Genomic DNA, 56,471 nt, shown 5'->3' with positions numbered 1-56,471 from the left:
GTCGGTGGCGCGATGGTCGTCGCCGACCGTATCGACGAGGAAAGCGGCGCCGTCCGCATGCTCCGTGCGCAGCGGCAGGATGGCCTGGTAGGCTGGCGAGCGGTACCATGCCCGGGCGCTCTCCCGGTCGGGAAAGGCAATGATAACAAGGTCGCCCTCGAAGGCGCCTTCGAGCGGCTCCACAGGCTCGCCGTGCAGGACGAAGCGGCCGCCAAAGGGCGCGATCGTCGCATCGATCTTTTCGAGATACGCGATGATGGCGGGTCCCATGGTGACGGAGCGCAGATGGGCGATGGCAAAGGTTGTCATGTTTTTCTCCTCCGATGGGGCGTGATGTTCAGGCCGGCGACAGGCCGATGTCGCGGCGCAAGCCGAGCCATTGCGCCACCGCGAAGCCGCCGACGACCGCGGCCTGGAGGAGCACGAAGGCGGTGCCCAGCGCGGTTGGCGCCACCCAGCCGCTGATGAGGATGGCAAGGCTCTCGATGACCCACAGGACGTTGATGGCGACGATGGCGAGCACGGCGCCGCGAGCGATGCGCTCGCGCGTGCCGACGAAGGCGACGCAGAGCCCGTAGGGCACGAGGAACAGCCCGGCATAACGCAGCAGCGGCTCTGGCAGGCCGAGAAGCCCGTCGAGGAGTCCGGCTCCGGCGGCCATCGCAAGGCCGGTCGCGGCGCTCGCCGCCGCATCGCCGAGAAGCGCAAGGCGCAGGAAGAACAGGGGGCGCTTGGTGGTCATGGGGTTTCTCCGTGGCGTCGTGTTGTCGAACGCTGAGGAGGATTTCGCTTGCTCGGCGGCGTGCCAATTAAGCGGCAGGTAATTGGCAAGCAGCGCCGGGGCATTATCGTCGGGCCATGACCAGGCCCTTCATCACCACCGCCCGCACGGTCGGCGACCACATCCGCGAATGGCGGCAGCACCGCCGGCTCAGCCAGCTCGCCTTCGCTCTCGACGTCGAAATCTCCCAGAAGCACCTGAGCTTCATCGAGAGCGGCCGCTCGGTGCCGAGTCGGGCGATGATCCTGCGGCTTGCCGAGCGCCTTGACGTGCCCCTGCGCGCGCGGAACCTGATGCTCCTGGCCGCCGGCTACGCGCCCGTCTATCCCGAGCGGCGCCTCGACGATCCGGCGCTTGCGCCGGCCCGTCGGGCCATCGACCTCGTGCTCGAGGGCCATGCGCCCTTTCCTGCGCTGGCGCTCGACCGGCATTGGACCATGGTGGCCGCCAATGCGGCTGTGCCGCCGCTCATGGCCCTCGTCGCAGACGAGGCGTTGAAGCAGCCACCCGTCAACGTGCTGCGCCTCAGCCTGCATCCGGCGGGGCTCGCGCCACACATCCTCAACCTCGCCGAATGGCGGGCCCATCTCCTCGACCGGCTGCGTCATCAGATCGAGGTGACGGCCGATCCCGCCCTCATGGCGCTGATGGAAGAACTGAAGGCTTTTCCGGCGCCCGAGGAAGGCGAGGAGGTCAAGCACCTTGCGGGCATCGAGGATTTCGGCGGCGTCCTCGTGCCGCTGCGCCTGGCGATGCCGGGCGGCCCATTGTCCTTCTTCTCCACCACCACCGTGTTTGGCACGCCGGTCGACATTACCCTCGCGGAACTCGCGATCGAGGCCTTTTTCCCCGCCGACGAGGCGACCGCCGCCGCGCTCGGCGCAGCGATAGCACCGCGCTCTTGATCTGCACATGCACGGCCGCTCGAAGGCGTCGTTCGAGACGCGGGGGATGCGCGCGGCTGCAGGGAAGTGCCGGCGGTGCTATCGTCGCGCGCAAAACGGGTGGCCGAGGGACTGCGGCCGTGGCAGGAGCCGCCCCGTCTGCAACGAGCAGGGAGATGAAACGTGCCGCAAGACGCAGCGCCCGGCATCCGCATCGGCATCGGCGGCTGGACCTACGAGCCCTGGCGGGGAACCTTCTATCCCGAAGGCCTCGCCCAGAAGCGCGAGCTCGAATATGCGAGCCGCAAACTCACCTCCATCGAGATCAATGGCACGTTCTACGGCTCGCAGAAGCCCGAGAGCTTCGCCAAATGGCGCGAGGAGACGCCGGAGGGCTTCGTCTTCGCCCTCAAGGGGCCGCGCTTCGCCACCAACCGGCGCGTGCTGGCCGAGGCTGGCGAATCGATCGAGCGCTTCGTCACGGGTGGCCTTATCGAGCTCAGGGAGAAGCTCGGCCCCATCAACTGGCAGTTCGCCCCGACGAAGAAATTTGACCCGGACGACTTCGCCGCCTTTCTGGCGCTGTTGCCCAAATCCGTCGACGGGCGCGCCCTGCGCCATGGGGTGGAAGTGCGCCATGACAGCTTCCGCTCGCCGGATTTCATCGCCCTCCTGCGCGAGCACGAGGTGGCGCTCGTCGTTGCCGGAGATAGCAAATATCCGCAGATCGCCGACGTGACGGCGCCCTTTGTCTACGCCCGCATCATGGGCACCAGTGAGGGGGAGAACCTCGGCTACGCGCCCGCCGCGCTCGACGCCTGGGCAGAGCGCGCCCGCGCCTGGGCGGCGGGCGGGGCGCCGGACGACCTCGAGACTGTCACCCGCCATGTCGCGGCGCCGCAGGGGCGGGACGTCTTCCTCTATGTCATCAGCGGCCACAAGGTGGCCAATCCGGCGGCCGCGATGGCGCTCATCGAGCGTCTGGCGTAGCGGGCTCCGCCTTCTTGTCTTTGTTGCAGTCGTCGCTCACCACCTTGCCGTCGACGAGGTGGATGCGTCGGTCGACGCGACTGGCAATGTCGAGGTCGTGGGTGACGGCGACGACGGTCTTGCCGCGCTGGCGCACGAGGTCGGCGAGGATGAGGAAGACCTGCTCGGAACTCGTCGAATCGAGGCTGCCCGTCGGCTCGTCGGCAAGCACGAGTGGCGGGTCGTTGGCGAGCGCCCGCGCCACCGCGACGCGCTGGCGCTGCCCGCCGGAGAGCTGGTCCGGCCGCTTGTCGAGATGGTCCGCGAGGCCGATGGCCGCGAGGAGCTCGGTTGCGCGCCGACTCATCTCGCCGGGCGAGAGCCGGCCGAGCTTGCGCATGGGGATCTCGACATTCTCGCGCGCCGTGAATTCCGGCAGCAGGAAATGGAACTGGAAGACGAAGCCGATGGTGGCGAGCCGCAGCTTCGCCCGTGCTTCGTCGTGGATGCCCAACGTGGCGTGCCCGGCGAGGCTGAGCGTGCCCTTCGTCGGCTCGTCGAGCAGTCCGAGCAGGTAGAGCAGCGAGGACTTGCCGGAGCCCGAGGGGCCGGTGATGGCGATGAACTCGCGCTCGCCGATGGTCAGCGACACGTCGCGCACGAGGGTGACCGGCACGGTGGCGGGCAGGATGCGGGTCAGCCCGCGGGCTTCGATGAGCGGGCTCATGACGCCCCCCGGATGATGTCGACCGGGTTGAGCCGCGCCGCCTGGCGCGCCGGCAGGTAGCCTGCGACGGCCGCCGAGGCGAGGGCGAAGCCCGCGGCGATGACATAGTGCCAGATGCTCCAGGCGAGCGGCAGGCGCGTCATCTCGCGCCCCACCGCCGCGCCCGACAATTCGAAGTGGACGAGCGACATGGCATAGCACAGGGAAAAGCCCATGACCCAGCCGAGGGCGGAGCCGCCGAGCCCGAGCGCGAGACCCTCGACGAGGAACAGGCGGCGCATGTCCCCTTGCGTGAAGCCGAGCGACTTCAGGATGGCGATGTCGCGCGCCTTCTCGTGGGTGATGGTCGAGATGATGTTGAAGATGCCGAAGCCGGCGACGAGCATGATGGCGCCGACCACCGTGTACATGATGACGTTGCGGATCACGAGCGCCTCGAGCAGGGATTCGTTCGCCTCCTGCCAGGGCACGGTCTTGTAGCCGGTCTGCGCCTCCGCGCGCCGGGCGACCGCCGGTGCGGCGGACGGGTCATCCAGCTTGATGCGGATGTCGTTGATGGCGTTGGGCCGCTCGCTCAGGATCTGTGCATTCTTGAGCAGCACGTAGCCCTCGCCCTCGTCGCGGGCGGTAGTGCCGGTGTGGAACAGGCCGACGATCTTGAAGCCCCGCGACTGGCCCGTCGACGAGACGACCGTGACGGTGGTGCCGAGCCGGGCGCCGAGCCGCTCTGCCAGCCGGTCGCCGACGATGATGTTGTTGCCGCCGCCGGCGAGCGAGGCGAAGCTGCCTTCGAGGAAGTCACCCGCGACGGAGGAGACGGCCGCCTCCTCCTCGGGGTCGATGCCGATGATGCTGATGCCGACATCGCGCCCGGCATAGCGCACGACGCCCTGCGTCCTGAGGCTCATCGAGATGCGGCCGGGCACGAAGGCGCGCAGCATGGCGCCGACCTCGGCCGGGTTGAGGATGCCGCGCCGGTCTTCCTTCGGCCTCAGGCCGGCGATGGCGGCGAGCGCGAAGACGTCCTCGGCCGGCTGGCGGCGCGCGGTGCGGCGCTCGTCGGTGATCTGCACGTGCGGCATGGTGTCGACCAGCTGCGCCATGAAGTCGTCCTCGCCGCCCTGCATCAGCGAGGCCATGGCGATGGAGAAACCGACGCCGAGCGCGACGCCGGCGATGGCGACGACCGTCTGCCGTCCCCGCCCGAGGATGTGCGTGACGGCCAATTCGAGGAGGAGGCGCATGGTTCACTTCCTCACTGCTCCGCGGGCCTGACCTTCGCGCCGTCGACGAGCGTCTCAGGCACCGGCGAGATGATGCGCTGATCGTCGTCGAGGCCGGAGAGGACCTCCACCTCGCGCGGGCCGCGAATGCCGATCGTGACCGGGTGGCGGCGCGCCACACCGTCCGCGACGGTGAAGACCGCATTCTCGCGGATCGCCTCGGCCGGCACCAGCAGGGCGTTGTCCGCCACCCGAATGACGATGTTGATTTCGACTGTCATGCCGATCATCAGCGGCGTATCGTCCGGCAGGGTGAGGTAGACCCGATAGGTCTTGGCGACCGGGTCGCCCTTGGGCGTGATCCGATCGACGCTCGCCTCGAGCTGCCGGCCGGAGAAGGCGTCGGCCTGGAGAAGGACGTGCTGGCCCGCCGCGATGCGCGGGATATCCTCTTCGTTCACGTCCGCGACGACCTGCAGGGGCTTGGGCTTGCCCACCCAGAACAGCACGGTGCCGGGCTCGGCGATCTCCCCCACCTCGCCGTCCTGCCGCAACACCACCCCGGACATCGGTGCGCGCAGCACGTAGTTCTCGAGCCGCGCCTTGTGACCGGAAATGAGCGCTTCCGCCTGGTTGATCTCGCTGCGTGCCCGATCGAGCGCCTGCTGGCTGGCCGCATTGCGCTCGATGAGCACCGACAGGCGTTCGTACTCTGTTGCAGCCAAGCGCTCGCGGGCCCGCAATTCGGCCAGGGTCGCATCGGCCTGGCGACTGTCGAGGCGGGCGAGCACGGCGCCTTCCTCGACATCCTGACCCTCGCAGTTGCACAGCTCCACGATGTGCTCGCGGATGAGCGGTGTGACCTTGGCCCAGGTGCGCGGCTCGACGACGCCAGTCGCATAGACGATCTCGGCGGCGTCCCCGCGCCGCGGGGCGACGAGTTCGACGCTCGTCGGGCGCATGAAGGACCAGACGCCAGCTGCGCCGGCGGCGACGAGCCCCATGACGACGAGGATGCGCGAAGTCTTCACGACGTTTCTCCGAACGCCTCCGGTGCGGGAGGCCTTTGCCCGCGCGGTGCTTCATCATGACCTGCGCGGGGCGCGTTCCGCCTTGCGCTGCGTCAGCCGGCGGAAAATGCAGGTTGCGGCCGAGGCGGTGCCGGCGCTATGTTTCAGACCGACGGTCGGTCATATTACAGACCGTCGGTCGGTCGTCAAGAAGCAGTGCGCTAAGGCAAGAGGCATGCCCCGCATCGTCAAGCATCCGCAGGAGCGCCGCAAGGAGCTCCTCGACGCCGCCCGGGACCTGTTCTTCGAGCGCGGCTACGAAGCGACCACGGTCAATGACATCATCGCCCGGGCCGGCATGTCCAAGGGTGGCTTCTATCATCACTTCGCATCGAAGGAGGATGTGCTGGAGGCGCTCGCCGAGGCGATGGCGCGTGAAAGCCTCGCCCAGCTGCAGGCGATTCTCGACGAGCCGGGGCTCGATGCGCTCACGCGGCTCAACGCCTTCCTCAGTCGAGCCCGCCGTCTCAAGGTGGAGCAGGCGCCGGCCATCCGGGCCATGTTCTACGTCATCTTCCGGCCCGGCAACCTGGTGCTCTACCACCGGCTGAACGCCGCCGTCGGCGCCGTGACGCTGCCGGCGCTCGCCCGCATCATCGCGCAGGGACAGGAGGAGGGCATCTTCGACGTGCCGGATGTACAGGCTGTCGCCGAGATCATCCTCACCCTGGGTGCAAGCACGCACGATGCCGTCGCCCGCGCCGTCAATGCGGCCGACACGCTGGAGGGGGAGGCGGCGGCCGCGGCGCTCGATGAGCGGCTGCGCATGCACGGCATCGCCCTCGACCGCATCCTCGGCCTGCCTGACGGGAGCATCCGCTTCGTGGAGAACGGCTTCGCAAAGGCGCTGATGATGCCTGCGCAGGCGCCGTGATCGCCACTCGATCGGCCCGCCGCTCAGGTCCTGCTCAGCGCCTGACCGATGCGGCACGTCGCCTTCTCCCTGCGCCGTTTGCAATCGTTTTGCGTGACGGATGAGTTTTGCCACCGTTAATCGGCGCTACACTGCTCGACGGCGCCGGCCATGGGAGCGGCTGGCGCTACGGCTCGCTGCGGCGGCATGGAAATATAAAATCTTATCAATGCTGCCGATCGCAATTATTGTTGATGCTTAGGCCAAGTGCGATCGTTCCCAGTGCAGGAATGTTTTTCGGATAATGATGTATACAGTTGAAGTATTTGTAATTCTGTGAATTTGCACAGATTGCGTTTCGTAAGCCGTAAGGCGCCATGGCGCCGAGCGTCACGGCGGCTTTTGTAGAGCGGGCGCTTTTCGGGGGCGCTTTCCCGGTGCCGGAATTTGACGGCCGGCCTCATCGGCATCGCGTCCGACCCAGATCCGCCGCATCGCGCCGAGACGATCCGGCAGCCCAAAAAACGCGTCCTGCCCTCGATCAATCCGCGCTCAGAACCGAGTAGAGGATATTATGAAGCCGGCTACATACTTAGAGCTGACCAGTTCCTTGGCAGCGCTCATGGTAACCGCGTCGTCGGCCATGGCGCAGACCAATTCCTGGACAGGGGGGAGCTCATTCTACTACACGTGCGGGATCACGACTTGTGCGACGGCCGGCGACAATCAGTGGGGCACGCCCGGCAACTGGACGGCAGGCCTGCCAACGGCGACGCAGGACGTGAACATCGGCTTGTCGACCTATCAGAGCGGCGCCAGCCCGCGCCCGGTTCAGCACGACACGGTTCAGAATTCGGGTGCGGCGGCGGCCGGCAACCTCTTCATCGGCTTTTCTGGCGGCAGAGCGAACAGCGGCAGCTTCGGCGCGGGCAATCTCGCCAATCTGGGCACGCTCTCGGTCACCAGTTCGATGGTCGTCGGCTCGACAGGCGTCGGGCATTTCAACAATTCCGGCACCGCCACGGTGGGCGGCAGCCTGATCGTCGGCAGTGCGGGCCAGGGCTCCGTCAGCAACAGCGGCATGATCGCCGTCGGCGGCAGCACGGTCATCGGCCAACTCGGCGGGGTCGCGGGGGCGATCACCCTGATCGGTGGCGGCAGCCTCGTCACTGGCGGCAACCTCACCGTCGGCGAAGCTGGCTCCGGCTCGCTTTTCATCGCATCCGGCAGCTCTGCCGTCACCAACGGCCGGGTGACGCTCGGCACGAATTCGTCGGGCGCGGGCCTGATCGTCAATGAGGGCCAGATGACGACCGGCGACCGGCTCATCGTCGGCGAGGCGGGGTACGGCCAAATCCGAACCATCGGGGCGACAGCGACGACGGCCGCGGCGGGCGACGTCGCACTCGGAGCCACAGCGACCGGCGCCGGCATCGCGATCACGAGCCAGGGCACCATGAGCGGCGGCGGCCGCCTTGACGTCGGCGTGCGCGGCGAGGGGTACCTGATCGTCGACCAGGGCGGCGAGGTCAACAACGGGGTCGGCGTCATCGCCAAGGAGCCGGGGGCGCGCGGCTATGCGCTCGTGACCGGCACCGACAGCCTGTGGGACAATCGCCAGTCCCTCACCCTCGCCTCGGAGAGCAACACCGCCGGTGTCCTCGTCATCAACGATGGCGGCACGGTGCGCATCGCCGACGGCGAGGGCACGCTGGTCATCGGCGAGAAAGCCGGCTCCACCGGAATCCTCAACATCGGTGCCATGTCGCCGCAGGGCGTCGACTACGGCTTGCACACGGATGTGAAGACCTATCTCGGCGGCACCGACACGGATGCGAATGCGCGTGCGCCGGGCACGCTCGACGCCGCCTTCGTCCGCTTCGGAGAGGGCGCCGGCACGGTCAATTTCAAGCATACGGGCGACGAGGCCCTCGACTACCGCTTCAAGGCCGGCTTCGTCGGCCTCGGCACCGTCAACCATTTCGAGGGCTTTACGGTGCTGGACGGGGATTCGTCCGGCTTCACCGGCCCGGCCCACGTCCACGGCGGCACCATGGTCGTCAACAACGTGCTCGCCGGCAACGTCACGGTGCATTCGGGCGGCACGCTGCGCATCGGCCACGAGGGGCCGAACGACACCGGCGAGACCGGCCACGTCGTCAACGACATCGTCAATGACGGCGTCGTGCAGTTCAACCGGTCCAACGCCTATACCTACGGCCAGGTCATCAGCAGGACGGGCGCCGTCGAGCAGATCGGCACCGGGACGACGATCCTGACCGGCGCCAATACCTATACCGGCCCCACCACCATCTTCCGCGGCACGCTGCAGCTGGGCGACGGCGGCACCACCGGCTCCATCGACGCCACCTCCGGTGTCGACATCCGCGCCGACGGCACCCTCGCCTTCAACCGCTCCGACGTGAAGGTCTTCGACCGTCAGATCACCGGTACCGGCACGATCAGGCAGATCGGCTCCGGCGTGACGCGCCTCACCGCCGGCAGCTCGGGCTTCACGGGCAGTACTTTCATCGATGCCGGCACGCTCTCCGTCAACGGCATCCTCGGCGGCACGGTCGACGTCAACACCGGCGGCACGCTCGAAGGCCTCGGGCAGGTAGGTACCACCGTCGTGCATGCCGGCGGCACCATCGCCCCGGGCAACGCGACCGATCCGGGCAGGACACCCATCGGCACGCTCACGATCGCCGGCAACGTCACGCAGGAGGCCGGCTCCTTCTACCAGACCGAGGTGCGCTCGACCGGCGAGAGCGACCTGATCCACGTCACCGGCACGGCGACGATCGATCCGGGCGCCGTCCTCAACGTGACCAAGATCGATCCGGCCCGCTACGAGCTCGAGCACCGCTACACGGTGCTGACGGCGGACGGAGGCCGCACCGGCACCTACACGCTGACCGGCGATACGTGGGTGTCGACCTTCTACCGGGTGGAGGACCATTACGACGCCAACAACGTCTATCTCGACGTGGCGCAATATCGTCTGTTCCAGGAGGCGGGGCGCACGGTCAACCAGATCAACGCGGCGACGGCTGTGCAGGAGCTCAAGTGGCAGCGCGATCCGGCTACCAACTACCCGACCAACGCGCTCTTTCGCGCCATCGCCTATCTGCAGACCGATGAGGAGGCGCGCTACGCCTTCGACCAGATCTCGGGCGAGATCTACGCCTCGACCAAGGCCGCGCTGCTGGGGGAGAGCCGCTTCATCCGCGAGGCGACGGGCAACCGCCTGCGCAGTGCCCTGGGCGGTCTCGGCCGCGAGGTGCCCACGCACGAGCCGAGCCGCAACATCAAGGACCCGATGCCGCGGCAGGTCTCGCCCAGGATCGGGGACGGTCTCGTCCTGTGGGGGCAGGGCTTCGGCACATGGAGCAGCACCAACGGCGATGGCAATGCCGCCTCGCTCGATCACAGCACGGGCGGCTTCCTCATCGGCGCGGATGTGCCGGTCGTGGAGAGGTTCCGCGTCGGCCTCGTCGGCGGCTACAGCAAGTCTCGGTTCAGTGTCGACGAGCGCCATTCGCAGGCATCGAGCGACAACTACCACATCGGCCTCTATGGGGGGGCGCAATGGAACCGGCTCGGCCTGCAGCTCGGCGCCAGCTACACCTGGCACGACATCTCGACCACGCGCGACGTGCGCTTCCCCGGCTTCTCGGAGAGCCTGGCCTCGAGCTATGACGCCAGCACGCTGCAGGCCTACGGCGATCTCGGCTACGCGATTCACTGGAACGCGCTCAAGCTGGAGCCTTTCGGCGGCCTCGCCTATGTCAGGCTCGAGGAGGACGGCTATCGCGAAAAGGTTGGTGTCGCCGCCCTGACCGGCACCGGCCATTCCTCGGACAAGCTCTATGGCACCCTGGGCCTGCGCCTCGAGCGCCAGTTCGACCTCGGCGACATGGCGCTGACCGCCCGCGGCATGCTCGGCTGGCGCCATGCCTTCGGCAAGTCGACGCTCAGCGCCGTCCATGCCTTTGCCGGCAGCAGCCCCTTCACGGTCTATGGCGTGCCGGTGGCGAAGAACGTGGGCGTTGTGGAGACGGGCCTCGACGCCGCCTTTACGAAGGACCTGACCGTCGGCGTCGCCTATTCGGGCCAGTTCGGCAAGTCGACCGAGACGCATGGCGTTCATGGCAACGTGAGCTGGAAATTCTGAAGCTCACCTGCCGCGTGCCGGCTCCGGTTCGTGCCGGGGTCGGCCGATTGCCGCCCGGATGGAGGCTCACGACGCTTGTACGCACCCATCCGATCGTCCGACGATCAAGGGATGCGCCTCGCGCTGGCGCCGGGCGCGTCCTGCAATGCTGCCGGCTAGCCATGCGTTGGGTGCGCTTGCCTTTCCCGCTGTGCCGGGCGATGCACAGACGTTGAGCAGGTCGGCATTTATCCGGCCGGGGGAGGTGCAGCATGTCGGCAACACCGGCGCGCGAGGATGACGCGGCCGCCGCCAAGGCGTCGCCGCCGGGCAATGCTCTCCTGGGCATCAGCCTGATGATGCTCGGCATCTTCATGTTTTCCGTCAACGACGTGCTCGGCAAGTGGCTGGTCGCCACCTTCACGGTGGCGCAGGTGCTTCTGATCCGCAGCTTCGCAGCGCTCCTCGTCCTTGCGCCATTCGTGTGGCGCGAAGGTCTCGGCAACATCCTCACGCTGCCGAAGCCCGGGCTGCAGCTCGCCCGCGTCGTCTTCGCCACCTTCGAGGTCGTGTTCTTCTACTGGGCCGTCATCGGCCTGCCGCTCGCCGATGTGGTCACCTATTATCTGGCCGGCCCCATCTATGTGACAGCGCTGTCGGCGCTTTTCCTGCGCGAGAAGGTCGGCTGGCGGCGCTGGACGGCTGTGCTCGTCGGCTTCGTCGGCGTTCTCATCGCGCTGCGCCCCTCGGCAGCGACGCTGGACGTCTATGCGCTCGTGGCGCTGCTCGGCAGCATCTTCTTCGCCCTCCTGATGATCACGACTCGTCACCTGCGCGGCACGAGCGACACGTCCCTCGTCTTCTGGCAGACACTGGGCGCCCTTGTCTTCGGCATCGCGCTTGCGCCGTTCGGCTGGGTGCCGCCGGCGACGGGCGATTTCGCGCTGCTGTCGCTCCTCGGCGTCGTGGCGCTCGCGGCGCACATCTGCGTGACGCGCGCGCTCAAGCACGCGAGCGCCTCGGTGCTCGCTCCCTACCAGTACATGCTGATCGTCTGGGCAGTCATCCTCGGCTATCTCGTCTTCGGCGACATCCCGGACGCAGCCATGCTCGCCGGCGCGGCCATCATCATCGCGGCGGGCCTCTTCATCTTCCTGCGCGAGCAGGCGCTGCTGCGTCAGCGCTGACCTCGCAGGCTCGACAAAGCCACCGGGCCTGCTAATCGGGAAGGGTTTGAAATAACTCTGAACAAACGAGGCAGGCGGTGGCGACCCAAGACAACCGACAGCAGATGCAATCCCCCTCCTACCGCCTGCCGGCGCTGGACCAGGACTTCCTGCTCGGGGATTCGATGCGCGGCGTGCGCTTCCTGCTCGAATATGCCAAGGCCGAGGAAGCGTTGCGAAACTGGGGCGTGCGCTCGACAATCGTTGTCTTCGGTACCGCGCGGGCCCGGCCTCTCGACGATATGACCGCGGACGAGACGGTTGGCGACCGCGAGCGCAAGCAACTCGCCCGCCGGGCCCGCTGGTATGAGGAGGCGCGCCGTTTCGGCCGCATCGCCTCCGAGCGCGGCGGGGCCATGGAGCACGACCATGGCCAGCGTGACAATGTCATCGCCACCGGCGGTGGGCCTGGCATCATGGAGGCGGCAAACCGTGGCGCCTTCGAGGCCGGCGCGCCCTCCATCGGCTTCAACATCACCTTGCAGCACGAGCAGGAGCCGAACGCCTATTCGACGCCCGAGCTCACTTTCCGCTTCCATTATTTCGCGATGCGCAAGATGCATCTTGCCATGCGCGCCAATGCCCTCGTTGTCTTCCCCGGCGGTTTCGGCACACTCGACGAGCTGTTCGAGCTCCTCACCCTGCAGCAGACGCAGAAGGCGCCGCGCCTGCCGGTGGTGCTCTATGACGAGAGCTACTGGCGCTCGATCATCAATTTCCATGCGCTGGTGGAGGAGGGCACCATTTCCCCGCACGACCTCGACCTGTTCGAGTTCGCCGAGAGCGCCGAGGAAATCTGGGACAAGCTCGTTGCCTCCGGCCTCAGGCTGCCCCCACAATCGCGCTGATCCGAATCGGCCCGAGCGGCAGGGGCGGCCCCATGAGCGACAGTATCACACCGCGCCAGCAGGAGATCCTGGCCATCGCGCGCGTCCAGGGCCGGGTCAATGTCGAGGACCTCGCCGGGCGCTTCGAGGTGACGCCGCAGACCATCCGCAAGGATCTCAACGAGCTCTGCGACCGGCGGCTGATGACACGGGTGCACGGCGGCGCCATCGTCGTCTCGGGCGTCGAGAACCTGTCCTACGAGGCCCGCCGCCTCATCGCTCATACCAGCAAGCGGGCCATCGGCGAGGCGGCGGCGCGGCTGGTTCCGAACAATGCCTCGCTCTTCATCAACATTGGCACGACGACGGAGGAGGTGGCGCGCGCGCTCGTCGACCACGAGGGTCTGCTCGTCATCACGAACAATCTCAACGTGGCGACGCTGCTCTATCGCCATCCGGCCATCGACGTCATCCTTGCGGGCGGGCCGGTGCGCCGGGCCGACGGGGCCATCATCGGCTCGGCGGCGGTCGAGTTCGTGCGCCAGTTCAAGGTGGATTATGCCGTCATCGGCGCATCGGCCATCGACGAGGACGGGGCGCTGCTCGATTTCGACTACCGGGAAGTGCGGGTCGCGCGCGCCATCATCGAGAATGCGCGCCGCGTTGTCCTCGTCGCCGATGCGCACAAGCTCGACCGCACGGCACCGGTGCGCATTGCCGATCTGCGCGAGGTCGATGTCTTCGTGACCGACCGGCTGACCTCCGCCCCATTGCGCGAATTGTGCGCCGACCACGGCGTGGAGATCGTCGAGGTGGGCGAGACGCCTATCGAGGAAGCGTAGCGACCTGCGCTCCGGTAGAAAGCCGCTCCCTGCGGGGCGCCGTGTGCGCCGCGGCACAGACGGCGCGCGCCGCGAGCGCGCCTCATGGGTCGTTCCACGCCGAAAGGAGCGGACGATGGCACTCTACCGACAGCGACTGCCGCAGCTCGACGGTCAGCCCTTCCTGGCGGATGGCGGGCTGGAGACCACCCTCGTCTTTCACGACAATCTCGACCTGCCCTGTTTTGCCGCCTTTCCTCTCGTGCTCGACGAGGAGGGCCGCGAGCGCCTGAGCCGTTATTTCGTGCCCTATCTCGAGCTCGCCCGCGCCCGCGGCGTCGGCTTCGTGCTCGACACGGCGACGTGGCGGGCCAGCCCTGACTGGGGTGCGCGCCTCGGCTATACCATGGCCGACCTCGCCCGGGTGCAGCGGGCCTCCGTCACGCTTGCGGAGGAGCTGCGCCGGCGTTTCGAGGCCGCCGGCACCCCCATCGTCATCAACGGGGCCATCGGCCCGCGCGGCGACGGCTATATCGCCGATACCAGCATGTCGCCGGCGGAGGCGGAGAGCTACCACGGCCATCAGGTCGACGCGCTAGCGGCGACGGAGACCGACATGGTGAGCGCGATCACCATGACCTATGCGCGCGAGGCCGCCGGCATCGCCCGCGCCGCGCGGGCGAGCGCCATGCCGGTCGCCATTTCCTTCACGCTGGAGACAGACGGGCGGCTGCCGTCCGGCGAGAGCCTTGCCGAAGCCATCGCGATGGTGGATGACGAGACCGGCGGCTATCCCGCCTATTACATGATCAACTGCGCGCACCCGACGCATTTCGCCGGGGTGCTCGACGACGACGGCGCCCCTTGGCGCCGCCGCATCGGCGGCATTCGTGCCAATGCCTCGAGGACGAGCCATGCCGAGCTCGACGCGGCGACCGAGCTCGATCCCGGCGATCCGATCGATCTTGGCCGGCGCTACAGGGCGCTGCGCGAGGGGCTGATGCGCCATGTATGCGTGCTCGGCGGCTGTTGTGGCACCGACATCCGCCACCTGCGCGCGATCTGCGAGGAGTGCCTCGACTGACGCCGCTCAGGCGGCGATCCGTTCCGCCGGATAGCCGGCCGCGTCGATGGCGCGGCGGATCGCGGCCTCGTCGCGCGTCGTCTTGACCGTCACCTTGCGGGCGGAAAGGTCGACGGCAACCTCCGCGTGGGCATCGAGCGCCTTGACGGCGCGCTCGATGGCCGCGACGCAATGGCCGCAGCTCATCTCGGGAACCTGGAACGTGAGCATGGATGATCTCCGGAACGATTGATCCCGGCCCTGTCTAATCCTTCCCATCATAGTAAGGTCAAGCGGCTTCAGCCGATGGAGGGCCCTTGCAACGGCTCTTGCAACGGCCCTTGACCTTCCCATCATGGGAAGCCTCATGTGAGGGGCAACTTCGAGACATGTGGGAGTTGCCGATGAAGAGATCACCCGACGAGGCCGGCTCGGCCGGCGCCGTCGCCGCGCAGGGCCCGACGGTTTTCCTGCCCATCGAGGGCATGACCTGCGCCTCCTGCGTGCGGCGCGTCGAGAGGGCCATCGCCGGCGCCTCCGGTGTCGCGGCGGCCGACGTCAATCTCGCGACCGAGCGGGCGCGGATCGCCTTCGCCGGCCGCGACGCCGACATCGCGCCCGTCGTCGCCGCCGTCGCCGAGGCCGGCTATTCGGTCGCCGTCGAGACCAGCCGCTTCGCCGTCGACGGCATGACCTGCGCCTCCTGCGTCGCGCGCATCGAGAAGGCGCTCCGCGCGGTGCCCGGCGTCATCGCGGCGAGCGTCAACCTCGCCACCGGCGAGGCCCTCGTGCAGCACGCCGCAGGTACGGTCGACGCGGCTGCGCTTGTCGCGGCGGTGGAGCGGGCCGGCTACGGCATGCGCCCGCTCGACGGGGTCGCGGCCGGCGGGGCCGAGGCGACAGACCGGCGTGACGAGGAGGCGCGCCTTCTGCGTCGCGACGTCGCCCTGGCCGCCGTCATGACGCTGCCGATCGTCATCGTGGAGATGGGGGCTCACCTCTTCTCCGATTTCCACCACTGGGTGATGGCGACGCTCGGCGATCTCAACTGGCCGCTGCAGTTCGCGCTGACGGCCGCCGTGCTCGCCCTGCCCGGCCGCCGCTTCTTCGCGAAGGGCGTGCCCGCCCTTGTGCGCGGCGCGCCGGACATGAACGCCCTCGTCGTGCTCGGCGCGGGCGCGGCCTTCCTCTACTCGAGCGTGGCGACCTTTGCTCCCGCCCTGCTGCCGGCCGAGACGACCCACGTCTATTTCGAGGCGGCGGCGGTCATCGTCACCCTCATCCTCGTCGGCCGCTATCTGGAGGCGCGGGCGAAGGGCCGCACCGGCGAGGCCGTGCGCCGCCTCGTCGGCCTGCAGCCGCGCACGGCGCGCGTCCTGCGCGACGGCACCGAGCAGGAGATTGCCATCGGCGCCGTCGCGGCGGGTGATACCGTCGTGGTGCGCCCCGGCGAGCGCATCGCCGTCGATGGCGAAGTTCTCGACGGCCGTTCCTTTGTCGACGAGTCCATGATCACGGGCGAGCCGGTCCCTGTCGCCAAGGAAGCGGGGGCGGAGGTGGTGGCGGGCACGGTCAACGGCACCGGCTCCTTCACCTTCCGCGCCACCAAGGTGGGCGCCGAGACGCTGCTCGCCCAGATCATCCGCATGGTCGAGGCAGCCCAGGGCGCGAAGCTGCCCATCCAGGGCCTCGTCGACAAGGTCACGGCCTGGTTCGTGCCGGCGGTCGTCGCCGTCGCGAGTGCGACCTTCCTCACCTGGTTGGCCCTCGGCCCCGATCCGGCGCTATCCTTTGCGCTCGTCAATGCGGTGGCGGTGCTCATCATCGCCTGCCCCTGCGCCATGGGGCTCGCGACACCCACCTCGATCATGGTCGCCACGGGCCGGGCGGCGGAGCTCGGCGTCCTCTTCCGCAAGGGGGACGCGCTGCAGAGCCTGCGCGGCGTGCGCACCGTCGCCCTCGACAAGACGGGCACCCTGACCGAGGGCCGGCCGTCGCTGACCGACCTCGTCACCGCGGAGGGCTTCGACGAGGCCGAGGTGCTCGGCCTCCTCGCCTCGGCCGAGGCGCGCTCCGAGCACCCGATCGCCTAGGCGGTGGTGCGCGCCGCCGAGGAGCGGGGCCTTGGCCTGGCCCCCGCCGATGCCTTCTCGGCGGATCCCGGCTTCGGCGTCAGCGCCGTCATCGCGGGCCGCCGGGTCGAGGTCGGCGCGGACCGCCTGATGCAACGGCTCGGCGTGGCCGTCGCGCCCTTCGCCGAAGAGGCGGCGCGGCTCGCGGACGAGGGGCGCACGCCGCTCTACGTCGCCGTCGACGGGCGTCTCGCCGCCATCGTCGCCGTCGCGGACACGGTCAAGCCCTCGACGCCGGCCGCTCTGGCGGCTCTGCATGCGCTCGGCCTCTCCGTCGTGATGATCACGGGCGACAACCGGCGCACGGCCGAGGCCGTCGCCCGGCGCCTCGGCATCGATGCCGTGGAAGCAGAGGTGCTGCCCGGCGGCAAGGTCGAGGTCGTCGAGCGGCTGAAGCGCGCCGGCCCCGTCGCCTTCGTCGGCGACGGCATCAACGATGCGCCGGCGCTCGCCGCCGCCGATGTCGGCATCGCCATCGGCACCGGGACGGATGTCGCCATCGAGAGCGCCGACGTGGTGCTGATGTCGGGCGCCCTCACCGGGGTCGCGACGGCGCTCGCCCTGTCGCGGGCGACGATGCGCAACATCACCGAAAACCTCTTCTGGGCCTTCGCCTACAACGTCGCGCTCATCCCCGTGGCGGCGGGCGTGCTCTATCCGGCTGCCGGCATCCTGCTGTCGCCGATGCTGGCCGCCGGTGCCATGGCCCTGTCGAGTGTCTTCGTCGTCACCAACGCCCTGCGGCTGCGGCGGTTTTCGCCACCGCAGCCGGCAGGTGCCGGAAGCTGAGGAGCAAACCCATGAACATCGGCGAAGCCGCGGCCGCCTCCGGCGTCTCGGCCAAGATGATCCGCTATTATGAACAGATTGGCCTCGTCGCCGGCGTCGCGCGCACCGAGGCGGGCTACCGCGTCTATTCGACGAGCGACGTCCATCGGCTGCGCTTCATCCGTCGCGCGCGCGACCTCGGCTTCTCCGTCAAGGAGATCAGCGAGCTGCTCGCCCTGTGGGCCGACCGCGATCGCGCCAGCGCCGACGTGAAGCGTATCGCCACCACCCATATCGCCGATCTCGAGGAGAAGATGCGGCAGATCCGCGAGATGGTGAACACGCTCAGGCATCTCGCCGACCACTGCCATGGCGACGACCGGCCCCACTGCCCCATTCTCGACAACCTCGCCCAGGGCGACCTCGATGAGGCGCAACGGAACAGGGCAGCGCGACGCCCCGCTCGGGTGTGACGGTGCCGCGCTCAGCCCGGGTTGAAGGTCGTGGCGCCGAGACGGTGGCGCAGTTCGATGCAGTGGAACTGCGCGAAGATCTGCGTCAGCCAGTCCCGCAGGCAACTGCGGGCCACCATGGAGGGCAGGCCGCGTTCGGCGTCGATCCCCTCGACGAGCCCGAGCCGCATGCGCGCCAGCTGTTGCAGAATGGAGGGCGCGAGCACGGGGATCGAGAGGGAATGTTCGAAGCGCGCGAATGACGGCCCTGCCGATTCGCAGATGTGTTCGTTGAGCACGACGATGGTTTCGGCCGGATTGATGCGGGCGCGCAGTTGCTCGGCCTGGATGTCGAGGTCTTCGAGCGAACGTCCGTGCAGCAGCAGCACCAGTCTGAAATCGCGCAGGGCGGCTTCCGAGGCAAACTCCATCTGCTCCATGAGGTCGAGGAAGGGCTCGTAGGAGCCGTGCCAAAGGTCGACCACCCGCGCTTCCGGTCCCGCCTGCAGCATGCCCTCGAACAGCCGCATCTGTCCGGCCGTGGTGGAGAGATTGACGATGTGCGCGGCGCCACTCGTTGCCGCTGCCAGTTCCGCATCGTGTGGATTGACGTCGAAGGCGAGGGGCGAGCGCCCGCTCGCCCGGCAGAACTCCAGGAAGAGTCGCGCTGAAAGGGTCTTGCCGGCGTTCGCCAGTGGCCCGCAGGCGATGAATATGGGCGTCCAGCCACTCATGACGACGTGCCGCATCGGGGCTTCCAGCTCGTTGCCTCGGCTTCGCTCAGGCTCTCTTCGCCGGGCGGGCCGTCATGATGTCGGCGAAGTGCACTCGATCGAATTCCGCGCAGACGGAGCGCAGCCAGGAGCGGACATAGCCACGCAGCACGAAGGAGTGGCCGGCTTCCTCGCCGTCGCGCGACTTGTCGGCAATGAAGGTGGAGAAGCTCGTTCCCGCGAGTTCCACCTGCTCGTAGGCCATCTCGTTGAGCTTCGGGATGGTGATTTCACCCGCGCATTTGACCTTGCCGAAATAGGCCTTGGACGTGGAGGGGCTCCAATCAAAGAAGGTGGTGTCGTTCACCTTGTTCTTCACCAGGAAATACTGGGCATCGCTCGTGAAGGGCGCCGTCTCCGCAATCTCGTCCAGCGATGCGATGGACGGCCCGAGGACATGCAGGACGATGAAGTTGAAGCGTTTTTCGGCCACCGCCTCTAGAAAGCCCATGTCACGCAGCGCGGCCAGGGTTCGTCCCATCTGGCCGGCGCGCACGTCGACGACGCTCGCCTTCACGTCTGTGCGCGACAGTGTGTCGATGATGCGCATCTGGCCGGCCGTCAGCGACAGGTCGACGATCTCGGTGATATCGGGGTGGAAGCGCTGCAGCGTGCCACGAGGTGTTTCGGTGTCGAAGGCACGAGGCAGGATGTTGCGGTCGATGAGATAGTCGAGAAGGCCGCGGCACGTCGTGGTCTTGCCGACACCGCCCTTGTCGGCGCCGACCAGGATAACCGTATGTTTCATGAAATGACCCCGGTGAAAGAAAGGCTTGTGAAAACGGAACAAGTGTAAGCAAAATCATTATTCGCGCAATGGTTGTAACACGTCAAGAATGCAATTTTAGTGGCGCGGTGCTGCTGCGGCACAGGTTCATCATATCCAGGTAATCTACCCGCTTTAGCAGGGCCTGCAGCGCCGAGGCGCAACCATCGCGGAACAGGCTCGTCATGCAACCGTCCCCCCACCGTCGGCTCGTCCTGGTGTTGTCGATTCTGGGAGTCGTGGCCTCATTCGCCACCCTGCCCGTGGCTTTCGCCCTGCACGGAGGGATGGCCGGCCTGCCCCCCTGGCCGGTCCTGATCGCCGGGATGGCGCTGCAGGCGCTGGTCGTCTTCGCGCTTGCCGCCCATCTCGGCCTGAGGTCCGCCGAGCACGTCGGGCTTCCCGGCGCACCGCTGCTGGCGGCGCTGGCCAGCGGGCGGCCCGCGCCCCTGGCGGACGCGCGCCTTGACCGGGCGGTGATGGTCGGGCTCGGCGTCGGCCTTCTGGTGGTCGCCGTGGACGGGGTTCTCTTTCGCGGCGTGCTGCCGCCTTCTGCCGCCATCTTCGGCGAGGTCGCCCTGTGGAAGCGTCTGCTCGCCGGCCTTCTGTATGGTGGCCTCGCCGAGGAGATCCTCCTGCGCCTCTTTCTTGTGTCCGCGCTCGTCTATCTCCTTGCATGCGGCTGGCGTGAGGGCGCGCGGGCCGGCACCGTGCCCGTCGTCATCGCCATCGCCGTCGCTGCGATCGTCTTCGGGCTTGGCCATCTTCCGGCCACGGCGGCACTCGCCCCGCTGACCCCTGCGATCGTCCTGCGTGCCCTGCTGCTCAACGGCCTCGTGGGTGTGGTGTGCGGGTTCATCTATGTCCGACGGGGACTGGAGGCCGCCATGATCGCTCATGCGGCCGCACATCTTCCCCTGCAGATCGCTCCGATGCTGTTCCTGCCCTGAGGTTAAGGCGCCGCATCGTGCAGGAAATGTCCGGCCCTTCAGACCTGTTTCACACCGCGCCTCTGCGGGCGGGCGGTGATGCGATAGACTGCCGCCGGCGGCACATTGCGAACGGTACGCCCGAGGTGCGTCGCCCTGAGGCCGAGCCGGTCGAGGATGGTCCGCGGCACCGGGCAGCGCATGCCGTAGGTGAACTGGTAGAAGGCACCTTGGGGCCTGAGGTGGCGAAAGGCGCCATCGAGAATGGCCATGACCTTGCGCGGCGACAGGTTGAGCAGTGGCAGGCCGCTGACGACGGCCCCGGCCGGACGTCCGTCGAACAGCTCGACCTGGGCAAGTCGGGCCGCGTCCATCCACAGCACCCGGGCCCGGTCGAAGCGCGCCTGCAGGAGGCGGGCGAAGTCGGAGCCGTATTCGACGAGCACGAGGTCGCGGGCGTCAACGCCGCGGGCGAGGATCGCCTCTGTGAAGGCGCCGGTACCGGGGCCGAGTTCGATGACGGGCGCCGAGGCCGGCCCGATCTCGCGCGTGATGAGCTCGGCGAGAGCAGCGCCGGATGGCGCAACGGCGCCGACTCGGGCCGGATCGGCGCACCAGGCGCGGAGGAACTGGACGAGATCGGATGGACGGGCGACGGACATGGCTTGCGACGATCCTTCCTATGGCGGGCCCCATTCGCTTGTCGCCGACCCGGATTGTGGAAGCATGACGCCCGCCCGGATCAGTCCTCCGGCTGCGGCAGGGCGATGCGGAAGCAGGCGCCGCCGCCGGGCGCATCGACGACGGCGATGGTGCCGCCGTGCAGACGCACGATCTCGACGACGAGATGCAGCCCGAGGCCGGTGCCGTGCGAGCGCGTGTCGAGGCGCTGGAAAGGCTCGAAGATCTGCTCGCGCTGGGCCGCAGGGATGCCGTTGCCGTCGTCCGCGATCTCGACGATGCCGCCTTCGGCAACTGTGATGGTGATGAGGCCGGGCCGGCCGGCATGGTCGATGGCGTTCTGTACGAGATTGGTTAGCGCCCGCCCCAGCCCGAGCGGGTCGCCACGCACCTTCATCGTCTTCACACACGCCTCGAACGACAGTTCGAAGCCCGCGGCGATGGCGAGCGGGGCAAGGTCGGCGGCGACCTCGCGCGCCAGGGCGACGAGGTCGAGGCTTGTCATGGCACAGGGCGCCGCATCGATGCGCTGCAGGTCCAACAGCTGGCCCGCGAGGTTGGAGAGGCGCGCGGCATCGGCGAGCAGGCGCTGCCGCTGCGGGCTGTCGTCGAGTGCCTCGAGCCGCGTCGTCAAGATGGCGATGGGCGTGCGCAGCTCGTGCGCGGCATCGACGAGGAACCGCTGGCGACGCTCGTAGCCGTCATCGAGACGGGCGAGGGCGTCGTTGACGGCCGTGACGAGCGGCACGACCTCGGCCGGCACGCCGTCGAGCGGCAGGCGCCCGCCGCGCCGGCCGGCGTCGATCTGGCGTGCCTTTTCGGCGACCGTCGTCAGGCCGGCCAGCGCCCGGCCGACGACGAGCGGCGTGGCGGTCAGCGTCGCCAGCGCCATGACGAGGACGATGGGCAGGACGATGCCGGCGAAGCTGATCGTGACGGCCCAGACGATACGCCGCAGCGGTATGTCGCTACCGGGGCCGGTCAGCACCTGCACGCGCCCGGCAGCGGTATCCATCTGCTTCAGGCGGGCGATCTGCCCTGGCGGATCGCCGAGATTCCAGCCGAAGCGCGCCTGGCCGATTCGCATTGCGAATGCGCCGATGCGCGCATAGTCATCGGGCACCCGCCCCTCGGAGAGTATGGCGCCATCCTTGTCGCGCACGACGAACCACAGGTCGGGCGAGCGCTGTCGCAATTCGGCGAGCTGCCGCGTCGGACGAAGGATGAGGCCGCCGCCGCTATCGCGCCCGAGGGCATGGGCCACGGCCTCGAGGATCGCGTCCTCGGGCTCGAGCTTGCTGGCGAAGTGGCCGCCCAGCCAGAGGGTGAGGAAGACCGCGAGGACGACGAGCGCGACGACGGCCGCCTGCACCGCGATGAGCCGCGTTACCAGGCGCCGCTTGAGCGAATGGCGCGTGCCGCCTCTCATGAGGCCGGCCGCAGCAGGTAGCCGACCCCGCGGACGTTGTGGATCTCGAGGCCTGCCCCGGCTTCGGTCAGCTTGCGGCGCAGGCGTGAGACGTGGGCGTCGAGAGCGTTCGACTGGATCTCGTCGCTGTAGCCGTAGACCGCTTCCTCCAGCATGGTGCGCATTACCGTACGGCCGGCGCGGCGCAGCAGCGTCTCGAGCACCAGGAGCTCACGGCGCGGCAGGTCGAGGCGCGCGCCCCCGACGTTCGCCTCGCGATGCTCGGTGTCGAAGGTCAGATGGCCGATGCGCAGCGAGCGCTGCGAGACGGCGCCCGGCCGGCGCAGGATGGCACGCAGGCGCGCCAGCAATTCCTCGACGGCGAAGGGCTTGGGCACATAATCGTCGGCGCCGGCGTCGAGGCCGGCAACGCGGTCCTCGATGTCGCCGCGGGCCGTGAGCACGATCACCGGCAGATGGCGCAGCGCCGCGCGCTCGCCGCCCCTGAGCCCGCGGACGAGATCGAGCCCCTCGCCATCCGGCAGGCGGCGGTCGACGAGGACGGCATGGTGTACCTCGCCCGCCAGCGCCTCGCGCGCCTCGGCGAGGCTCGTCACGTGATCGAGCACGATGTCGTGGCGCTGCAGGGCCGACGCCAGGGCGCCGGCCATCTCGACCTCATCTTCGACGAGCAGGATCCGCAATGGTCGCTCCGCTGTGCCGGATCATCATCTGTGAGCGGCGATCATTGCGGAAGCGTTGCGCCGCGCGGGTCCTGCCGTGCCCGGAATGAAAAAGGGCCGCGCGTGGCGGCCCTTCGCTCGTCCCGGCCGGCAGGCGCGGCTCACGCGGCCGTCGCGAGCGCGGCGGCCTCCAGCGCCACGGCGGCGGACTGGATGATGGCGGCGAAGCGCACCGCCGTCTGCACGGTGGCCGTCGGCAGGCCGGCATCCTTGAGCACCTTCTCGTGCGCGTCGATGCACATGCCGCAGCCGTTGATGGCCGAGACGGCCAGGGACCACAGCTCGAAATCGACCTTGTCGACGCCGGGGTTGCCGATGACGTTCATGCGCAGCTTCGCCGGCAGGGTGCCGTATTCCTTGTTCGAGGCAAGGTGGACGAAGCGGTAGTAGACGTTGTTCATCGCCATGATCGAGGCGGCGGCGCGGGCGGCGTCGAGCGCCACCGGCGACAGCTTGGCCTTGGCCTCGGCCTCGCAGGCGGCGGCCACCTCGGCGTTGCGGGTGGCGATGCCGCAGGCGAGGATGAGACCGTACTTCTGCTGCTCGCTCAGGGTTTCGTCCTGGGCCAGCGACGAAAGATTGAGCCGCACGTCCTTGGCGAAGTCGGGGATCTTGCTCTTCAGCGTGTCGAACGACATCGATTGCGTCCTTGGCTTCAGGGGCGGGTGAGGGCCGGGCATGCCCGCCCGGCCCCGCGGCTCACGCGGCCTTCAGCGTGGCGCCGCCGACCTCGCGGTTGCAGGGGCAGAGCTCGTCCGTCTGCAGGGCGTCGAGAACGCGCAGCGTGTCCTTGGGGTTGCGGCCGACGTTGAGGTTGGTCGCATAGACGTGCTGGATGGTGTTCTCGTTGTCGACGATGAAGGTGTAGCGGTAGGCGACACCGTCCGGCGAGCGCACGCCGAGCCCGTCGACCAGGGAGCCGTTGGTATCGGCGAAGGACCAGATCGGCAGCTTGTCGAGGTCGGGATGGGCGCGGCGCCAGGCGAGCTTCACGAACTCGTTGTCCGTCGAGCCGCCGAGGACGACGCAGTCACGGTCCGCGAACTCGCCGGCGAGGCGGGCGAACTCCGCGATCTCGGTCGGGCACACGAAGGTGAAGTCCTTCGGATAGAAGAAGATCACCTTCCACTTGCCGGCAAAGCTCTCGTCCGTGATCGTCTCGAAGGCGCTCTGGCCGTTCTCTTCGTGGTTGTTGAAGCCGGGCTTGACGCCGGTGACGCTGAACGAGGGGAGCTTGTCGCCGATTCCGAGCATGTCGCTTCTCCGCAAAGCAGTGGCCGCGCCGCGCCTGCCGCGCCCGCGCCGCCGAGGGGAAATTGGCTGGAAGGAGCCACGGACGCAGCTCCTGTGCAGCGCACAAATCATGCGCTGCGCCGCGACAATAGCCGCGCCGCGGCGAAAGTAAATTGCGCAGGCCGCATGGCGGGCCCGGTGCGACGAATGGCTCGCGGCTACCTGCTTTCCCTCGCCCGTGCGGGGGCGGGGAGAGCGGCGCCGTCCCTTCTATTCGCCCATCGCGATCAGGCTGGCATTGCCGCCGGCGGCAGCGGTGTTGATCGTCACCGTCTGCTCGGTGGCGAAGCGCAGGAGGTAGTGTGGTCCGCCTGCCTTCGGCCCGGTACCGGAGAGACCGTGGCCGCCGAAGGGCTGGGTCCCGACCACCGCGCCGATGATGTTGCGGTTGACGTAGACATTGCCCGTCTCGAGTCGTGCGACGATCCGCGCGACCGTGTCCTCGATGCGCGAGTGGATGCCGAGCGTCAGGCCATAGCCCGTGGCATCGATGGCGGCGATCACGTCGTCGAGCCTGTTCGCCTTGTAGCGCACGACATGCAGGATGGGGCCGAAGATCTCTTCCTTGAGGTCGCTCGGGCCGGCGAGCTCGAACACGTGGGGGCCGACATAGGTGCCCGGCGTCGGGCCGGGTGTGGCAAGATGCGTGCGGGCGCTCTCCTTCATCGCCTTGATATGGGCCTCGAGCTTCTCCTTGGCCTCGGCATCGATCACGGGCCCCACATGGACGGACGGATCGCGCGGATCGCCCACCTTGAGCTCGCGTGCGGCGCCTACCACCATCTCGATCATCCGGTCCGCGACATCCTCCTGCACGCACATGAGGCGCAGCGCCGAGCAGCGCTGACCAGCGGAGCGGAAGGCGGACGTGACGACGTCGTCGGCCACCTGCTCGGGCAGAGCGGTCGCGTCGACGATCATGGCATTGATGCCGCCCGTTTCGGCGATGAGTGGCACGATCGGCCCTTCCTTGGCGGCAAGCGTGCGGTTGATGATGCGCGCGACCTCCGTCGAGCCGGTGAAGACGACGCCGGCGACGGCCGGGTGGGCGACGAGCCGGGCGCCGATGCGCCCGTCGCCGGGCACGTAGTGGAGGGCGCTTCTCGGCACACCGGCCTCGTGCAGCAGCTTCACCGCCTCGAAGGCGATCACGGGCGTTTGCTCGGCCGGCTTGGCGACGACTGAATTGCCGGCGACGAGCGCCGCCGTCACCTGCCCGAGGAAGATGGCGAGCGGGAAATTCCACGGCGAGATGGCGACGAAGGGGCCGCGCCCGCGCAGCACGAGGCGGTTCTCTTCGCCCGTCGGGCCGGGCATCACCGTACCCTCGCCGAAGAGCCGCTCGGCCTGCCGCGCATAATAGCGGCAGAAGTCCACTGCTTCGCGTAGGTCCGCCACCGCGTCGTCGAGCGTCTTGCCGGCTTCGACCTGCAGTAGGTTGAGGAACAGCCCGCGCCGCGCCTCCAGAAGGTCGGAAGCCTTGCGGATGGCTTCGGCACGCGTCGCGGCGGGCGTTGCCGCCCAGGCACTAAAACCGGCCTTCGCCGCCGCCATCGCCACATCGGCGGTAGCCTCGTCCGCATCCTCGACGACGCCGGCGACGGTCCTGCCGTCGATGGGGCTGACGATCTCGCGGCGCGTGCCGGGCCGGGCTTCGCCGCCGACGATGGCCCGTGCCGGTGCCGTCGGCAGGCCCGCCTTCTTCAGGTCGTCCATGAGACGGGACAACTCCTCCGCGTGGCCGAATTCGACGCCGGCGGAATTGACGCGCGAGCCATAGAGCGCCGCTGGCAAAGGCAGGCGCGGGTGGGTAGCCGCCTCGGGCGTGCCGATGATCGCCGCCGGCCGCTTGAGGATCTCGGCGATCGGCACGTTCGGGTCGGCGGCCACAGAGACGAAGGAGGAATTGGCGCCGTTTTCGAGCAGGCGGCGCACCAGATAGGCGAGGAGGTCGCGGTGCCCCCCGACCGGCGCATAGGTACGGCAGGCGGTGCCCGGCATGGCCTCGAACAGCTTGCCGTAGAGCGCCTCGCCCATGCCGTGCAGGCGCTGGAACTCGAATCCGTCCGTATTGCCGGCCCGTTCGACGATGCTGGCGACGGTGAGCGCATTGTGGGTGGCGAACTGCGGAAAGATGCGCGGCCGCAAGGCAAGCAGCTTCTCGGCACAGGCCATGTAGTTCAGATCCGTCATCGCCTTGCGGGTGAAGACGGGGTAGCCGGCAAGGCCGCGCTCCTGGGCGCGCTTGATCTCCGTGTCCCAGTAGGCGCCTTTGACGAGGCGCACCATGAAGCGGCGGTTATGGTGTTCGGCGAGAGCGGCGATCCAGTCGATCACGGCCGCGGCGCGCTTCTGGTAGGCCTGGATGGCGAGGCCGAAGCCGTCCCAGCCGGCGAGCGAGGGAGCGGCGACGACGGCGGCGATGACGTCGAGCGACAGCTCCAGCCGGTCCGCCTCCTCGGCGTCGATCGTGAAGTTGAGGTCGTAGCCCTTGGCCTTTTCGGCGAGCGCGATCACCTGCGGCACGAGCTCCGCCATCACCCGCGCGTGGCTCACCGCCTCGTAGCGGGGGTGAAGCGCCGAGAGCTTCACGGAGATGCCCGGGCGGTTGGGCAGCGGCTCGTTGCCGGCGGCCCGGCCGATGGCATCGATAGCTTGCGCATAGGAGCGCCAGTAGCGGTCAGCGTCGTCCTGCGTGCGCGCCCCCTCGCCCAGCATGTCGAAGGAATAGCGGTAGATGCGGCCCGCGCCGGACTGGGCACGCTTCAGCGCCTCCTCGATGGTCTGGCCGAGCACGAAATGGTTGCCGAGCACCCGCATGGCCTGGCGCGTCGCCGTGCGCACCGCCGGCAGGCCGATGCGCTTGGCAAGCTGGCCGAGGATGCCCTCGGGCGTCTCGCCGGGCTGGATGATGCGTGCCGTCACGCCGAGCGCCCAGGCCGAGGCTGAGACGAGGAAGGCATCGGACTTCGACTCGTGGCGGGCGAAGTCGCCCTGGCCGAGCTTGTCCTCGATCAGTCGGTCGGCGGTGACGCTGTCGGGCACGCGCAGCAGCGCTTCCGCCAGCACCATCAGCGCGAGCCCCTCGCGCGTCGACAACGAATACTCGCGCAGCAGTTCCTCGACGCCGCCGAGGCCGCCACTCCTGGAGCGGATCGCCTCGATGAGGCTTCCCGCCAGCCTATCGATGCCACGCTCGCGCTCCGGCACCAGCGCGGCCCTGGCCATGAGCTCACGGGCGATCGCCGCATCGTCGGGCGCGAAGGGGGCCCGGAAGGGCGGCAGGGGGGCGTCAGGCGGGTTGCTGGCGGAAGAGGCGGAATGCATTGACGATCAACTCCTTGAGAGATCGTCAGGATACCGCGGATATCGCCGTGGTTCGATTTGACGAAAGCGGGAATTGTCAGCAGAAATCGCTATAAAAAGAAATCATGATAGTGAGAATGATAAGTGATCGACCGCACTGACAAGCGCATCCTCGCCGTCCTGCAGGCGGACGGGCGCATCACCACCGTGGAACTCGCCGAGCGAATCGGCCTGTCGCCGACCGCGACGAGCGAGCGGCTGAAGCGCCTGACGCGCGAGGGCTACATCACCGGCTATGGCGCACGGCTCGACCCGCGCAAGCTTGGCCTCGAACTGATGGTCTTCGTCGAGGTGTCCCTCGACAAGACGACACCCGACATCTTCGAGCGTTTCGCCGAAGCCGTGCGCCGCGCGCCGGAGGTGCTGGAGTGCCACATGGTGGCCGGCGGCTTCGACTATCTCGTCAAGACGCGCGTCGCCGACATGGCCGCCTACCGCCGCTTCCTCGGCGACGTGCTGCTGTCGCTGCCCGGCGTCACCGAGACGCGCACCTATGCCGTGATGGAGGAGGTGAAGAGCGACGGCGCGTTGCCGGTGGCATAGGCGGCCGGGCGGAGGACTGAAACGTTAGGAAAAGATACGCTTTGTGACCGGCTGGCCAGCCATCGTCCTTGACAGGCGCGGCAGTGCCGTCACGATCAGCAAGAAGGAGCTCTTTCGCCGGTTTCGGCCCGGTACGAATATTGCTTCGACAACGATGACGCGCCTTACGCGTCCGCACGCTTCCAGTCTGGAGTCCGTCCGATGTCCCTTCCGTCCGTATTGAGCCCCTTCGGTCAGTGCCGGCGTACCGCCTTGAGGACCTTCGCCGGTGTCGTGGCCGGTGCCGCTGTGTTCTGGACGGGCGCCGCGGCGGCGCAAACGCCCCTGCGTTTCACGCTCGACTGGCGGTTCGAGGGGCCGGCGGCGCCGTTCCTGGTCGCCATCGACAAGGGCTATTTCAAGGACGAGGGGCTGGACGTCACCATCGACACCGGCAACGGCTCGCGCGAGGCCATCCCGCGTGTCGCCTCGGGCACCTATGACATGGGCTTCGGCGATATCAACTCGCTGGTGCGCTTCCGCGACGAGAACCCCAATGTCGATGTGAAGGCGGTGATGATGGTCTACGACCGGCCGCCCTTCTCCATCATCGGCCGCAAGAGCCGCGGCATCTCCTCCGATCCCAAGAGCCTCGAGGGCAAGACCTTCGGCGCTCCGGTCGCCGACGGAGCCTTCGCCCAGTGGCCGATCTTCAAGCAGGTCAACGGGCTCGACGATTCCAAGATGAAGTTCGAGAACGTCGGCTTCCCGGTGCGCGAGCCCATGCTCGCCTCCGGCGAGGTCGACGCCATCTTCGGCTTTGCCATGTCGTCGCTCATCAACCTGAAGTCGCGCGGCGTCGCCGTGGACGACATCGTCGTCATGCTGATGGGCGACTATGGCGTCGAGCTCTACGGCAATGCCATCATGGTCTCGGCCAAGTTTGCGGAGGAGAAGCCGGAGGCGGTGAAGGGCTTCCTGCGCGCCTTCGTGCGCGGCCTGAAAGACACCGTCGCCAATCCCTCCGCCGCGGTCGACAGCGTCATCAAGCGCAACGACGTCGCCAAGAAGGAGGTGGAGCTCGAGCGCCTGCAGATGAACCTGGCCCAGAACGTCATCACGCCCTGGGTCAAGGAGAACGGCTTCGGCGGCATCGACGCGACGCGGTTCGAGAAGGCGCTGGAGCAGATCGGCCTCACCTTCACCTTCAAGAACAAGCCGGTCGCCGGCGACATCTTCGTCGACACCTACCTGCCCCCGCACGCCGAGCGGATGATCGACTGACCGTTCCGTCGCGTCGTCCGCCTCGCCCGGCCGCCGTCTCCCGGCGGCCGGCTCCGTGGCCAAGGGAAAGGTGAGCCGCTTGAATGCTTTCGTCGCCCTGAAGGACGTCACCCACGCCTATGGCAGCGGTGACGGCTTTCCCGCCGTCGAGCACCTGTCGCTCTCCATCGCCGAGGGCGAGTTCGCCGCGGTTGTCGGCCCCTCCGGTTGCGGCAAGTCCACGCTGATGAAGCTCGCCACGGGCCTGCAGTTCCCGCGCGCCGGCACCATCCTCGTCGGCGGTGCGCCGGTGACACAGCCGGTGAGAATCGCCGGCATGGCCTTCCAGAACCCGACGCTGCTGCCGTGGCGCACCACGCTCGAGAACCTGCTCCTGCCGCTCGAGATCGTCGAGCCGCACCGCAGCCGGCTAAAGCGCGAGCGCGGCAGCTACGTCGCCAAGGCCGAGCGCCTGCTCGCCCAGGTGGGGCTCAAGGGCCAGGGCGGGAAATATCCGTGGGAGCTCTCGGGCGGCATGCAGCAGCGTGCCTCCCTGTGCCGAGCGCTCATCCATGAGCCGCAGCTCCTTCTCCTCGACGAACCCTTCGGCGCGCTCGACGCCTTCACGCGCGAGGAGCTGTGGTGCGTGATCCGCGATCTGCACGCCGAACGCCGGATGACGGTGGTGCTCGTCACCCACGATCTGCGCGAGGCCACCTTCCTCGCCGACCGCATCTTCTGCATGAGCGCTCGCCCCGGCCGCATCGTCGCCGAGCGCGTGGTCGACTTTCCCCGTCCGCGCGACCTCGAGGTCACCTACACCAAGGCGTTCATCGACATCGTGCACGAGCTGCGCGGTCACATCGCCGATGCGAGGAAGACAGCATGAGCGCCGAGGCCGACACCGTCTCCGCTACAGCTGAAGCCGAGGCGCGCGCCGTGCGTGACGCCGCTGCGCGCGCCCGGGCATCGCAGGCGCGCCGGCTCATGCTGGCGCCCTGGCTCTGCACAATCGGCTTCTTCCTGCTATGGGAGGTGTTCTGCCGCGTCTTCGGCGTCTCCTCCTATGTGCTGCCGGCGCCGAGCGACATCCTCGACGCGACCATCGCCTATTGGTGGCCGCTCCTGTTCCACTCCTTCCACACGCTGTGGATGACCACGGCCGGATTCATCCTCGCCATCGTCTTCGGCCTCGTGCTCGGGCTGGCGCTCGGCGCCTCGCGCTTCGTCCATGCCGGGCTCTATCCGCTCCTCGTCGGCTTCAACGCCATTCCCAAGGTGGCGGTGGTGCCGATCCTCGTCATCTGGTTCGGCGTCGGCTGGCTGCCGGCGGTGCTCACCGCCTTCATGATCTCCTTCTTCCCCATCGTCGTGAATGTCGCCACCGGCCTCGCCACCATCGAGCCGGAGGTGGAGGACGTGCTCAGGGCGCTCGGCGCGAGGAAGCTCGACATCATGCTGAAGGTGGGCGTGCCGCGCTCGCTGCCCTACTTCTTCGGCTCGCTTAAGGTGGCGATCACGCTCGCCTATGTCGGCTCGGTGATCGCGGAGTACAACGCCTCGCGCAACGGCATCGGCAACCTGATGGCGCGCGCCAGCGCGGACTTCAACGTACCGCTGCTCTTCGCCGCCCTCATCGCGCTCGCCGTCCTCGGCATCATGATCTACGCCGTGATGGCCTGGCTGGAGCGGCGCATGACCGCCTGGGCCCAGCGCTCGCAGTTCGCCGCCTGATCGTCCGGCGCCCCCGGCCGGCATGGTGATTTTGCGGCGTTTTGCCTATAAACACGGCACGTCCCACATGAGGGTGCCGATGCTGCCCGATATTCGCGACTATGATGCGCTCGTTGCCGGCTTCCGCTGGCGTATTCCCGAGCGCTACAACATCGGCGTCGATTGCTGTGACCGCTGGGCGGCGGCGGATCCCGAGCGGCCGGCCATCCTCGATGTCGCTCGCGACGGCACGGTCGAGGCCCTGACCTATGGCACCCTGCGCCGCCGCTCGAACCGTCTTGCCAACGCGCTCGGCCGCCGCGGCATCGCGGCCGGTGACCGGGTGGCGATCCTCCTGCCGCAGTCGCAGCAGGTGGCGATCGCCCACATCGCTATCTACAAGCTCGGCGCCATTGCCCTGCCGCTCGCCATGCTCTTCGGCGTCGACGCGCTGAGCTATCGCCTCGCGGATGCGGGCGCCCGCGCCGTCATCACCAATGCCGCCGGCCTTGCGACGCTCGAGGCCATCGACGTGCCGCTGCCCGACCTCGCCGTGATCGTCAGCACCGACGGACCGGACGGCGCGGCGATCGGCTTCGACGAGATGCTCGCGGAGGAAGGCGAGGATTTCGTGCCGCGCGACACGGGGCCGGACGATCCGGCCATGATGATCTATACCTCGGGCACCACCGGCAATCCCAAGGGCGCCCTGCACGGCCATCGCGTGCTGCTCGGCCATCTGCCGGGCGTGGAGATGCCGCACGAGTTCCTGCCCCGGCCGGGCGACAGGCTGTGGACGCCGGCCGACTGGGCCTGGGCGGGCGGCCTGCTCAATGTGCTGCTGCCCGGCCTGCATCACGGCGTGCCGGTGGTGGCTCGCAAGTTCGAGAAGTTCGACCCGGAAGAAGCCTTCGACCTCATGGCGCGCCTTGAGGTGCGCAACACCTTCATTCCGCCGACGGCGCTCCGGATGCTGCGCAGCGTGCCGCGGCCCCGGGCGCGCTTTAACCTCCGCCTGCGGACCCTCGCCTCGGGCGGAGAGGCGCTGGGCGAGGCGACCTTCGCCTGGGGCCGGGAGGAGCTCGGGCTCACCATCAACGAGTTCTACGGCCAGACCGAGTGCAACCTCGTGCTCGCCTCCTGCGCCGCGATCGGCGTCTCGCGTGCCGGGGCGATCGGCAAACCGGTGCCGGGCCACACCGTGGCGGTCATCCGGCGGGACGGCACGCGCTGCGAGGCGGGGGAACTCGGGCAGATCGCGGTGCTGCGGCCCGATCCCGTGATGTTCCTCGAATACTGGCGCCGGCCCGAGGCGACGCGCGACAAGTTCGTCGGCGACTGGATGACGACGGGCGATCAGGGCAGCCTGGACGCCGACGGCTACATCCACTTCGTCGGCCGCGACGACGACGTCATCACCTCGGCCGGCTACCGCATCGGTCCAGGAGAGATCGAGGATTGCCTCATCAAGCACGAGGCCGTCTCGCTCGCGGCCGTGGTCGGCAAGCCGGATCCGGTGCGCACGGAGATCGTCAAGGCCTTCATCGTGCTGCGCGACGGCTATGTGCCATCCGAGGCCCTCGCCGCCGACATCAAGGCCTTCGTGCGCGAGCGTCTGTCAGCCCACGAATACCCGCGCGAGATCGCCTTTCGCGACGAACTGCCGCTGACGACCACGGGCAAGGTGATCCGCCGGCTGCTGCGGTCCGAGGCCTGACGGCAAGCCGCCTCGACGCAAAAGGCCGCCCTGCAGGGCGGCCTTTCAAAAGGCTGTGGCGAGAATGCTCAGTGCACCAGCGCGTCGCGCAGCTCGGTGAGCTGGGAGAGGCGCTCGGCCGCCGCCTGGCGAGCTTCGTCGGTCTTGGCGTCGGCCACGTCTTCCTCGGCATCGCGGACGTGCTGGGCGAGTGTCGCGACGTCAAGCTCTTCCATCGGCAGCGCCACTTCGGCGAGGATGGTGAGGCCATCCGGGCCGACATCGGCGAATCCGCCGCGCACGAAGAGGCGGCGCACGGCGCCCTTGCCCTCGCTGACGGCGACGACGCCGGGCTTGAGCACGGCCATCACCGGCGCGTGGCCGGCCATCACCGTCATCTCGCCCTCGCTCGAGGGCACGACGACGCTCTCGACCTCGCCGGAGAAGAGAAGCCGCTCGGGTGAGACGAGCTCGAACGTAAAAGTCGCCATGTCGATCTGTCTCCGAAACAGGAATCGGGCCTTTGCGCCGTCAGGCCCGGCCAAGGCGGGGGCCGCGGCCGGACGCTTGAAGCTTACGCGGCTTCGGCGGCGAGGCGCTTGGCCTTCTCGACCGCCTGCTCGATCGTGCCGACCATGTAGAAGGCGGCCTCCGGCAGGTGGTCATAGGCGCCTTCGCACAGGCCCTTGAATCCCTTGATGGTGTCCTCGATGGCGACGAGCTGGCCCGGCGCACCGGTGAACACCTCGGCGACGAAGAACGGCTGCGACAGGAAGCGCTCGATCTTGCGGGCGCGCGCTACCGTGAGCTTGTCCTCTTCCGAGAGTTCGTCCATGCCGAGAATGGCGATGATGTCCTGCAGCGACTTGTAGCGCTGCAGGATCTGCTGCACCTGGCGGGCCACCTGGTAGTGCTCCTCGCCGACGATGCGCGGGTCGAGCATGCGCGAGGTGGAGTCGAGCGGGTCGACGGCCGGGTAGATGCCCTTCTCGGAGATGGCGCGCGACAGCACGGTCGTGGCGTCGAGGTGGGCGAAGGACGTGGCCGGCGCCGGGTCGGTCAGGTCGTCGGCCGGCACGTAGATCGCCTGCACCGAGGTGATCGAGCCCTTCGTCGTGGTGGTGATGCGCTCCTGCAGTGCGCCCATGTCTGTGGCGAGCGTCGGCTGATAGCCCACTGCCGAGGGAATGCGGCCGAGAAGCGCCGACACCTCGGAGCCCGCCTGCGTGAAGCGGAAGATGTTGTCGACGAAGAACAGCACGTCCTGGCCCTTGTCGCGGAAATGCTCAGCGACGGTGAGGCCGGTGAGCGCAACGCGGGCGCGGGCGCCGGGCGGCTCGTTCATCTGGCCGTAGACGAGGGCGCACTTGGAGCCGGCTGTCGAGCCGCCGTGCTCCTTCGGGTCCTTGTTCACGCCCGATTCGATCATCTCGTGGTAGAGGTCGTTGCCCTCGCGCGTACGCTCTCCGACGCCGGCGAACACCGAGTAGCCGCCGTGGGCCTTGGCGACGTTGTTGATGAGCTCCTGGATGAGCACGGTCTTGCCGACGCCGGCGCCGCCGAAGAGGCCGATCTTGCCGCCACGGGCGTAAGGGGCGAGGAGGTCGATGACCTTGATGCCGGTGACGAGGATCTGCGCTTCGGTGGACTGCTCGGCATAGCTCGGGGCCGGCTGGTGGATGGCGCGCGTGTCCTCGGCCGGGACAGGGCCGGCCTCGTCCACCGGCTCGCCGATGACGTTCATGATGCGGCCGAGTGTGCCGTCGCCGACCGGCACCTTGATCGGGGCGCCCGTGTCCGTCACCGCCTGGCCGCGCACGAGACCCTCGGAGGTGTCCATCGCGATGCAGCGCACGGTGTTCTCGCCGAGCTGCTGGGCCACCTCGAGCACGAGCCGGTTGCCCTGGTTCGTCGTCTCGAGCGCGTTCAGGATCTCCGGCAGGTGCCCGTCGAACTGCACGTCGACGACCGCGCCGATGACCTGGGTGATGCGTCCGACCGCCTTGTCGCTCGCCTTGTTCGCCATTTTCTAAACCCTCACGGTCCAATCAGAGCGGGGCCTCAAAGAGCCTCGGCGCCCGAGATGATTTCGATGAGTTCCTTGGTGATCATCGCCTGACGCGTCCGGTTGTAGGTCAGCGTCTGCTTCTTGATCATTTCGCCGGCATTGCGCGTCGCGTTGTCCATGGCGGACATGCGCGCGCCCTGCTCGGAGGCACCGTTCTCGAGCAGCGCCCGGAAGATCTGCACCGAGACGTTGCGCGGCAGGAGTGCTGCGAGGATCTCCTCCTCGCCCGGCTCGTAGTCGTAGACGGCATCGAGGCCGGTCGCCGCCTTCGTCTCGCCGTCGAACTCGGCCGGAATGATCTGCTGCGCCGTCGGCACCTGCGAGATCACCGACTTGAACTTGCTGTAGAACAGCGTCGCCACGTCGAACGCACCGGCGTCGAACATCTGCAGCACCTTGCGGCCCACGGCGTCGGCGTTCTCGAAGCCGATCTGGCGCACCGAGCGCAGTTCGATGAGCTCGATGATCTGATCCTTGAACTGCCGGCGCAGGATGTCGTAGCCCTTCTTGCCGACGCACAGGATCTTCACCGTCTTGCCCTGCGCCATCAGCGCATTGGCCTTGTCGCGGGCAAGACGCGCGATGGAGCTGTTGAAGGCGCCGCACAGGCCGCGCTCGGCCGTGCAGACGATCAAGAGGTGCGTCTCGTCACGGCCCGTGCCGGCGAGAAGGCGCGGCGCGCCTTCCGTCACCGTCATGCGCGAGGCGAGGTTGGCGAGGACCGTCTCCATGCGTTCGGCATAGGGACGGGCCGCCTCGGCCGCCGTCTGGGCACGGCGCAGCTTGGCTGCCGCCACCATCTGCATGGCCTTGGTGATCTTCTGCGTCGCCTTCACCGAGGCGATGCGGTTGCGCAGATCCTTCAAGCTCGGCATGACGAGCGCCTATTCCCCGTTGCTGCGATGGCAGGTGCGGCTCACGCGGACGCCCCTCAGGCGAACGTCTTGGCGAAGGCCTCGACGACGTCCTTGAGCTTGGCGGCCGTCTCGTCGGACAGGTCCTTCGAGGAGCGGATCGCATCGAGGATGTCGGTGTGCTTGGCGCGCAGGACGCCGAGCAGCCCCTCCTCGAAATCGCGCACCCTGTTGACCGGCAGCGGATCGAGGTAGCCGTTGACGCCGGCGTAGATCACGCAGACCTGCTCTTCCATCTTCAGCGGCGAGAACTGCGGCTGCTTCAGGAGCTCGGTGAGGCGCGCGCCGCGGTTGAGCAGGCGCTGCGTCGTGGCGTCGAGGTCGGAGCCGAACTGCGCGAAGGCTGCCATCTCGCGGTACTGCGCAAGCTCGCCCTTGATCTTGCCGGCGACCTTCTTCATCGCCTTGGTCTGGGCGGAGGAGCCGACGCGCGACACCGAGAGGCCGACGTTCACGGCCGGGCGGATGCCCTGGTAGAACAGGTCGGTCTCAAGGAAGATCTGGCCGTCGGTGATCGAGATGACGTTGGTCGGGATGTAGGCCGACACGTCGTTCGCCTGCGTCTCGATGACCGGCAGGGCGGTGAGCGAACCGTTGCCGTTGTCGTCGTTCATCTTCGCTGCCCGCTCGAGCAGGCGCGAGTGCAGGTAGAACACGTCACCCGGATAGGCCTCGCGGCCCGGCGGGCGGCGCAGAAGCAGGGACATCTGGCGGTAGGCGACGGCCTGCTTGGACAGGTCGTCGTAGACGATCACGGCATGCATGCCGTTGTCGCGGAAGAACTCGCCCATGGCGCAGCCCGAGAACGGCGCCAGGAACTGCATCGGCGCCGGGTCGGAGGCGGTTGCGGCGATGATGATCGAGTATTCGAGCGCGCCGTTCTCTTGCAGCACCTTCACGAACTGGGCGACTGTGGAGCGCTTCTGGCCGACGGCGACATAGACGCAGTAGAGCTTCTGGCTCTCGTCGCCGGTCGCGTGCAGCGGCTTCTGGTTGAGGATGGTGTCAAGGGCGATCGCCGTCTTGCCGGTCTGGCGATCGCCGATGATCAGCTCGCGCTGGCCGCGGCCGATCGGGATGAGCGCATCGATCGACTTGAGGCCGGTGGCCATAGGCTCGTGAACGGACTTGCGTGGGATGATGCCCGGCGCCTTGACGTCCACGCGGCGACGCTCGTCGGCCTGGATCGGGCCCTTGCCGTCGATCGGGTTACCGAGCGCGTCGACGACGCGGCCGAGCAGGCCCTTGCCCACCGGCACGTCCACGATGGCGCCCGTGCGCTTCACCGTCTGGCCTTCGGCGATCTCGCGGTCGGAGCCGAAGACGACGACGCCGACATTGTCGGCCTCGAGGTTCAGGGCCATGCCGCGCACGCCCGACTCGAACTCGACCATCTCGCCGGCCTGCACATTGTCGAGACCGTAGCAACGGGCGATACCGTCACCGACCGACAGAACCTGGCCGACCTCGGTGACCTCGGCCTCGGAGCCGAAGTTCTTGATCTGCTCCTTGAGGATTGCGGAAATTTCCGCGGCGCGGATGTCCATCAGCCGACCTCTTTCATGGCGAAACGGATCGAATTCAGTTTGTAGCGAAGGCTCGCATCGACCATGCGGCTGCCCAGCTTGACGATGAGACCGCCGAGGATGGCGGGATCAATCTTGACGTCGAGGGCGATCTCGCCCCCGGCAACGGCCTTGACCGCCGCCTTGATCTCGTCGAGCGCCTTCTGCGAGGGCTCCTCGGCGAGGGTGACCTCGGCGTGCACGATGCCCTTCTCGCGGGCGACGAGCGCGCTGTAGGCACGCACCATGTCACGCACCGCGAAGAGGCGACGTTTCGACGCAACGAGGCGGATGAAGTTGGCGGCGAGCCCGCCGATGCCGGCCTTGGCGAGAACGGCGGCGACGCCCCGTTCCTGCTCCTCCGCGCTGAACGCGGGGCTCGTCACGAGGCGGGCAAGGTCGGGGCTTCCGGCCACGAGCGCATCGAAGCGCTTGAGGTCGCCCTCGACCGCTTCGAGGCTGCCGGCTTCCTTGGCCAGGTCGAACAGCGCCGAGGCGTAGCGCCCGGCAACTCCTGCTATGATAGTTCCGCCTTGAGCCACAGGGCTTCTCTCTTGCTCTCAAGAACCAACGGTCGTCACCGATTGCCTCGGCGGCGCCTGATCCTTCGCGCGGGGACACGGAAATGGCGAGGACAGACACGATCTGCCCGGAAGGCGCCGGTGCCCTAACATAAGGATCGGGCGCGTGCAACATCGCAGGCGCTCCTTGCGCCTTCGCGTTGCCACAAAGGCCAGTTCCCCACAACGCCGCCCGCCTTGCGAGAAGCGAGCCGACATTGGAAGAAGGGACGAATGAGGCTAGAGACGAGGGCATGACTCCGCCTTTGTCACCCCGAGGTGGGCCATGACGCTGGGACCGTCCGTTCTCGTTGCCGGCGGCGCCAATCTCGACATCAAGTGCCGGGCCGACGGGCCGGTGGTGATGCGCACGTCCAATCCGGGCACGGCCACCGTCGCCTGCGGCGGGGTTGCCCGCAACGTTGCCGAGCACCTCGCCGGCCGCGGTGCCGCCGTGCGCCTCCTGACGGTCCTCGGCGAGGATGCCGCGGGCGAGCGCATCTGGCGCGAAACGCAGGCGGCGGGCGTCGACATGTCGCTCTGTCTCCGCGCGGCGCTGCCGACGGGCAGCTATACGGCGGTGCTCGACCATGAAGGGGAACTGGTGGTCGCCGTGGCAGCCATGCACATCCTCGATGCGCTCGACACGGCAGCCATCGCCGCGCGGAAGGAGGCGGTCCTGGAAGCCGCCTTCATCGTCGCCGACGCCAATCTCTCGCCACCGGCGCTCGCGCGGCTGGCCCGCCTTGCGGGCGCCCATGGCCGCCCCCTGGCGCTCGAGCCGGTCTCGGTCGCCAAGGCGGCGCGCCTCGCGCCGATCCTCGCCGCGGGCGTGCCCGTGGCTCTGATGACCCCGAACCGTGACGAGCTTGCCGCCCTCGCGGGGTTGCCGGTGGATGGCGAGGCGGCCCTTGCGGCAGCGACGCGCACGCTCCATGGGCGCGGCGTGCACCGCCTCGCCGTGGGCCTGGGCGCCCACGGCGTCTTCCTGTCGACGGCGGAGGGCGAAACCGCCCTTCTGCCGGCCCCTGCCGCCGGCCGGGCGCGCGATGTCACGGGCGCCGGCGATGCGGCGCTCGCCGGCACTGTCTTCGGCCTTCTCAGCGGATGGGACTTTACGACGGCGGCGTGCGAGGGGCAGAGAATGGCGGCGGCGGTCGTCACCGGGCGTGATGAGGCCGTGCAGGAGGAGTTTGCGCGATGACCGACGTCACCCCCCTTCTGTCGCCCGAGGTGGCCGATGCGCTCGCGGCCGGGCGGCCCGTGGTCGCCCTCGAATCCACCATCATCGCCCACGGCATGGCTTATCCCGCCAATCTGGAGACGGCGCGCCGGGTCGAGGCCATCGTGCGCGCCGGCGGCGCCGTGCCGGCGACCATCGCCGTCCTCGACCGGCGCATCCGCATCGGCCTCGACGACGCCGGCCTCGAGAGACTAGCCACCGCCCGCGACGTCATGAAGGCGAGCACGCGCGAGGTGCCGCTCGCGCTCGCCACGGGGCGCGACGCCGCGACGACTGTCGCTTCCACCATGCGCCTCGCCGCGATGGCGGGCATCGCCGTCTTCGCCACCGGCGGCATCGGCGGCGTGCACCGCGGTGCGGCGACGAGCTTCGACATCTCCGCCGACCTGACGGAGCTCTCGCGCACACCGGTCGCCGTCGTCTCGGCCGGGGCGAAGGCCATCCTCGACCTCGCCCTGACGCTCGAGATGCTGGAGACGCTCGGCGTGCCGGTGGTTTCGGTCGGCACGGACATTTTCCCCGCCTTCTACTCGCGCGACAGCGGCCTCACCGCCCCGGCGCGGCTCGACACGGCGGGCGAGATCGCCGCCTTCGTCCGGGCGCATCGGGCGCTCGGCCTGACCTCGGGCGTGCTTGTCGCCAACCCCATTCCGGCAGAGCACGAGATCCCGGGCGCCGAGATCGCCCCCGTGATCGAATCGGCCTTGCTCGAGGCCGCCGCGCAGGGCATCACCGGCAAGGAGGTGACGCCCTTTCTCCTGCCACGCGTCGCCGAGGCCACCGCCGGTCGCAGCCTCAAGGCCAATATTGCACTTGTCGAGAACAACGCCGTGCTCGCCGCGCAGATCGCGGTGGCGCTCGCCGCGGAAGGCCGGTGAGAAGCCGGCGGAGATGGGCCTTACATGAAACTCATCGGGTCGACGTCCACCGTCACGCGGATGCGCTGCGGCGGCTTCGGCGTTCGCGCGATCCAGGCGCGCAGGTAGCCCTGCAGGTCGCTGTCGCGCGCTGCCCGCACCAGGAGGCGGAAGCGGTAGCGGCCTCGGATGAGGGCGAGCGGCGCCTCCGCCGGGCCGAGCACGTCGATGCCCTCCGGTGCTTCGGCCGAGCGGGCGAGGGCCCGGGCATGCGCCTCGGCCTCGCCGCGGTCGGGCGCCGAGACGATGATGGCAGCGAGGCGCCCGAAAGGCGGCAGGCCGGCAGCCTCGCGCACCGCCTCCTCCTCGGCGTAGAAGGCCGCGGCATCGCCCGACAGCAGCGCGCGCATCACCGGATGGTCGGGCTGGTAGGTCTGCAGCAGCGCTCGCCCCGGCCGGTCGCCGCGCCCGGCCCGTCCCGTCACCTGTTGCAGGAGCTGGAAGGTGCGCTCGGAGGCGCGCGGGTCGCCGCTCGCAAGGCCCACATCGGCATCGACCACGCCGACGAGTGTCAGTTGCGGGAAGTTGTGGCCCTTGGCGACCAACTGCGTGCCGATGATGATGTCGGCCTCGCCCGCGGCGATGGCCTCGAGCTCGCGGCGCAGGCGCTCGATCCCGCCGGGAAAGTCACTCGACAGCGTGATGACGCGCGCATCCGGGAAATGCTCCACGACCTCCTCGGCGAGCCGCTCGACGCCCGGTCCGCAGGCGGCGAGCGCATCGACGGTGCCGCATTCCGGGCAATTGTCCGGCCGCCGCTCCACGTGGCCGCAATGGTGGCAGACGAGGGCGCGGCGGAAGCGGTGTTCCACCAGCCAGGCCGAGCAGTTGGGGCACTGGAAGCGGTGGCCGCAGCTGCGGCAGAGCGTCAAGGGCGCATAGCCACGCCGGTTGAGGAAGAGCAGGCTCTGCTCGCCGGCCGCGCGCGTCTCGCGCATCGCGGCAAGGAGCGGCGGCGACAGCCAACGGCCGCGCTCGGGGGCCTTCTTGCGCATGTCGATGGCGCGCATCGTCGGCAAGGTGCGGCCGCCGAAACGCTCGGGCAGCACGAGGTGGCGATAGCGCCCGCGCGCCGCATTGACGCGCGTCTCGACCGACGGGGTGGCGGAAGCGAGGACGACGGGTGCCTTGTCGATGCGCGCCCGCACGATGGCCATGTCGCGCGCGTGGTAGAGCGCCCCTTCCTCCTGCTTGTAGGCCTGCTCGTGCTCCTCGTCGACGACGACGAGGCCGAGGTCGCTGAAGGGCAGGAAGAGGGCCGAACGGGCGCCGGCAACCACTTTCACCTCCCCCGAGGCGACGGCCCGGTGCAGGCGCTCGCGCCTGCGGCTGGAGATGCCCGAGTGCCACTCGGCCGGGGCCCTGCCGAAGCGGGCGGCGAAACGGCCGAGGAACTGTGCCGTGAGCGCGATCTCGGGCATCAGGATCAGCGCCTGCCGACCCTGCCGCAGGGCCTCGGCCACCGCCTCGAAATAGACCTCCGTCTTGCCCGAGCCGGTGACGCCCTCGACGAGCGTCACCGAGAAATTGCGCTCGGCGACGGCCGCGCGCAGGACCGCCGCGGCCCGCTCCTGATCCGGCGACAGCGCCGTCGGCGCATGCTCCGGATCCGGCAGGCCCGCCACCGGTTCCGGCGGCAGGGCGACCGCCTCGAGCGTGCCGGTATCGACGAGGCCGTTGATCACGGCAAGGCTCACGCCGGCGCGCTCGGCGAGGTCCCCCTTGGTGTAGACGAGCCCGCCCTCGGCCGCGGCGATGACCCGGAGACGGGCCGCGGTCAGGCGCTCGGGCGGCTCGCCGGCGAGGCGCACGCCGACTCGCACCTGTTCCGCCCGGTCCTCGCCCGGGATGCGCAGGGCGAGGCGCATGGCAAGCCCGAGCGGGGCGAGCGTGTACCAGGCGATCCAGTCGATGAGCCGGCGCAGGTCCTCCCCCATGGGCGGCACGTCCACCCGGCCGAGGACGCTCTTGAGGTTGGCGCCCGCGCCTTCGCGCAACGCCCAGACGACGCCAACCGTCTCACGCGGGCCGAGCGGCACGACGACGACATCGCCCTCCGCCAGCGCCGCGCCGGCGGGCACGGCGTAGGAATAGGCCTTGTCGAGCGCCACGGGCACGACGATGTCGGCGATGCGGCTTCCCGCCCGCCCCTCGTTCACTGCGCCGTTTTCGGAAGGCATGTCCATGCGCCCTGGCATAACACCGATTCGCCCGCCTGTTCACGCGCCGTTAGGGCAGCCGGTGGATGCTTCGTCCATGATCGACCTACCCGACGACACCTTCCGTGCCTGCCAGTCATGGCTCGCCCATCTTGCCGGCGAGCGGCGCCTGTCGCCGAAGACGCTGGAGGCCTATGGCCGCGACGCGCGCCAGTTCTTCGCCTTCCTCACCGATCATCTCGGCGGACCGCCGACGCTCGACGCCATCGCGCGGCTGAAGCCGATGGACCTGCGCGCCTTCCTCGCCGCCCGCCGCGCGGCCGGTGTCACCGGGCGCTCGCTGATGCGCCAGCTCGCGGCGCTGCGCTCCTTCGCCCGGCATCTGGAACGCGGCGGTCTCGGCACGGCATCGGCTTTCGTCGCCATGCGCGCGCCGAAGGTGTCGAAAGGCCTGCCCCGCCCGCTGACCGCCGAGGCCGCGCGCGCGGTGGCGGATGCCGACAGCCGTGCCGGCGAAGAGCGGGAGGGTTGGATTCTCCAGCGCGACGCGGCCGTGATGACGCTGCTCTACGGCTGCGGCCTGCGCATCTCCGAGGCGCTCGGCCTCAAAGGGGCGGACGCCAAGGCGCTCGCGGCGGGCAGCATCATCGTCACCGGCAAGGGTGGCAAGATGCGCGAGGTGCCGGTGCTGCCGCAGGTGGCGCGGGCGGTGGCGGACTATGTCGCCGCCTGCCCCTACCAGCTCAAGGCGGACGGGCCGCTCTTCGTCGGCGCCCGCGGCGGCCCGCTGTCGCCGCGCATCATCCAGCTCGCCATGGAGCGCCTGCGCGGCGCCCTCGGCCTGCCGGCGAGCGCGACGCCGCACGCCCTGCGCCATTCCTTCGCCAGCCACCTGCTCGGCCGCGGTGGCGACCTGCGCGCCATCCAGGAACTGCTCGGCCACGCCTCGCTGTCGACGACGCAGATCTACACGAAGGTCGATGCGGCACGGCTGCTCGCCGCCTACGACGCGGCGCACCCGCGGGCATGAGGCTTTGCAACCGTGAGGCCCGGCAAGGAGAGGGCCTGGAGTGACGCTCCGGGTCCCCTTGTCGCTCGGCGCCATGCGCTTCGGCGCAGTTCTGCTGGCCTGTTGAGGCGTCGCCTCCCACCGTCATGCCCGCGCTCGTCGCGGGCATCCACGCCTTGTCACGATGTGCAACATCTGGGCGATGGCCGGGACAGCCCGGCCACGACGGATGGTGCGCCGATCGGCCCCGCTTCCATCCCTGAACAGCGGACGGTCGGGCCGGCCCTGGCGGCCGCCGTCTCGACCGGGCGCCGCGCTCACATGTGGATGGCGCGCTTCTCCACGGCCATCGCCGCCTCCTTCACCGCTTCCGAGCGGGTGGGGTGGGCGTGGCAGGTGCGGGCGAGATCCTCGGACGAGCCGCCGAACTCCATCAGCACGGCCGCCTCGTGGATCATCTCGCCAGCCTCGGCACCGATGACGTGCACGCCGAGCACCTTGTCGGTGGTCGCGTCGGCGAGCACCTTCACGAAGCCGTCGGTCTCCTGGTTCACCTTGGCGCGGCCGTTGGCGGTGAAGGGAAACTTGCCGACTGAATAGGCGATGCCGGCCTCCTTCAGCTCCTCCTCCGTCTTGCCGACGGCGGCGACCTCCGGGAATGTGTAGACCACGCCCGGGATGACGTCGTAGTTCACGTGACCCGCCTTGCCGGCGATGATCTCGGCCACCGCGACACCCTCATCTTCGGCCTTGTGGGCGAGCATGGGACCGGCGATGACGTCGCCGATAGCGTAGATGCCCGGCACCTTGGTCTGGAAATGGGCATCGACCACGATGCGGCCGCGCTTGTCGGTCTCGATGCCCACGTCGTCGAGCCCCAGGCCCTTGGTGTAGGGCACGCGGCCGATGGCGACGAGCACGATGTCGGCCTCGATCACATCGGCCGCGCCGCCGGCAGCGGGCTCGACGGTGACCTTGGCCCCATCGGCGCCGGTCTCGACCTTCGTCACCTTGCTGCCGAGCTTGAAAGCAAAGCCCTGCTTGGCCAGCATGCGCTGGAAGTTCTTGGCCACCTCTCCGTCCATGCCGGGCAGGATGCGGTCCAGGAATTCGACCACGGTGACTTCGGCGCCGAGGCGCCGCCATACCGAGCCGAGCTCGAGGCCGATGACGCCGGCACCGACGACGACGAGCTTGCCCGGCACCTTGGAAAGCTCCAGCGCGCCCGTGGACGAGACGACGACCTTCTCGTCGATGGTCACGCCCGGCAGCTGCGCGACGTCCGAGCCGGTGGCGATGACGATGTTCTTCGTCTCCAGCGTCTGGACCGTGCCGTCCTCGGCCTTCACCTCCACCTTGCCGGGGGCGAGGATGCGGCCCGTGCCGTTGAAGGCGTCGATCTTGTTCTTCTTCAGCAGGAACTCGACGCCCTTGGTGTTGCCGTCGATGCCCTCCTGCTTGAAGGCGAGCATCTGCTTGAGGTCGAGCTTCGGCGCGGCGACGGAGATGCCCATCCCGGCGAAGGCGTGCCCCGCTTCCTCGAAGCGGTGCGAGGCGTGCAGCAGCGCCTTGGAGGGGATGCAGCCGACGTTGAGGCAGGTGCCGCCGTGCGTCTTGCGCTTCTCCACCACGGCAACCTTCTGGCCGAGCTGGGCGGTGCGGATGGCACAGACATAGCCGCCGGGGCCGGTGCCGATGACGATTGTGTCGTAGGACATGGGGCGGGCTCCGTGTGAGACGTCATGGCCGGGTCGCCCCGGCCACGGATGCGTCCCGGTCGAGCGGGAAAGGATCCGGCGGAATGCCGGTCGGGCGGGCTCAGAGGTCGAGCACGAGGCGCGCCGGGTCCTCGAGGTTCTCCTTCACGCGCACCAGGAAGGTGACGGCTTCCTTGCCGTCGATGATGCGGTGGTCATAGGAGAGCGCAAGATACATCATCGGGCGGATGACGACCTGGCCGTTGCGGGCGACCGGGCGCTCCTCGATGCGGTGCATGCCGAGGATGGCCGACTGCGGCGCATTGAGGATCGGCGTCGAGAGCAGCGAGCCGTAGACGCCGCCGTTGGAGATGGTGAAGGTGCCACCCTGCATCTCCTCGATCTTCAGCTGGCCGTCGCGGGCGCGCTTGCCGAAGTCACCGATCGTCTTCTCGATGCCGGCGACCGAGAGCTGATCGGCATCGCGCACCACCGGCACGACGAGGCCCTTGTCGGTGCCGACGGCGACGCCGACGTGATAGTAGTTCTTGTAGATGATGTCGCTGCCGTCGATCTCGGCATTGACGGCCGGCAGCTCCTTCAGCGCCTGCACGCAGGCCTTCACGAAGAAGCCCATGAAGCCGAGCTTGACCCCATGCTTCTTCTCGAAGGCATCCTTGTACTGGCTGCGCAGTGCCATCACGCCCGACATGTCGACGTCGTTGAACGTCGTCAGCATGGCGGCGGTCTGCTGAGCGTCCTTGAGGCGGCGGGCGATGGTCTGGCGCAGCTTGGTCATGCGCACGCGCTCCTCGCGCGAGGCATCGTCCGGCGCCGAGGGGGCGCGGACCTGCACCGGGGCGGACGGCGCCGGCGAGGCGGAGACGCCCGAGGCGACGGCGGCCAGCATGTCGCCCTTGGTCACGCGCCCGTCCTTGCCGGTACCGCCGACGGTGGCCGGGGAGACGCCCGTCTCCTCGGCGATGCGGCGCACCGCCGGACCATGGTCGTCGGCGGCGCCGGGCGCCGCGGCCTTTGAGGCTTCCGCCTTGGGCGCCTCTTCCTTCTTCTCCGCAGGCTTCTCGGCCGTCTTGGCGACCGCGCCGCCCGCACCCTCGGTGATGGAGCCGAGGAGAGCGCCGACCTCCACCGTGTCGCCCTCGTTCACCGTCACTTCGGCGAGGACGCCGGCGGAGGGTGCATTGACCTCGAGCGTGACCTTGTCGGTCTCGAGCTCGACGAGCGGCTCGTCGGCCTTCACGGCCTCGCCGGGCTTCTTGAACCAGCGGCCGATGGTGGCCTCGGTGACGGATTCGCCCAGGGTGGGCACGCGGATTTCGGTCGCCATGATCTTCGTTTCGTCTCTAGGCCACGCGGCCGGGTTGAAAGGGCAGGGGGCGGCCTTGCCGCCGCCCCGGCGTTACGCGGCGAAAGCCTCGTCGAGGAAGGCCTGCAGCTGGGCGAGGTGCTTCGACATCAGGCCCGTGGCGGTGGCGGCGGAGGCCGCCCGGCCGACGTAGCGCGGACGCTTCACCTTGGAGCCGGCATGGTCGAGCACCCACTCGAGATAGGGCTCGACGAAGGTCCAGGCGCCCATGTTCTTGGGTTCCTCCTGGCACCAGATCACCTCGGCGCGCGGGAAGCGTTGCAGCTCGGTGGCCAGCGATTTGGCCGGGAAGGGGTAGAGCTGTTCGGTGCGGAGCAGATAGACGTCGTCGATGCCCCGCTTCTCCCGCTCCTCGTAGAGGTCGTAATAGACCTTGCCCGAGCACAGAACGACGCGACGGATCTTGTCGTCCTTGACAAGCTTGATCGCCTCGCCCGGGAGCCGCTCGGCATCGTCCTTGAGGATGCGGTGGAAGGTCGTGCCCTCGCCGAGCTCGGCAAGGCTCGACACGCAGCGCTTGTGGCGCAGCAGCGACTTTGGTGTCATCAGAATGAGCGGTTTGCGGAAGTCCCGCTTCAGTTGCCGGCGCAGGATGTGGAAGTAGTTTGCCGGCGTCGTGCAGTTGGCGACCTGCATGTTGTCTTCGGCGCACATCTGCAGGTAGCGCTCGAGACGGGCGGAGGAGTGTTCCGGCCCCTGGCCCTCGTAGCCGTGCGGCAGCAGCAGGACGAGACCGGACATGCGCAGCCACTTGCGCTCGCCCGAGGAGATGAACTGGTCCACGACGACCTGCGCGCCATTGGCGAAGTCGCCGAACTGCGCCTCCCACAGCGTCAACGCGTTGGGCTCGGACAGGGTGTAGCCGTATTCGAAGCCGAGTACCGCCTCTTCCGAGAGCATCGAGTTGATGACCTCGTAGCGCGCCTGTCCCTCGCGAATGTTGTTGAGGGGTGTGTAGCGATCTTCGTTCTCCTGGTCGACCAGGACGGAATGGCGCTGACTGAAGGTACCGCGCTCGCTGTCCTGGCCGGACAGGCGCACGGGGTGCCCCTCGAGCACGAGCGAGCCGAAGGCGAGCGCCTCGGCGGTCGCCCAGTCAATACCCTCTCCGGTCTCAACCATCTTGCGACGGTTGTCGAGAAAGCGCTTGATCGTGCGGTGCACGTTGAAGCCTTCCGGTACGTCGCAGATGCGTTCGCCGATCGTCTTCAGCGTGTCGACCGAGACGCCCGAGGCGCCGCGGCGCGGATCGTCGGCGTCCTCGCGCACGGCCTTGAGGCCGGACCAGCGCCCGTCGAGCCAGTCGGCCTTGTTGGGCTTGTATGACTGGGCCGCCTCGAACTCCATGTCGAGCTTGGCACGCCACTGCTCGCGCGCCTCGTCGACCTCGGCCTGGGTGACGACCTTCTCGTCGACGAGCTTCTTCGCGTAGATCTCCAGCGTCGAGGGATGCTGGCGGATCTTCTTGTACATCAGCGGCTGGGTGAAAGCCGGCTCGTCGCCCTCGTTGTGACCGAAGCGACGGTAGCAGAACATGTCGATGACGACCGGCTTGTGGAACTTCTGCCGGAACTCCGTCGCGATCTTGGCAGCGAAGGTCACGGCCTCCGGATCGTCGCCGTTGACGTGGAAGACCGGCGCCTCAACCATCTTCGCTACGTCGGACGGATAGGGCGAGGAGCGCGAGTAGCGCGGGTTGGTCGTGAAGCCGATCTGGTTGTTGATGATGAAGTGCAGCGAGCCGCCGGTGCGGTGGCCCTTGAGGCCCGAGAGGCCGAGGCACTCGGCCACGACGCCCTGGCCGGCGAAGGCCGCATCGCCGTGGATGAGGAGCGGCAGCACCTTGGAGCGCTCGATGGTGTCGCCGAGCTGGTCCTGCTTGGCACGCACCTTGCCGAGCACGACGGGATCGACGATCTCGAGGTGCGAGGGGTTGGCGGTCAGCGACAGGTGCACCTTGTTGCCGTCGAACTCGCGGTCGGCCGAGGCGCCGAGGTGGTACTTCACGTCACCCGAGCCTTCCACGTCGTCCGGGGCGAAGGAGCCGCCCTTGAACTCGTGGAAGATGGCGCGGTGCGGCTTGCCCATCACCTGGGCGAGTACGTTGAGGCGGCCGCGGTGGGCCATGCCGAAGACGATGTCCTCGACGCCGAGCGCGCCGCCCCGCTTGATGATCTGCTCCAGCGCCGGGATGATCGCCTCGCCGCCGTCGAGGCCGAAGCGCTTGGTACCGGTATACTTGATGTCGAGGAACTTCTCGAAGCCCTCGGCCTCGATGAGCTTGTTGAGGATCGCCCGCTTGCCGCGGTCGGTGAAGGCGATCTCCTTGTCCGGTCCCTCGATGCGTTCCTGGATCCACGCCTTCTCGGTCGGGTCCGAGATGTGCATGAACTCGACGCCGAGCGTCTGGCAATAGGTGCGGCGCAGGATCGAGAGCATCTGATTGATGGTCGCGAACTCGAGGCCGAGCACATTGTCGATGAAGATCGGCCGGTCGTAGTCGGCTTCCGTGAAGCCGTAGGTCGCCGGATGCAGCTCCTCGTGATCCTTGCGGGGCTCGATGGCGAGCGGGTCAAGGTCGGCATGCAGATGGCCGCGCATGCGGTAGGCACGGATCATCATGAGGGCGCGCACGGAATCGCGCGTCGCCTGCAGCACCTGCGCCTCGGACAGTTCGACGCCCGACTTCTGCGCCTTCGCCTTGATCTTGTCGCCGACGGCCTTGTCGACCGGCGCCCAGTTGCCGTCGAGCGCCGAGACAAGCTCACCGTTGAGCGGCACGGGCCAGTGCGGCTTCTTCCAGGAGGCGCCCCGCGCATTCTTCGTGATCAGCGCGGCCTCGTCCTTGAGGCCTGCGAAGAACGTTTGCCACTCGGCATCGACCGAGGTCGGGTTCTGCTGGTAGCGGGCGTACAGCTCCTCGATGTAGGCGGCATTGCCGCCGTAGAGGAACGAGGTTTGGGCGAAGAGATCGTTGGCGTCCTGGCGTGCCATTGGTCCTGGTCCTGCCGGAACCTTCGAGGAGGATCCTCGACGGATGTCAGGGCCGGTTGCCCGGCCCCGGATCCGCAGCCTCCGGTTGGGCTGCGGATGGTGGAAGGACCGCCCAAGAGCGGTCCGAGAATGGCGAAATCAAGTCGAACCTTATGAAGGATGCGTGAGCAAAAGGTTGCCGTCGCCCACGCATCGCCGCTTCGTCAGCCCTTGAGGACTTCGACGAGGGTTTTGCCCAGCCGCGCCGGGGAGGGCGACACGCGGATGCCTGCCGCCTCCATGGCTGCGATCTTGTCTTCGGCGCCGCCCTTGCCGCCGGAGATGATGGCGCCGGCATGGCCCATGCGGCGGCCGGGCGGGGCAGTGCGGCCCGCGATGAAACCGACCATCGGCTTCTTGCGGCCCTTCTTCGCCTCCGCCTTGAGGAACTCGGCGGCCTCCTCCTCGGCCGAGCCGCCAATCTCGCCGATCATGATGATCGACTCGGTCTTGGGGTCGGAGAGGAACAGGTCGAGCACCTCGATGAACTCGGTGCCCTTCACCGGGTCGCCGCCGATGCCCACGGCCGAGGTCTGGCCGAGGCCTTCCTGGGTCGTCTGGAACACGGCCTCGTAGGTCAGCGTGCCTGAACGCGAGACGATGCCGACGTTGCCGGGGCGGAAGATGTTACCCGGCATGATGCCGATCTTCGATTCGCCCGCTGTCACGACGCCCGGGCAATTCGGACCGATGAGGCGCGACTTGGAGCCCGAGAGGGCGCGCTTGACCTTCACCATGTCGAGCACCGGGATGCCCTCGGTGATGCAGACGATGAGCGGGATCTCGGCCGCGATCGCTTCGCAGATCGCGTCCGCCGCACCCGCCGGCGGCACGTAGATGACGGAAGCGTCGGCGCCGGTCTTCTCGCGCGCCTCGGCCACCGTGTCGAACACGGGCAGGCCGAGATGCGTCGAGCCGCCTTTGCCCGGCGAGGTGCCGCCGACCATCTTGGTGCCGTAGGCGATAGCCTGCTCGGAGTGGAAGGTGCCGTTCTTGCCGGTGAAGCCCTGGCAGATGACCTTGGTGTTCTTGTCGATGAGGATGGACATCGGTCAGGCTCCCTTCACGGCCTTGACGATCTTCTGCGCCGCGTCGTCGAGGTCGTCGGCGGAAATGACGTTGAGGCCGGATTCGTTCAGGATCTTCTTGCCAAGCTCGACATTGGTGCCCTCCAGGCGCACGACGAGCGGCACCTTGAGGCCGACCTCCTTCACCGCGGCGATCACGCCCTCGGCGATGACGTCGCACTTCATGATGCCGCCGAAGATGTTGACGAGGATGCCCTTCACGTTCGGATCGGCGGTGATGATCTTGAAGGCCGCGGTGACCTTCTCCTTCGAGGCGCCGCCACCGACATCGAGGAAGTTCGCCGGCTCCTCGCCGTAGAGCTTGATGATGTCCATCGTCGCCATGGCGAGGCCGGCGCCGTTGACCATGCAGCCGATGGTGCCGTCGAGGGCGATGTAGGCGAGGTCGTGCTTGGACGCCTCGATCTCCTTCTCGTCCTCCTCGGTCACGTCGCGCAGGGCGACGACGTCCGGGTGCCGGTAGAGAGCGTTGGAATCGAAGGACACCTTGGCGTCGAGGCACTTCAGCTCACCGCCCTTGGTGACGATCAGCGGGTTGATCTCGAGCATCGCCATGTCCTTGGCGACGAAGGCGGCATAGAGCTTGGCGACGAGGCTCTCGGCCTGTTTGGCGAGGTCGCCGGAAAGGCCGAGCGCCCTGGCGACCGTGCGGCCGTGGTGCGGCATCACGCCGGTCGCAGGGTCGATCGAGAAGGTGTGGATCTTCTCGGGGGTGCTGTGTGCCACCTCCTCGATATCCATGCCGCCTTCCGTCGAGACGACGAAGGCGACGCGGCTCGTGGCGCGGTCGACGAGGGCTGAGAGGTAGAACTCGCGCTCGATGTCCGAGCCGTCCTCGATGTAGATGCGGTTGACCTGTTTGCCGGCGGGGCCGGTCTGAACAGTCACGAGCGTGTTGCCGAGCATCTGGCCGACGAAGGTCTTCACCTCCTCGACGGACTTGGCGAGGCGGACACCGCCCTTCTCGCCCGCCTCGGGCTCCTTGAACTTGCCCTTGCCGCGCCCCCCGGCGTGGATCTGGCTCTTGACGACCCACAGCGGCCCGCCGAGATCTTTCGCCGCGGCTTCCGCCTCGTCGACGGAGAACACGGCCTTGCCGGCCGAGACCGGGGCGCCGAATTCCTTCAGGACGGCCTTGGCCTGGTACTCGTGAATGTTCATGCGATTCCTCCGCGTCATGCCCGCTTGGGGGCACCCGCGCGCTCATGGCGCGGCGCTGGAAACGGCGATGGCCGGGCGAGCCGGCCATCGGATTGACGGGTCAGCCCGCGAAGGCCGGGTTGATGCCCTTGCAGGCCTCGACGAGGCCCTGCACGGACGCGACCGACTTCTCGAACATCGCCTTCTCGGCGCCGTCCAGTTCGATCTCGACGATGCGCTCCACGCCGCCGGCGCCGATGACGATCGGCACGCCGACGAACATGTCCTTGACGCCGTACTCACCGTCGAGGTGGGCGGCGCAGGGCAGCACGCGCTTTTTGTCCTTGAGGTAGCTTTCGGCCATGGCGATGGCCGAGGCCGCAGGTGCGTAGAAAGCTGAGCCGGTCTTCAGCAGGTTGACGATCTCGCCGCCGCCCTTGCGGGTGCGCTCGACGATGGCGTCGAGCCTGTCCTGGCTGGTCCAGCCCATCTTGACGAGGTCCGGCAGCGGGATGCCGGCGACCGTCGAGTAACGTACCAGCGGCACCATGTCGTCCCCGTGGCCGCCGAGCACGAAGGCGGTTACGTCCTCCACCGAGACCTTGAACTCCTCGGCGAGGAAGTAGCGGAAGCGGGCCGAGTCGAGCACGCCGGCCATGCCGACGATCTTGTTCTTCGGCAGGCCGGAGGCCTTCTGCAGCGCCCACACCATGGCGTCGAGCGGGTTGGTGATGCAGATGACGAAGGCGTCCGGGGCATACTGCTTGATACCCTGGCCGACCGATTCCATCACCTTGAGGTTGATGCCGAGCAGGTCGTCGCGGCTCATGCCTGGCTTGCGCGGTACGCCGGCGGTGACGATGATGACGTCCGCGCCCTCGATATCCGCATAGGACTGGGTGCCCTTGTAGGCGGCGTCGAAGCCGTCCACCGGGGAGGACTCGGCGAGGTCGAGGCCTTTGCCCTGCGGAATGCCTTCGGCGATGTCGAAGAGCACGACGTCGCCGAGCTCCTTCAAGCCGACGAGATGGGCGAGGGTGCCGCCGATCTGGCCGGCGCCGATCAGCGCGATCTTCTTACGGGCCATGTGAGAAACCGTCCTTCAGTTCGAGGAGGGGACGCATCCCGGAAAACCGCGGTTTCTTTGACTCAAACGGGGTTCTGCTTCAAGACGTGCAAAACCCGCCGCGGTGATGGCCTTTGCCGGCAGGGCCGTTCGCACGCACCGGCCTCGGCGCCGAAAAGAAAGATGGTGCAAGGGCTTGGCGATTTCCAGCGGCCCATGGCCCGGGTCTGCCGCCCGCCGAGTCTTTTTGTTACAGTTTTCAGATATTGTAACTCGAAGCAGGCTCGCCCCCCGCGAGGCTCGTCGGGCGCGTCGGAGCGCATTCATACATAGCCGGCTTTGAGCGCCCTCAGCGCGATACGCATGGTCGTTGCCAGTCGCTCCTCCAGCATGTCGCGCGGGCGCTCGGTGTCGAGTTTGACGGCCGTCGGATGGGTGAAGCGAAAGAGGATGTCGGTGAGGAAGGTCAGCGCCTGCTCGCGGTCCTTGGGGTTGAAGGTCCCGGTCGCCAGCCCCTCGTCCACGACGCGGCCGACGAACATGCGCACGCGGCCGCGGTGGCGCCGGGCGACGCCGCGGTTCGCCTCGGCGGCGGCGACGAAGAGGTCGAAGATCGGCGGGTCGTTCTCGGCAAGGTCGCGATAGTCGCGCGCGAGCGCGAGGATGAGCCGCTCCAGCTTGTCGTCCGCCGGGTCCGGCGCGCTCGCGACGTCGGCGAGGAATGTCTCGACCGGGCGCAGGGCCGCCTGCACCACGGCGTCGAGCAGGTCGCGCTTGGAGGGGAAGTAGCGGTAGACATTGGCATGCGTCATGCCCGCTTCCTGGGCGACGCCGACGACCGTGACGCGCGTCGCCCCGAGGCGGCGCACGTGCTCGGCCGCGATGTCGAGCAGCCTTACGTCCGCCGTCTGCGGTGTCGTGCGGGCTGCCCGGCGCGGGATGTTCATGTCTCGACGAGGCCCGTCGTGTCGCCCGAGGCGCGGGAATCGCCCTGGCCATGCGGCAGGGCGAGATAGTCTTCCGACCGCATCTCGATGAGCCGCGACACCGTGCGGTCGAACTCGAAGACCTCGCGTCCCTGGTCCGCCCGGTAGAGCGCGTGCGGTTCCGCTTCGGCCGAGGCGATGAGCTTCACGTGCTTCTCGTAGAGCGTGTCGATGAGCGTGATGAAACGCTTGGCCGCATTACGCTGGGCAAGGTCCATTACCGGAATGCCGGCGAGAATGATGCAGTGGTAGCGCTCGGCGAGAGCGAGGTAGTCCGAGGCGCCGAGCGGACGCTCGCAGAGCTCGGCAAAGGAGAAGCGCGCCACACCATCGCTCGCTTCCGGCACCGGCACCGTGCGCCCCTTCACGTGCACCGCCGCCGGCCTGCCCTCGTGCCGGCCGGTGAGGCGGAAGAAGGCCTCGTCCAGCGCCGCCTCGGCCGCCGCGTCGGCCGGCACGTGATAGACCGGGCTGCCGGCCAGCTTCTCCAGACGGAAGTCGGTGCGGGAATCGAGCCGGATCACCTCGACCCGGCTCGTCAGCAGGTCGATGAACGGCAGGAACAGCGCCCGGTTGAGTCCGTTTTCGTAGAGGCGGTTCGGCTCCACGTTCGACGTGGCCACGACAGTGACGCCGCGGGCAAAGAGGGCCGTGAACAGCCGGCCGAGGATCATCGCATCGGCGATATCCGTGACAGTGAACTCGTCGAAGCACAGGAGCCAGGCCTCGGCTGCCAGCGCATCCGCCACATGCGGAATGGGGTCGCCGTCCCTCTCGCGGCCGTCCTTGACCTTCTGGCGATGGGTGAAGATGCGCTCGTGCACATCGGCCATGAAGGCGTGGAAATGGGCGCGGCGCTTGCGCTCGGGCGGCGCGACCTCGAAGAAGAGGTCCATCAGCATGGTCTTGCCGCGGCCCACCGAGCCCCAGATGTAGAGACCCTTGAGGGGCACGGCCTTTTCGTTGCGCTTGCCGAACAGCCAGCCGAGCGGGCTCGCCTTGCGCGCGAGGCGCCGCTCGCCGAGCCGCTGCGCGAGTTCGTCGAGCCGCGCTACCAGCCTTTCCTGCGCCGGGTCGCGCTCGATCACGCCCTCGCTGACGAGGGCGTCGTAGCGTGCGCGCACGCTGGCGGCGGTCTGCCGGGAAAGACGAGGCTCGATGGTCACGGGAGAGGATTTAGCGCCTCGCACCGCGCCGCACAATCGCCTCTCTGGCGTGCGGCGGCCGCTCAGCCCGGCTCGCGTGGCATGAGGTCGTAAGGATGGGCCCAGCCGGGCAGGGCGGCGATGCGCCGTGTCCAGGCGTCGATGTTGGGGAAGGCGGACCGGTCGATGCCGGTGTCCTCTGGATAATAGAGATATCCGACCATGGAGATGTCGGCGATGGTCGGCGTCTCGCCGACCATGAAAGAGCGCTTGGCGAGGTGCTTCTCGACGATGTCGAAGGCGGCGAGCGCGCGGCCACGCAGAAACTCTGTCACCGGGCTCTCGCCCATCTTCTTGAGGCCGACCATGAAGCGCAGCGTGGCAAAATAGCTGGTGAACTTGTGGTTGTCGAAGAGGATCCAGCGCAGGATATCGTAGCGCTCCCCGGCGTCGTGCCCGCCGAAACGTCCATGCCGTTCGGCGAGAAGGGTGAGGATCGCCCCGCTCTGGCTGAGTCGCTGCCCGCCGTGCTCCAGCACCGGGACCTCGCCCATTTCGTTGCAACTGTCGCGAAAGGCCGGGCTGCGCGTCTCACCGTTGAAGAAGTCGACGAAGCGCGGCTGCCAGTCGCAACCGCACAGGTTGAGCATCAGGGCCACCTTGTAGGCGTTCCCGGACTGGCCGAAGCAGTGGAGGATGTAGTCGCTCATCGCTGGGCCCTGCGCCTCTCTCTCGCATGCCGATCTCGCGCGCCAGTTGAACGCAAACGGGCATTCGGCACCAGAGTGTTGCGGCATCCCGGTGCTTGAATTTCATGTTGCATTGCACAATATGTGCCGGGTCTAGGGAAACCGCGCCCTCGGGGGTCGAAGCAACATCGACCACCGAGAGAACGACGATGGACACATTCTCCGGGCTTTCCGGCACTATTCGCAAGCTGTTCGCGGCCGATCTGCCCGCGTTCCGCGCCCATTTGCTGCGCCTCGATCCCGCCAGCCGCCACAGCCGCTTTATCGGGGTGGTGACCGACGCGTATCTCGCCGACTATGCCGACCGATGCCTGGCCTCGCGCGGGCTCGTCTTCGGTTATGTCGAGGGCGGGATCGTGCGCGGCGCGGCCGAACTGCAGCCCTTCGAGATCGGCGGCGAGCGACGGGCCGAGGCCGCCTTCAGCGTCGAGCGCGGCTGGCGTCGGCGCGGCATCGGCAGCGCGCTCTTTGCCCGCCTCCTCGTCAGCGCCCGCAACCGCGGCGTTGCCGCGCTCGTCGTCAACTGCATGAGCGAAAACGGCGCCATGCGCGCGCTGGCGCGGCGCTTCTCGGCCGAGATCGCCTTCGAGCGCGGCGATCTCATCGGCACGATCAGAGGCCTCGGGCCGACGCCTTTCTC

49 protein-coding genes and 1 pseudogene (2 of these 50 running past the window's edge) are annotated in these 56,471 nt (G+C 68.3%); 20 read left to right on the top strand and 30 right to left on the bottom strand.

What is annotated here, in order from left to right; genetic code table 11:
• Positions 1–309: the 5' portion of a DUF1330 domain-containing protein gene (locus tag ASC46_RS13850; RefSeq protein WP_055459876.1), read on the bottom strand. The gene continues 12 nt to the left of window position 1, outside the view; only the first 309 of its 321 coding nucleotides appear in the window; the start codon lies at positions 307–309; its stop codon lies off the left edge, out of view.
• Between the two features lie 28 nt (positions 310–337).
• A complete protein-coding gene (locus ASC46_RS13845; protein WP_055459875.1) occupies positions 338–742 on the bottom strand; it encodes a hypothetical protein in 405 nt (134 codons plus the stop codon).
• 116 nt (positions 743–858) lie between these two features.
• Between ASC46_RS13845 and ASC46_RS13840 the strand changes: the two genes are divergently transcribed.
• Together ASC46_RS13840 and ASC46_RS13835 are read left to right on the top strand one after the other, a co-directional pair.
• Positions 859–1,686 carry a helix-turn-helix domain-containing protein gene (locus tag ASC46_RS13840; RefSeq protein WP_055459874.1) on the top strand — a complete coding sequence of 276 codons (828 nt, stop codon included), beginning with the start codon at positions 859–861 and terminating at the stop codon, positions 1,684–1,686.
• 162 nt (positions 1,687–1,848) lie between these two features.
• Positions 1,849–2,655 carry a DUF72 domain-containing protein gene (locus ASC46_RS13835; RefSeq protein WP_055459873.1) on the top strand — a complete coding sequence of 269 codons (807 nt, stop codon included), beginning with the start codon at positions 1,849–1,851 and terminating at the stop codon, positions 2,653–2,655.
• On the opposite strand, the gene ASC46_RS13830 is transcribed toward ASC46_RS13835, so the two are convergent.
• The 3 genes from ASC46_RS13830 to ASC46_RS13820 are packed head-to-tail and all read right to left on the bottom strand — an operon-like array spanning position 2,636 to position 5,588.
• The gene (locus ASC46_RS13830) at positions 2,636–3,361 is read right to left on the bottom strand and encodes an ABC transporter ATP-binding protein (RefSeq protein WP_055459872.1); all 726 of its coding nucleotides are present in this window, start codon (positions 3,359–3,361) and stop codon (positions 2,636–2,638) included. The two genes, ASC46_RS13835 and ASC46_RS13830, sit on opposite strands and share 20 nt — an antisense overlap.
• Positions 3,358–4,605 (bottom strand): ABC transporter permease, encoded by a 1,248-nt coding sequence (locus tag ASC46_RS13825; RefSeq protein ID WP_055459871.1) that lies wholly within the window; start codon positions 4,603–4,605, stop codon positions 3,358–3,360. Before ASC46_RS13825 ends, ASC46_RS13830 begins: the two co-directional genes overlap by 4 nt.
• 11 nt (positions 4,606–4,616) lie before the next feature.
• Positions 4,617–5,588 carry an efflux RND transporter periplasmic adaptor subunit gene (locus ASC46_RS13820; protein WP_055459933.1) on the bottom strand — a complete coding sequence of 324 codons (972 nt, stop codon included), beginning with the start codon at positions 5,586–5,588 and terminating at the stop codon, positions 4,617–4,619.
• A gap of 241 nt (positions 5,589–5,829) precedes the next feature.
• Here ASC46_RS13820 and ASC46_RS13815 point away from each other — a divergent pair, with 241 nt between their 5' ends.
• The 6 genes from ASC46_RS13815 to ASC46_RS13790 all read left to right on the top strand — a co-directional run bounded on the left by ASC46_RS13815 (position 5,830) and on the right by ASC46_RS13790 (position 14,621).
• Positions 5,830–6,528 (top strand): TetR/AcrR family transcriptional regulator, encoded by a 699-nt coding sequence (locus tag ASC46_RS13815; RefSeq protein ID WP_055459870.1) that lies wholly within the window; start codon positions 5,830–5,832, stop codon positions 6,526–6,528.
• Between the two features lie 601 nt (positions 6,529–7,129).
• Positions 7,130–10,684, top strand: a complete 3,555-nt coding sequence (locus tag ASC46_RS13810) for an autotransporter domain-containing protein (protein ID WP_169790105.1) — start codon at positions 7,130–7,132, stop codon at positions 10,682–10,684.
• Between the two features lie 251 nt (positions 10,685–10,935).
• Complete coding sequence (locus ASC46_RS13805) at positions 10,936–11,850, top strand: DMT family transporter (protein ID WP_055459868.1); 915 nt, start codon at positions 10,936–10,938, stop codon at positions 11,848–11,850.
• Between the two features lie 104 nt (positions 11,851–11,954).
• Positions 11,955–12,737: an LOG family protein gene (locus tag ASC46_RS13800; protein WP_055459867.1), complete on the top strand. Its 783-nt coding sequence runs from the start codon at positions 11,955–11,957 to the stop codon at positions 12,735–12,737.
• A gap of 32 nt (positions 12,738–12,769) precedes the next feature.
• Positions 12,770–13,558 (top strand): DeoR/GlpR family DNA-binding transcription regulator, encoded by a 789-nt coding sequence (locus tag ASC46_RS13795; RefSeq protein ID WP_055459866.1) that lies wholly within the window; start codon positions 12,770–12,772, stop codon positions 13,556–13,558.
• A 115-nt stretch (positions 13,559–13,673) separates the two neighbouring features.
• Positions 13,674–14,621: a homocysteine S-methyltransferase family protein gene (locus ASC46_RS13790; protein WP_055459865.1), complete on the top strand. Its 948-nt coding sequence runs from the start codon at positions 13,674–13,676 to the stop codon at positions 14,619–14,621.
• 6 nt (positions 14,622–14,627) lie between these two features.
• Here ASC46_RS13790 and ASC46_RS13785 read toward each other — a convergent pair whose 3' ends face one another.
• Positions 14,628–14,831, bottom strand: a complete 204-nt coding sequence (locus tag ASC46_RS13785) for a cation transporter (RefSeq protein WP_055459864.1) — start codon at positions 14,829–14,831, stop codon at positions 14,628–14,630.
• A gap of 173 nt (positions 14,832–15,004) precedes the next feature.
• Between ASC46_RS13785 and ASC46_RS13780 the strand changes: the two are divergent.
• Together ASC46_RS13780 and cueR are read left to right on the top strand one after the other, a co-directional pair.
• A pseudogene (locus tag ASC46_RS13780) lies at positions 15,005–17,521 on the top strand (heavy metal translocating P-type ATPase).
• 11 nt (positions 17,522–17,532) lie between these two features.
• A complete protein-coding gene (gene cueR / locus ASC46_RS13775) occupies positions 17,533–17,973 on the top strand; it encodes a Cu(I)-responsive transcriptional regulator (RefSeq protein WP_055459863.1) in 441 nt (146 codons plus the stop codon).
• Positions 17,974–17,984: 11 nt separating this feature from the next.
• Here the strand turns inward: cueR and ASC46_RS13770 are convergent, their stop codons facing one another.
• From ASC46_RS13770 to ASC46_RS21860, 3 genes are all read right to left on the bottom strand, one after another.
• Positions 17,985–18,701 carry a hypothetical protein gene (locus tag ASC46_RS13770; RefSeq protein ID WP_055459862.1) on the bottom strand — a complete coding sequence of 239 codons (717 nt, stop codon included), beginning with the start codon at positions 18,699–18,701 and terminating at the stop codon, positions 17,985–17,987.
• Between the two features lie 31 nt (positions 18,702–18,732).
• Positions 18,733–19,473, bottom strand: a complete 741-nt coding sequence (locus ASC46_RS13765; RefSeq protein WP_055459932.1) for a P-loop NTPase family protein — start codon at positions 19,471–19,473, stop codon at positions 18,733–18,735.
• A gap of 82 nt (positions 19,474–19,555) precedes the next feature.
• Positions 19,556–19,678, bottom strand: a complete 123-nt coding sequence (locus tag ASC46_RS21860) for a hypothetical protein (protein WP_280949166.1) — start codon at positions 19,676–19,678, stop codon at positions 19,556–19,558.
• Between ASC46_RS21860 and ASC46_RS13760 the strand changes: the two genes are divergently transcribed.
• Entirely contained in the window at positions 19,677–20,441 is a 765-nt protein-coding gene (locus ASC46_RS13760) for a CPBP family glutamic-type intramembrane protease (RefSeq protein WP_071923139.1), read from the top strand. The two genes, ASC46_RS21860 and ASC46_RS13760, sit on opposite strands and share 2 nt — an antisense overlap.
• Positions 20,442–20,479: 38 nt before the next feature.
• On the opposite strand, the gene ASC46_RS13755 is transcribed toward ASC46_RS13760, so the two are convergent.
• The 6 genes from ASC46_RS13755 to putA all read right to left on the bottom strand — a co-directional run bounded on the left by ASC46_RS13755 (position 20,480) and on the right by putA (position 27,872).
• Positions 20,480–21,082 (bottom strand): class I SAM-dependent methyltransferase, encoded by a 603-nt coding sequence (locus ASC46_RS13755; protein ID WP_055459860.1) that lies wholly within the window; start codon positions 21,080–21,082, stop codon positions 20,480–20,482.
• 80 nt (positions 21,083–21,162) lie between these two features.
• The gene (locus ASC46_RS13750; RefSeq protein WP_055459859.1) at positions 21,163–22,530 is read right to left on the bottom strand and encodes a sensor histidine kinase; all 1,368 of its coding nucleotides are present in this window, start codon (positions 22,528–22,530) and stop codon (positions 21,163–21,165) included.
• Positions 22,527–23,213 carry a response regulator transcription factor gene (locus tag ASC46_RS13745; RefSeq protein ID WP_055459858.1) on the bottom strand — a complete coding sequence of 229 codons (687 nt, stop codon included), beginning with the start codon at positions 23,211–23,213 and terminating at the stop codon, positions 22,527–22,529. The genes ASC46_RS13750 and ASC46_RS13745 overlap by 4 nt, the downstream gene beginning before the upstream one ends.
• A 140-nt stretch (positions 23,214–23,353) precedes the next feature.
• Positions 23,354–23,890 (bottom strand): alkylhydroperoxidase, AhpD family, encoded by a 537-nt coding sequence (gene ahpD / locus ASC46_RS13740; protein ID WP_019402474.1) that lies wholly within the window; start codon positions 23,888–23,890, stop codon positions 23,354–23,356.
• A 61-nt stretch (positions 23,891–23,951) separates the two neighbouring features.
• Entirely contained in the window at positions 23,952–24,506 is a 555-nt protein-coding gene (locus ASC46_RS13735) for a peroxiredoxin (RefSeq protein WP_019402473.1), read from the bottom strand.
• Between the two features lie 249 nt (positions 24,507–24,755).
• Complete coding sequence (gene putA, locus ASC46_RS13730; protein ID WP_055459857.1) at positions 24,756–27,872, bottom strand: bifunctional proline dehydrogenase/L-glutamate gamma-semialdehyde dehydrogenase PutA; 3,117 nt, start codon at positions 27,870–27,872, stop codon at positions 24,756–24,758.
• Between the two features lie 123 nt (positions 27,873–27,995).
• Between putA and ASC46_RS13725 the strand changes: the two genes are divergently transcribed.
• The 5 genes from ASC46_RS13725 (at position 27,996) to ASC46_RS13705 (ending at position 33,126) form a co-directional block, all read left to right on the top strand.
• Positions 27,996–28,454, top strand: a complete 459-nt coding sequence (locus ASC46_RS13725) for an Lrp/AsnC ligand binding domain-containing protein (protein WP_055459856.1) — start codon at positions 27,996–27,998, stop codon at positions 28,452–28,454.
• 201 nt (positions 28,455–28,655) lie between these two features.
• The gene (locus ASC46_RS13720) at positions 28,656–29,717 is read left to right on the top strand and encodes an ABC transporter substrate-binding protein (protein WP_055459855.1); all 1,062 of its coding nucleotides are present in this window, start codon (positions 28,656–28,658) and stop codon (positions 29,715–29,717) included.
• Between the two features lie 79 nt (positions 29,718–29,796).
• Positions 29,797–30,585, top strand: coding sequence for an ABC transporter ATP-binding protein (locus ASC46_RS13715; RefSeq protein WP_019402743.1), 789 nt, complete (start codon positions 29,797–29,799; stop codon positions 30,583–30,585).
• A gap of 98 nt (positions 30,586–30,683) precedes the next feature.
• The gene (locus ASC46_RS13710; RefSeq protein ID WP_055459931.1) at positions 30,684–31,430 is read left to right on the top strand and encodes an ABC transporter permease; all 747 of its coding nucleotides are present in this window, start codon (positions 30,684–30,686) and stop codon (positions 31,428–31,430) included.
• Between the two features lie 79 nt (positions 31,431–31,509).
• A complete protein-coding gene (locus tag ASC46_RS13705) occupies positions 31,510–33,126 on the top strand; it encodes an acyl-CoA synthetase (RefSeq protein WP_055459854.1) in 1,617 nt (538 codons plus the stop codon).
• 68 nt (positions 33,127–33,194) lie between these two features.
• On the opposite strand, the gene ASC46_RS13700 is transcribed toward ASC46_RS13705, so the two are convergent.
• From ASC46_RS13700 to ASC46_RS13680, 5 genes are all read right to left on the bottom strand, one after another.
• Entirely contained in the window at positions 33,195–33,596 is a 402-nt protein-coding gene (locus ASC46_RS13700) for a F0F1 ATP synthase subunit epsilon (protein WP_055459853.1), read from the bottom strand.
• 83 nt (positions 33,597–33,679) lie between these two features.
• Positions 33,680–35,131, bottom strand: a complete 1,452-nt coding sequence (atpD, locus tag ASC46_RS13695) for a F0F1 ATP synthase subunit beta (RefSeq protein ID WP_055459852.1) — start codon at positions 35,129–35,131, stop codon at positions 33,680–33,682.
• 35 nt (positions 35,132–35,166) lie between these two features.
• Complete coding sequence (locus ASC46_RS13690) at positions 35,167–36,048, bottom strand: F0F1 ATP synthase subunit gamma (RefSeq protein ID WP_055459851.1); 882 nt, start codon at positions 36,046–36,048, stop codon at positions 35,167–35,169.
• Positions 36,049–36,104: 56 nt separating this feature from the next.
• Positions 36,105–37,634 (bottom strand): F0F1 ATP synthase subunit alpha, encoded by a 1,530-nt coding sequence (gene atpA / locus ASC46_RS13685; RefSeq protein WP_055459850.1) that lies wholly within the window; start codon positions 37,632–37,634, stop codon positions 36,105–36,107.
• Complete coding sequence (locus tag ASC46_RS13680) at positions 37,634–38,194, bottom strand: F0F1 ATP synthase subunit delta (RefSeq protein ID WP_055459849.1); 561 nt, start codon at positions 38,192–38,194, stop codon at positions 37,634–37,636. Before ASC46_RS13680 ends, atpA begins: the two co-directional genes overlap by 1 nt.
• A 304-nt stretch (positions 38,195–38,498) precedes the next feature.
• Between ASC46_RS13680 and ASC46_RS13675 the strand changes: the two genes are divergently transcribed.
• Positions 38,499–39,416: a carbohydrate kinase family protein gene (locus tag ASC46_RS13675; protein ID WP_055459848.1), complete on the top strand. Its 918-nt coding sequence runs from the start codon at positions 38,499–38,501 to the stop codon at positions 39,414–39,416.
• Entirely contained in the window at positions 39,413–40,333 is a 921-nt protein-coding gene (locus ASC46_RS13670; RefSeq protein ID WP_055459847.1) for a pseudouridine-5'-phosphate glycosidase, read from the top strand. Before ASC46_RS13675 ends, ASC46_RS13670 begins: the two co-directional genes overlap by 4 nt.
• Before the next feature lie 20 nt (positions 40,334–40,353).
• On the opposite strand, the gene ASC46_RS13665 is transcribed toward ASC46_RS13670, so the two are convergent.
• Positions 40,354–42,558, bottom strand: coding sequence for a primosomal protein N' (locus tag ASC46_RS13665; RefSeq protein ID WP_082464838.1), 2,205 nt, complete (start codon positions 42,556–42,558; stop codon positions 40,354–40,356).
• A 70-nt stretch (positions 42,559–42,628) separates the two neighbouring features.
• Here ASC46_RS13665 and ASC46_RS13660 point away from each other — a divergent pair, with 70 nt between their 5' ends.
• Positions 42,629–43,561: a tyrosine recombinase XerC gene (locus ASC46_RS13660; protein WP_055459846.1), complete on the top strand. Its 933-nt coding sequence runs from the start codon at positions 42,629–42,631 to the stop codon at positions 43,559–43,561.
• A gap of 296 nt (positions 43,562–43,857) precedes the next feature.
• On the opposite strand, the gene lpdA is transcribed toward ASC46_RS13660, so the two are convergent.
• The 9 genes from lpdA to ASC46_RS13615 form a co-directional block, all read right to left on the bottom strand.
• The gene (lpdA, locus tag ASC46_RS13655) at positions 43,858–45,258 is read right to left on the bottom strand and encodes a dihydrolipoyl dehydrogenase (protein ID WP_055459845.1); all 1,401 of its coding nucleotides are present in this window, start codon (positions 45,256–45,258) and stop codon (positions 43,858–43,860) included.
• 100 nt (positions 45,259–45,358) lie between these two features.
• A complete protein-coding gene (odhB, locus tag ASC46_RS13650) occupies positions 45,359–46,585 on the bottom strand; it encodes a 2-oxoglutarate dehydrogenase complex dihydrolipoyllysine-residue succinyltransferase (protein ID WP_055459844.1) in 1,227 nt (408 codons plus the stop codon).
• 72 nt (positions 46,586–46,657) lie between these two features.
• Positions 46,658–49,618, bottom strand: a complete 2,961-nt coding sequence (locus ASC46_RS13645; protein ID WP_055459843.1) for a 2-oxoglutarate dehydrogenase E1 component — start codon at positions 49,616–49,618, stop codon at positions 46,658–46,660.
• Between the two features lie 203 nt (positions 49,619–49,821).
• The gene (gene sucD / locus ASC46_RS13640) at positions 49,822–50,706 is read right to left on the bottom strand and encodes a succinate--CoA ligase subunit alpha (RefSeq protein WP_055459842.1); all 885 of its coding nucleotides are present in this window, start codon (positions 50,704–50,706) and stop codon (positions 49,822–49,824) included.
• A 3-nt stretch (positions 50,707–50,709) separates the two neighbouring features.
• Positions 50,710–51,906, bottom strand: coding sequence for an ADP-forming succinate--CoA ligase subunit beta (gene sucC / locus ASC46_RS13635; protein ID WP_055459841.1), 1,197 nt, complete (start codon positions 51,904–51,906; stop codon positions 50,710–50,712).
• 100 nt (positions 51,907–52,006) lie between these two features.
• Positions 52,007–52,972: a malate dehydrogenase gene (mdh, locus tag ASC46_RS13630; protein ID WP_055459840.1), complete on the bottom strand. Its 966-nt coding sequence runs from the start codon at positions 52,970–52,972 to the stop codon at positions 52,007–52,009.
• Positions 52,973–53,274: 302 nt separating this feature from the next.
• Complete coding sequence (locus ASC46_RS13625; protein WP_055459839.1) at positions 53,275–53,898, bottom strand: TetR/AcrR family transcriptional regulator; 624 nt, start codon at positions 53,896–53,898, stop codon at positions 53,275–53,277.
• Positions 53,895–55,103 (bottom strand): cell division protein ZapE, encoded by a 1,209-nt coding sequence (zapE, locus tag ASC46_RS13620; protein ID WP_210166001.1) that lies wholly within the window; start codon positions 55,101–55,103, stop codon positions 53,895–53,897. The genes ASC46_RS13625 and zapE overlap by 4 nt, the downstream gene beginning before the upstream one ends.
• A 62-nt stretch (positions 55,104–55,165) precedes the next feature.
• Positions 55,166–55,792 carry a glutathione S-transferase family protein gene (locus ASC46_RS13615; protein ID WP_055459838.1) on the bottom strand — a complete coding sequence of 209 codons (627 nt, stop codon included), beginning with the start codon at positions 55,790–55,792 and terminating at the stop codon, positions 55,166–55,168.
• A 188-nt stretch (positions 55,793–55,980) separates the two neighbouring features.
• Here ASC46_RS13615 and ASC46_RS13610 point away from each other — a divergent pair, with 188 nt between their 5' ends.
• Positions 55,981–56,471, top strand: the 5' portion of a protein-coding gene (locus ASC46_RS13610) for a GNAT family N-acetyltransferase (protein WP_055459837.1). The gene runs 97 nt beyond the window's last position; the window shows 491 of its 588 coding nt (coding positions 1–491); the start codon lies at positions 55,981–55,983; its stop codon lies off the right edge, out of view.

Origin of the sequence: Chelatococcus sambhunathii (genome assembly GCF_001418005.1) — a bacterium.
GTDB lineage: Bacteria > Pseudomonadota > Alphaproteobacteria > Rhizobiales > Beijerinckiaceae > Chelatococcus_A > Chelatococcus_A sambhunathii.
This window is presented reverse-complemented; position numbering and strand designations above follow the sequence as displayed.

Coding starts and splice junctions, on each gene's coding strand:
- mdh (WP_055459840.1), bottom strand. CDS start 52,972: ATGGCCCGTAAGAAGATCGCGCTGATCGGCGCCGGCCAGATCGGCGGC.
- ASC46_RS13710 (WP_055459931.1), top strand. CDS start 30,684: ATGCTGGCGCCCTGGCTCTGCACAATCGGCTTCTTCCTGCTATGGGAG.
- ASC46_RS13670 (WP_055459847.1), top strand. CDS start 39,413: ATGACCGACGTCACCCCCCTTCTGTCGCCCGAGGTGGCCGATGCGCTC.
- ASC46_RS13805 (WP_055459868.1), top strand. CDS start 10,936: ATGTCGGCAACACCGGCGCGCGAGGATGACGCGGCCGCCGCCAAGGCG.
- ASC46_RS13645 (WP_055459843.1), bottom strand. CDS start 49,618: ATGGCACGCCAGGACGCCAACGATCTCTTCGCCCAAACCTCGTTCCTC.
- ASC46_RS13675 (WP_055459848.1), top strand. CDS start 38,499: ATGACGCTGGGACCGTCCGTTCTCGTTGCCGGCGGCGCCAATCTCGAC.
- ASC46_RS13665 (WP_082464838.1), bottom strand. CDS start 42,558: ATGGACATGCCTTCCGAAAACGGCGCAGTGAACGAGGGGCGGGCGGGA.
- ASC46_RS13760 (WP_071923139.1), top strand. CDS start 19,677: ATGCAACCGTCCCCCCACCGTCGGCTCGTCCTGGTGTTGTCGATTCTG.
- ASC46_RS13705 (WP_055459854.1), top strand. CDS start 31,510: ATGCTGCCCGATATTCGCGACTATGATGCGCTCGTTGCCGGCTTCCGC.
- ASC46_RS13735 (WP_019402473.1), bottom strand. CDS start 24,506: ATGCTCGGAATCGGCGACAAGCTCCCCTCGTTCAGCGTCACCGGCGTC.
- atpA (WP_055459850.1), bottom strand. CDS start 37,634: ATGGACATCCGCGCCGCGGAAATTTCCGCAATCCTCAAGGAGCAGATC.
- ASC46_RS13820 (WP_055459933.1), bottom strand. CDS start 5,588: ATGGGGCTCGTCGCCGCCGGCGCAGCTGGCGTCTGGTCCTTCATGCGC.
- sucD (WP_055459842.1), bottom strand. CDS start 50,706: ATGTCCATCCTCATCGACAAGAACACCAAGGTCATCTGCCAGGGCTTC.
- ASC46_RS13785 (WP_055459864.1), bottom strand. CDS start 14,831: ATGCTCACGTTCCAGGTTCCCGAGATGAGCTGCGGCCATTGCGTCGCG.
- odhB (WP_055459844.1), bottom strand. CDS start 46,585: ATGGCGACCGAAATCCGCGTGCCCACCCTGGGCGAATCCGTCACCGAG.
- ASC46_RS13845 (WP_055459875.1), bottom strand. CDS start 742: ATGACCACCAAGCGCCCCCTGTTCTTCCTGCGCCTTGCGCTTCTCGGC.
- putA (WP_055459857.1), bottom strand. CDS start 27,872: ATGCATTCCGCCTCTTCCGCCAGCAACCCGCCTGACGCCCCCCTGCCG.
- lpdA (WP_055459845.1), bottom strand. CDS start 45,258: ATGTCCTACGACACAATCGTCATCGGCACCGGCCCCGGCGGCTATGTC.
- ahpD (WP_019402474.1), bottom strand. CDS start 23,890: ATGTCGTTCGACACGCTGAAGAGCAAGATCCCCGACTTCGCCAAGGAC.
- ASC46_RS13720 (WP_055459855.1), top strand. CDS start 28,656: ATGTCCCTTCCGTCCGTATTGAGCCCCTTCGGTCAGTGCCGGCGTACC.
- ASC46_RS13615 (WP_055459838.1), bottom strand. CDS start 55,792: ATGAGCGACTACATCCTCCACTGCTTCGGCCAGTCCGGGAACGCCTAC.
- ASC46_RS13825 (WP_055459871.1), bottom strand. CDS start 4,605: ATGCGCCTCCTCCTCGAATTGGCCGTCACGCACATCCTCGGGCGGGGA.
- ASC46_RS13840 (WP_055459874.1), top strand. CDS start 859: ATGACCAGGCCCTTCATCACCACCGCCCGCACGGTCGGCGACCACATC.
- ASC46_RS13770 (WP_055459862.1), bottom strand. CDS start 18,701: ATGCGGCACGTCGTCATGAGTGGCTGGACGCCCATATTCATCGCCTGC.
- atpD (WP_055459852.1), bottom strand. CDS start 35,131: ATGGCGAACAAGGCGAGCGACAAGGCGGTCGGACGCATCACCCAGGTC.
- ASC46_RS13660 (WP_055459846.1), top strand. CDS start 42,629: ATGATCGACCTACCCGACGACACCTTCCGTGCCTGCCAGTCATGGCTC.
- ASC46_RS13625 (WP_055459839.1), bottom strand. CDS start 53,898: ATGAACATCCCGCGCCGGGCAGCCCGCACGACACCGCAGACGGCGGAC.
- cueR (WP_055459863.1), top strand. CDS start 17,533: ATGAACATCGGCGAAGCCGCGGCCGCCTCCGGCGTCTCGGCCAAGATG.
- ASC46_RS13690 (WP_055459851.1), bottom strand. CDS start 36,048: ATGCCGAGCTTGAAGGATCTGCGCAACCGCATCGCCTCGGTGAAGGCG.
- ASC46_RS13810 (WP_169790105.1), top strand. CDS start 7,130: ATGGTAACCGCGTCGTCGGCCATGGCGCAGACCAATTCCTGGACAGGG.
- ASC46_RS13765 (WP_055459932.1), bottom strand. CDS start 19,473: ATGAAACATACGGTTATCCTGGTCGGCGCCGACAAGGGCGGTGTCGGC.
- ASC46_RS13795 (WP_055459866.1), top strand. CDS start 12,770: ATGAGCGACAGTATCACACCGCGCCAGCAGGAGATCCTGGCCATCGCG.
- ASC46_RS21860 (WP_280949166.1), bottom strand. CDS start 19,678: ATGACGAGCCTGTTCCGCGATGGTTGCGCCTCGGCGCTGCAGGCCCTG.
- ASC46_RS13800 (WP_055459867.1), top strand. CDS start 11,955: ATGCAATCCCCCTCCTACCGCCTGCCGGCGCTGGACCAGGACTTCCTG.
- ASC46_RS13830 (WP_055459872.1), bottom strand. CDS start 3,361: ATGAGCCCGCTCATCGAAGCCCGCGGGCTGACCCGCATCCTGCCCGCC.
- ASC46_RS13700 (WP_055459853.1), bottom strand. CDS start 33,596: ATGGCGACTTTTACGTTCGAGCTCGTCTCACCCGAGCGGCTTCTCTTC.
- sucC (WP_055459841.1), bottom strand. CDS start 51,906: ATGAACATTCACGAGTACCAGGCCAAGGCCGTCCTGAAGGAATTCGGC.
- ASC46_RS13790 (WP_055459865.1), top strand. CDS start 13,674: ATGGCACTCTACCGACAGCGACTGCCGCAGCTCGACGGTCAGCCCTTC.
- ASC46_RS13815 (WP_055459870.1), top strand. CDS start 5,830: ATGCCCCGCATCGTCAAGCATCCGCAGGAGCGCCGCAAGGAGCTCCTC.
- ASC46_RS13755 (WP_055459860.1), bottom strand. CDS start 21,082: ATGTCCGTCGCCCGTCCATCCGATCTCGTCCAGTTCCTCCGCGCCTGG.
- ASC46_RS13750 (WP_055459859.1), bottom strand. CDS start 22,530: ATGAGAGGCGGCACGCGCCATTCGCTCAAGCGGCGCCTGGTAACGCGG.